The sequence below is a fragment of the Salmonella sp. SG203 genome (assembly GCF_013350575.1).
GTDB classification, from domain to species: domain Bacteria; phylum Pseudomonadota; class Gammaproteobacteria; order Enterobacterales; family Enterobacteriaceae; genus Salmonella; species Salmonella enterica.
This window is the reverse complement of sequence record NZ_SNMT01000021.1, coordinates 1-57,671: the sequence shown is the minus strand read 5'-3', so window position 1 is coordinate 57,671 and position 57,671 is coordinate 1. Positions and strand designations below refer to the sequence as shown.

At 54.1% G+C, this 57,671-nt stretch carries 56 protein-coding genes and 1 other RNA gene (1 of these 57 running past the window's edge); 38 read left to right on the top strand and 19 right to left on the bottom strand.

Annotated elements, in window-relative coordinates; all coding sequences use genetic code 11:
- Positions 1–215, top strand: the final stretch of a protein-coding gene (locus HV477_RS22085) for a DNA-processing protein DprA (protein WP_014344392.1). 763 nt of this gene lie to the left of the window's left edge; only the last 215 of its 978 coding nucleotides appear in the window; the start codon falls outside the window, past its left edge; it ends in the stop codon at positions 213–215.
- A gap of 26 nt (positions 216–241) precedes the next feature.
- Here the strand turns inward: HV477_RS22085 and HV477_RS22080 are convergent, their stop codons facing one another.
- The gene (locus HV477_RS22080; protein WP_114043175.1) at positions 242–1,273 is read right to left on the bottom strand and encodes a phage portal protein; all 1,032 of its coding nucleotides are present in this window, start codon (positions 1,271–1,273) and stop codon (positions 242–244) included.
- On the bottom strand, positions 1,273–3,039 hold the full coding sequence (locus tag HV477_RS22075) for a terminase ATPase subunit family protein (protein ID WP_140043614.1): 1,767 nt from the start codon (positions 3,037–3,039) through the stop codon (positions 1,273–1,275). Before HV477_RS22075 ends, HV477_RS22080 begins: the two co-directional genes overlap by 1 nt.
- Before the next feature lie 142 nt (positions 3,040–3,181).
- Between HV477_RS22075 and HV477_RS22070 the strand changes: the two genes are divergently transcribed.
- The 12 genes from HV477_RS22070 to HV477_RS22020 all read left to right on the top strand — a co-directional run bounded on the left by HV477_RS22070 (position 3,182) and on the right by HV477_RS22020 (position 8,993).
- Entirely contained in the window at positions 3,182–4,015 is an 834-nt protein-coding gene (locus HV477_RS22070; protein ID WP_023171079.1) for a GPO family capsid scaffolding protein, read from the top strand.
- Positions 4,016–4,031: 16 nt separating this feature from the next.
- Positions 4,032–5,093 (top strand): phage major capsid protein, P2 family, encoded by a 1,062-nt coding sequence (locus HV477_RS22065; RefSeq protein WP_175065392.1) that lies wholly within the window; start codon positions 4,032–4,034, stop codon positions 5,091–5,093.
- Between the two features lie 3 nt (positions 5,094–5,096).
- Entirely contained in the window at positions 5,097–5,750 is a 654-nt protein-coding gene (locus HV477_RS22060; RefSeq protein ID WP_094882632.1) for a terminase endonuclease subunit, read from the top strand.
- Positions 5,751–5,843: 93 nt separating this feature from the next.
- Positions 5,844–6,308 carry a head completion/stabilization protein gene (locus HV477_RS22055; protein WP_175065391.1) on the top strand — a complete coding sequence of 155 codons (465 nt, stop codon included), beginning with the start codon at positions 5,844–5,846 and terminating at the stop codon, positions 6,306–6,308.
- Positions 6,308–6,511: a tail protein X gene (locus HV477_RS22050; RefSeq protein WP_055384031.1), complete on the top strand. Its 204-nt coding sequence runs from the start codon at positions 6,308–6,310 to the stop codon at positions 6,509–6,511. Before HV477_RS22055 ends, HV477_RS22050 begins: the two co-directional genes overlap by 1 nt.
- A 3-nt stretch (positions 6,512–6,514) precedes the next feature.
- Entirely contained in the window at positions 6,515–6,730 is a 216-nt protein-coding gene (locus HV477_RS22045) for an HP1 family phage holin (protein WP_000171565.1), read from the top strand.
- The gene (locus HV477_RS22040) at positions 6,711–7,220 is read left to right on the top strand and encodes a lysozyme (RefSeq protein WP_001069919.1); all 510 of its coding nucleotides are present in this window, start codon (positions 6,711–6,713) and stop codon (positions 7,218–7,220) included. The genes HV477_RS22045 and HV477_RS22040 overlap by 20 nt, the downstream gene beginning before the upstream one ends.
- A gap of 4 nt (positions 7,221–7,224) precedes the next feature.
- A complete protein-coding gene (locus HV477_RS22035; RefSeq protein ID WP_094882630.1) occupies positions 7,225–7,602 on the top strand; it encodes a DNZ54_00345 family protein in 378 nt (125 codons plus the stop codon).
- Positions 7,599–8,027 (top strand): Rz-like lysis system protein LysB, encoded by a 429-nt coding sequence (lysB, locus tag HV477_RS28535; RefSeq protein ID WP_175065395.1) that lies wholly within the window; start codon positions 7,599–7,601, stop codon positions 8,025–8,027. Before HV477_RS22035 ends, lysB begins: the two co-directional genes overlap by 4 nt.
- Positions 7,912–8,160 carry an Rz1-like lysis system protein LysC gene (lysC, locus tag HV477_RS28255; protein WP_223151184.1) on the top strand — a complete coding sequence of 83 codons (249 nt, stop codon included), beginning with the start codon at positions 7,912–7,914 and terminating at the stop codon, positions 8,158–8,160. Before lysB ends, lysC begins: the two co-directional genes overlap by 116 nt.
- Positions 8,123–8,554 (top strand): phage tail protein, encoded by a 432-nt coding sequence (locus HV477_RS22025; RefSeq protein ID WP_001749770.1) that lies wholly within the window; start codon positions 8,123–8,125, stop codon positions 8,552–8,554. Before lysC ends, HV477_RS22025 begins: the two co-directional genes overlap by 38 nt.
- Positions 8,547–8,993, top strand: coding sequence for a phage virion morphogenesis protein (locus HV477_RS22020; RefSeq protein WP_001749771.1), 447 nt, complete (start codon positions 8,547–8,549; stop codon positions 8,991–8,993). Before HV477_RS22025 ends, HV477_RS22020 begins: the two co-directional genes overlap by 8 nt.
- Before the next feature lies 1 nt (position 8,994).
- Here the strand turns inward: HV477_RS22020 and HV477_RS22015 are convergent, their stop codons facing one another.
- Positions 8,995–9,846, bottom strand: coding sequence for a hypothetical protein (locus tag HV477_RS22015; protein WP_001749772.1), 852 nt, complete (start codon positions 9,844–9,846; stop codon positions 8,995–8,997).
- 77 nt (positions 9,847–9,923) lie between these two features.
- Between HV477_RS22015 and HV477_RS22010 the strand changes: the two genes are divergently transcribed.
- From HV477_RS22010 to HV477_RS21985, 6 genes are read left to right on the top strand one after another with little or no spacing between them, the layout of a single operon-like run.
- A complete protein-coding gene (locus HV477_RS22010; protein ID WP_001556169.1) occupies positions 9,924–10,502 on the top strand; it encodes a phage baseplate assembly protein V in 579 nt (192 codons plus the stop codon).
- The gene (locus HV477_RS22005; protein ID WP_000177484.1) at positions 10,499–10,858 is read left to right on the top strand and encodes a GPW/gp25 family protein; all 360 of its coding nucleotides are present in this window, start codon (positions 10,499–10,501) and stop codon (positions 10,856–10,858) included. Before HV477_RS22010 ends, HV477_RS22005 begins: the two co-directional genes overlap by 4 nt.
- Positions 10,845–11,753 (top strand): baseplate assembly protein, encoded by a 909-nt coding sequence (locus tag HV477_RS22000; protein ID WP_114053104.1) that lies wholly within the window; start codon positions 10,845–10,847, stop codon positions 11,751–11,753. Before HV477_RS22005 ends, HV477_RS22000 begins: the two co-directional genes overlap by 14 nt.
- Complete coding sequence (locus tag HV477_RS21995) at positions 11,746–12,351, top strand: phage tail protein I (protein ID WP_175065390.1); 606 nt, start codon at positions 11,746–11,748, stop codon at positions 12,349–12,351. Before HV477_RS22000 ends, HV477_RS21995 begins: the two co-directional genes overlap by 8 nt.
- The gene (locus HV477_RS21990) at positions 12,348–13,922 is read left to right on the top strand and encodes a phage tail protein (RefSeq protein WP_175065389.1); all 1,575 of its coding nucleotides are present in this window, start codon (positions 12,348–12,350) and stop codon (positions 13,920–13,922) included. The genes HV477_RS21995 and HV477_RS21990 overlap by 4 nt, the downstream gene beginning before the upstream one ends.
- Positions 13,892–14,509 (top strand): tail fiber assembly protein, encoded by a 618-nt coding sequence (locus HV477_RS21985; RefSeq protein ID WP_175065388.1) that lies wholly within the window; start codon positions 13,892–13,894, stop codon positions 14,507–14,509. Before HV477_RS21990 ends, HV477_RS21985 begins: the two co-directional genes overlap by 31 nt.
- A gap of 3 nt (positions 14,510–14,512) precedes the next feature.
- Here HV477_RS21985 and HV477_RS21980 read toward each other — a convergent pair whose 3' ends face one another.
- Both HV477_RS21980 and HV477_RS21975 read right to left on the bottom strand, forming a co-directional pair.
- Positions 14,513–15,052: a tail fiber assembly protein gene (locus HV477_RS21980; RefSeq protein WP_023217778.1), complete on the bottom strand. Its 540-nt coding sequence runs from the start codon at positions 15,050–15,052 to the stop codon at positions 14,513–14,515.
- 2 nt (positions 15,053–15,054) lie between these two features.
- The gene (locus HV477_RS21975; protein WP_001117079.1) at positions 15,055–15,921 is read right to left on the bottom strand and encodes a hypothetical protein; all 867 of its coding nucleotides are present in this window, start codon (positions 15,919–15,921) and stop codon (positions 15,055–15,057) included.
- A gap of 29 nt (positions 15,922–15,950) precedes the next feature.
- Between HV477_RS21975 and fin the strand changes: the two genes are divergently transcribed.
- The 9 genes from fin to HV477_RS21930 all read left to right on the top strand — a co-directional run bounded on the left by fin (position 15,951) and on the right by HV477_RS21930 (position 23,465).
- Positions 15,951–16,508 carry a serine-type DNA invertase Fin gene (fin, locus tag HV477_RS21970; RefSeq protein ID WP_175065387.1) on the top strand — a complete coding sequence of 186 codons (558 nt, stop codon included), beginning with the start codon at positions 15,951–15,953 and terminating at the stop codon, positions 16,506–16,508.
- A 102-nt stretch (positions 16,509–16,610) separates the two neighbouring features.
- On the top strand, positions 16,611–17,783 hold the full coding sequence (locus tag HV477_RS21965) for a phage tail sheath protein (protein ID WP_175065386.1): 1,173 nt from the start codon (positions 16,611–16,613) through the stop codon (positions 17,781–17,783).
- A 9-nt stretch (positions 17,784–17,792) separates the two neighbouring features.
- Entirely contained in the window at positions 17,793–18,308 is a 516-nt protein-coding gene (locus HV477_RS21960; RefSeq protein ID WP_001207653.1) for a phage major tail tube protein, read from the top strand.
- A gap of 54 nt (positions 18,309–18,362) precedes the next feature.
- Positions 18,363–18,665, top strand: a complete 303-nt coding sequence (locus HV477_RS21955; protein ID WP_001280963.1) for a phage tail assembly protein — start codon at positions 18,363–18,365, stop codon at positions 18,663–18,665.
- Positions 18,666–18,679: 14 nt separating this feature from the next.
- Positions 18,680–18,799 carry a GpE family phage tail protein gene (locus HV477_RS21950; RefSeq protein ID WP_000763316.1) on the top strand — a complete coding sequence of 40 codons (120 nt, stop codon included), beginning with the start codon at positions 18,680–18,682 and terminating at the stop codon, positions 18,797–18,799.
- On the top strand, positions 18,792–21,599 hold the full coding sequence (locus HV477_RS21945) for a phage tail tape measure protein (protein WP_175065385.1): 2,808 nt from the start codon (positions 18,792–18,794) through the stop codon (positions 21,597–21,599). Before HV477_RS21950 ends, HV477_RS21945 begins: the two co-directional genes overlap by 8 nt.
- Positions 21,596–22,081: a phage tail protein gene (locus tag HV477_RS21940; protein WP_000980409.1), complete on the top strand. Its 486-nt coding sequence runs from the start codon at positions 21,596–21,598 to the stop codon at positions 22,079–22,081. The genes HV477_RS21945 and HV477_RS21940 overlap by 4 nt, the downstream gene beginning before the upstream one ends.
- Positions 22,078–23,178: a phage late control D family protein gene (locus tag HV477_RS21935; protein WP_023225979.1), complete on the top strand. Its 1,101-nt coding sequence runs from the start codon at positions 22,078–22,080 to the stop codon at positions 23,176–23,178. The genes HV477_RS21940 and HV477_RS21935 overlap by 4 nt, the downstream gene beginning before the upstream one ends.
- Before the next feature lie 68 nt (positions 23,179–23,246).
- Positions 23,247–23,465 (top strand): ogr/Delta-like zinc finger family protein, encoded by a 219-nt coding sequence (locus HV477_RS21930; protein ID WP_175065394.1) that lies wholly within the window; start codon positions 23,247–23,249, stop codon positions 23,463–23,465.
- A gap of 117 nt (positions 23,466–23,582) precedes the next feature.
- Here the strand turns inward: HV477_RS21930 and ssrA are convergent.
- From ssrA to smpB, 6 genes are all read right to left on the bottom strand, one after another.
- Positions 23,583–23,945: a transfer-messenger RNA gene (ssrA, locus tag HV477_RS21925) on the bottom strand.
- 71 nt (positions 23,946–24,016) lie between these two features.
- The gene (locus tag HV477_RS21920) at positions 24,017–25,180 is read right to left on the bottom strand and encodes an HlyD family type I secretion periplasmic adaptor subunit (RefSeq protein ID WP_072095627.1); all 1,164 of its coding nucleotides are present in this window, start codon (positions 25,178–25,180) and stop codon (positions 24,017–24,019) included.
- 7 nt (positions 25,181–25,187) lie between these two features.
- Entirely contained in the window at positions 25,188–27,368 is a 2,181-nt protein-coding gene (locus HV477_RS21915; protein ID WP_023194228.1) for a type I secretion system permease/ATPase, read from the bottom strand.
- The gene (locus tag HV477_RS21910) at positions 27,365–28,774 is read right to left on the bottom strand and encodes a TolC family outer membrane protein (RefSeq protein WP_000533858.1); all 1,410 of its coding nucleotides are present in this window, start codon (positions 28,772–28,774) and stop codon (positions 27,365–27,367) included. The genes HV477_RS21915 and HV477_RS21910 overlap by 4 nt, the downstream gene beginning before the upstream one ends.
- Before the next feature lie 64 nt (positions 28,775–28,838).
- The gene (gene bapA, locus HV477_RS21905) at positions 28,839–40,313 is read right to left on the bottom strand and encodes a biofilm-associated protein BapA (protein ID WP_175065384.1); all 11,475 of its coding nucleotides are present in this window, start codon (positions 40,311–40,313) and stop codon (positions 28,839–28,841) included.
- Positions 40,314–40,927: 614 nt separating this feature from the next.
- Positions 40,928–41,410 carry an SsrA-binding protein SmpB gene (smpB, locus tag HV477_RS21900; protein WP_001518569.1) on the bottom strand — a complete coding sequence of 161 codons (483 nt, stop codon included), beginning with the start codon at positions 41,408–41,410 and terminating at the stop codon, positions 40,928–40,930.
- 188 nt (positions 41,411–41,598) lie between these two features.
- On the opposite strand from smpB, the gene HV477_RS21895 reads away from it, so the two are divergent.
- Complete coding sequence (locus tag HV477_RS21895) at positions 41,599–42,036, top strand: type II toxin-antitoxin system RatA family toxin (RefSeq protein ID WP_001537508.1); 438 nt, start codon at positions 41,599–41,601, stop codon at positions 42,034–42,036.
- Positions 42,026–42,316, top strand: coding sequence for an RnfH family protein (locus HV477_RS21890; RefSeq protein ID WP_001112990.1), 291 nt, complete (start codon positions 42,026–42,028; stop codon positions 42,314–42,316). Before HV477_RS21895 ends, HV477_RS21890 begins: the two co-directional genes overlap by 11 nt.
- Before the next feature lie 165 nt (positions 42,317–42,481).
- Here the strand turns inward: HV477_RS21890 and bamE are convergent, their stop codons facing one another.
- The 3 genes from bamE to nadK form a co-directional block, all read right to left on the bottom strand.
- Positions 42,482–42,820 (bottom strand): outer membrane protein assembly factor BamE, encoded by a 339-nt coding sequence (gene bamE / locus HV477_RS21885; protein ID WP_001203445.1) that lies wholly within the window; start codon positions 42,818–42,820, stop codon positions 42,482–42,484.
- Positions 42,821–42,968: 148 nt separating this feature from the next.
- Positions 42,969–44,630, bottom strand: a complete 1,662-nt coding sequence (gene recN, locus HV477_RS21880; protein ID WP_079899356.1) for a DNA repair protein RecN — start codon at positions 44,628–44,630, stop codon at positions 42,969–42,971.
- Positions 44,631–44,715: 85 nt separating this feature from the next.
- Positions 44,716–45,594: an NAD(+) kinase gene (gene nadK / locus HV477_RS21875; protein ID WP_079899355.1), complete on the bottom strand. Its 879-nt coding sequence runs from the start codon at positions 45,592–45,594 to the stop codon at positions 44,716–44,718.
- Between the two features lie 123 nt (positions 45,595–45,717).
- On the opposite strand from nadK, the gene grpE reads away from it, so the two are divergent.
- The gene (gene grpE, locus HV477_RS21870; protein WP_001518875.1) at positions 45,718–46,308 is read left to right on the top strand and encodes a nucleotide exchange factor GrpE; all 591 of its coding nucleotides are present in this window, start codon (positions 45,718–45,720) and stop codon (positions 46,306–46,308) included.
- Between the two features lie 34 nt (positions 46,309–46,342).
- On the opposite strand, the gene HV477_RS21865 is transcribed toward grpE, so the two are convergent.
- The 3 genes from HV477_RS21865 to HV477_RS21855 form a co-directional block, all read right to left on the bottom strand.
- On the bottom strand, positions 46,343–46,948 hold the full coding sequence (locus HV477_RS21865; RefSeq protein WP_001294017.1) for a hypothetical protein: 606 nt from the start codon (positions 46,946–46,948) through the stop codon (positions 46,343–46,345).
- Between the two features lie 120 nt (positions 46,949–47,068).
- Positions 47,069–48,355, bottom strand: coding sequence for an HlyC/CorC family transporter (locus tag HV477_RS21860; RefSeq protein ID WP_127172650.1), 1,287 nt, complete (start codon positions 48,353–48,355; stop codon positions 47,069–47,071).
- Positions 48,356–48,374: 19 nt separating this feature from the next.
- Positions 48,375–49,166 (bottom strand): inner membrane protein YpjD, encoded by a 792-nt coding sequence (locus tag HV477_RS21855; protein ID WP_001537507.1) that lies wholly within the window; start codon positions 49,164–49,166, stop codon positions 48,375–48,377.
- Positions 49,167–49,331: 165 nt separating this feature from the next.
- On the opposite strand from HV477_RS21855, the gene ffh reads away from it, so the two are divergent.
- From ffh to rplS, 5 genes are all read left to right on the top strand, one after another.
- Complete coding sequence (ffh, locus tag HV477_RS21850; protein ID WP_000460052.1) at positions 49,332–50,693, top strand: signal recognition particle protein; 1,362 nt, start codon at positions 49,332–49,334, stop codon at positions 50,691–50,693.
- A 313-nt stretch (positions 50,694–51,006) separates the two neighbouring features.
- The gene (gene rpsP / locus HV477_RS21845) at positions 51,007–51,255 is read left to right on the top strand and encodes a 30S ribosomal protein S16 (protein ID WP_000256453.1); all 249 of its coding nucleotides are present in this window, start codon (positions 51,007–51,009) and stop codon (positions 51,253–51,255) included.
- Positions 51,256–51,273: 18 nt separating this feature from the next.
- Positions 51,274–51,822 carry a ribosome maturation factor RimM gene (gene rimM / locus HV477_RS21840; protein ID WP_000043266.1) on the top strand — a complete coding sequence of 183 codons (549 nt, stop codon included), beginning with the start codon at positions 51,274–51,276 and terminating at the stop codon, positions 51,820–51,822.
- Positions 51,823–51,866: 44 nt separating this feature from the next.
- Positions 51,867–52,634, top strand: coding sequence for a tRNA (guanosine(37)-N1)-methyltransferase TrmD (gene trmD / locus HV477_RS21835; RefSeq protein WP_000469813.1), 768 nt, complete (start codon positions 51,867–51,869; stop codon positions 52,632–52,634).
- A 40-nt stretch (positions 52,635–52,674) separates the two neighbouring features.
- Positions 52,675–53,022 carry a 50S ribosomal protein L19 gene (rplS, locus tag HV477_RS21830; protein WP_000065257.1) on the top strand — a complete coding sequence of 116 codons (348 nt, stop codon included), beginning with the start codon at positions 52,675–52,677 and terminating at the stop codon, positions 53,020–53,022.
- A gap of 156 nt (positions 53,023–53,178) precedes the next feature.
- Here the strand turns inward: rplS and dgcN are convergent, their stop codons facing one another.
- Positions 53,179–54,399, bottom strand: coding sequence for a diguanylate cyclase DgcN (gene dgcN, locus HV477_RS21825; protein ID WP_001030985.1), 1,221 nt, complete (start codon positions 54,397–54,399; stop codon positions 53,179–53,181).
- Positions 54,392–54,910 carry a YfiR family protein gene (locus HV477_RS21820; RefSeq protein WP_001212379.1) on the bottom strand — a complete coding sequence of 173 codons (519 nt, stop codon included), beginning with the start codon at positions 54,908–54,910 and terminating at the stop codon, positions 54,392–54,394. Before HV477_RS21820 ends, dgcN begins: the two co-directional genes overlap by 8 nt.
- 439 nt (positions 54,911–55,349) lie before the next feature.
- Here HV477_RS21820 and aroF point away from each other — a divergent pair, with 439 nt between their 5' ends.
- Complete coding sequence (aroF, locus tag HV477_RS21815; RefSeq protein ID WP_001168062.1) at positions 55,350–56,420, top strand: 3-deoxy-7-phosphoheptulonate synthase AroF; 1,071 nt, start codon at positions 55,350–55,352, stop codon at positions 56,418–56,420.
- Positions 56,421–56,429: 9 nt separating this feature from the next.
- Complete coding sequence (gene tyrA, locus HV477_RS21810) at positions 56,430–57,551, top strand: bifunctional chorismate mutase/prephenate dehydrogenase (protein ID WP_000225188.1); 1,122 nt, start codon at positions 56,430–56,432, stop codon at positions 57,549–57,551.
- Positions 57,552–57,671: the final 120 nt, after the last annotated feature.

The following is a 57,671-nucleotide window of genomic DNA, read 5'->3' as shown; positions in this document are numbered from 1 at the left end:
GTAGACCTATTTTTGCTGTTGTACCTCATAAAATAAACAATCCCTTAGGATTAAATTGCGAAGGAAATATTCAACTGGTTAATAATAATCTTGCCAGTCCTTTAAGGACTAGTGAAGATTACGATGACTTAATGGCAGTTATTGCAGACTCAATTAATCGCATTGCTGAATATTCAAAAATATATTTAAATAATATAAATACTTCTTTACTTTAAAGGAGGCAGGTAATCTGCCTCAATAATTATAGCTCATAACTATCAAAACTAATTATCTGTTGTCCGAACCATTCATTTAGCTCCTGTAGCCGCTTTTGCAGCGGCATCAGCTCGTTGCGGACAAAGACGCGGCTGGCCTTTTCAACATCACCAAAGCCGCCGGTATTGTTGGGAATAATGCCCATCATTTGCGGCGGTACGCGGTGCGCTGCCATCATGTCATCGCGGCTCACGTTCTTGATGTTCAGAAACTCATCCTTTGCCGCGACCTCTGACAGCGGGATGATCTGAATCCCGTCCTTTTTGCCGTTGGGTGAGTACATAAACAGGTTGCGGAAGTTACCCGGACCTTTGGCGCTTTTCATGGCCTGGCGGATGTTGTTCACGTCCTCCTGGTTCTGCGCGGCGTCAGTCATGTACATGATGAAGCCTGCGTGGCTACCGTTAATGTAGTACTTCCGGCGGAACAGTGTTGCGGACTCATTCAGCAGGGCGGAAGGGATAGCTGACAGATATTCCGGCAGACCGTAAATCTCCTGGTTTAAATCCGGCTCCATCAGGTGAAAGATGCTGCCTTTGGTGAACTCGTAGGGCTGCGTGGTTAGGCCGTATTGCACAAACCAGTAGGTGTCTAAATCGATTCCGCGGCGGGTGTATTTCGCCAGTGATGGCTCCAGCGACAGAATGCCGCCGAGTCGGTTGGTGCGCTTCTCCAGATAGGCATTACCGAATACCAGATAGTCCTGCACAAACCGGCTGAACGCCTGCTGGCTAAGAAGTGGATGCGGGATAAAGGTGCTGGTCAGAATGTTGCGTTTTACCGCAATGGGAGAGCTGTGATGCACTGCGGCACGGTAGGTTCGCGCCAGCCCGTCAAAGCTGACCGGCGGCTCATACCAGCGGTCCATCTGCACGCATTCCACATAGTCCAGCAGCTCGCGGCGGTCCAGCACCGGGATTGGATCACCAAAGCTGAAAGCCTCGGCAGTTACGTCTGCGTTTTTAGGCGCCATATCTTCTGTTGGCGTTGTGCTGGTTAAGGCTTCGAGCTCACTCATCAAAAAATCTCCACAATGTTGCTGGTATTGGCGGATTCGCCCTGCAGCGGTTCGTTAAACAGTGCGTGCATTGTTGCCCAGGCCAAATCTGCGTGGCTGGCCTCTTCGCTGCGGCTGGCTTCATAGGTTGGACGGTTGCCGCTGGCGGTGGTGGCGCGGCGGATAGCCATAAAGGACTGCGCAATGTCGGTGTGCCCGGCGTCAAACTCCAGACGGCGGTGGCTGATAATGTCGTACGCCTTGAGCACTAGGGCATTTTTGACGTTAGGGTTGTAGACAAACTCCCGCACGGCAGGAAAGAACGCTTTTACGTTCTCATAAACACCGTGCCCGACGCCGGTCGAGTCGATGCCGATATAGGTCACGTTGTACTGCTGCGTCAGTTTTTTGATAGCATCAGCCTGGGCGCGAAAGTCCATCCCGCGCCACTGATGACGCTCCAGAATTCGGAACTTCCCGCCCGGTACAGTTGGCGGTGCCATAACCACGCAGCCTGCGCTGTCACCGTTCTGCGTACCTTTTGCCGGGTCATAACCGATCCACACTTCGCGCCAGCCAAACGGGCGCAGGGCCAGTGCATGAAAGTCGGTCCAGACTTCCCAGCTGTCCACCATGCACGCCTGCAGCTCGCTGAGCGGAAACACGGACGCGAGATCGTCCACAAACTCGCACATCAGCAGGTTCTGGTATTCGTCCGGGCTGTACTCCATGCGCAACTGGTCAAGGTCGAACAGGTTACAGCCGCCGCGCACCGCATCTTCCACGGTGACTATCTGGCGGTATTGCCCGTCTGCGCACAGCAGGCCGGGGGCCAGATTGCTGTGGGACAGGTCGATGTCCACCTTGTCGGCTTTGCTGCGCCCACGGTTGAACAGCGCACCGGACCAGAACGGATAAGCACTGTGTGTCAGGCTGGATGGCGTGGAAAAATAGGTTTGTCGCCATTTTTTGTGAATAGCCATACCGGAAGCCACTTTGCGCAGCTCCTGGAATTTCGGTATCCAGAAATATTCATCCAGATACAGGTTGCCGTGGTAACTCTGGGCTGTGCGGGCATTGGTGCCGAGGAAGTAAAGCGTGGCCCCGTTAGGAAGCACCATCGGATCGCCTTTCAGCTCTACCTCGACTTCTTTGGCGAAGTCGATGATGTACTGCTTAAAGACGTGAGCCTGTGCCTTACTGGCGGAAAGGAAAATCTGGTTACGTCCGGTAAGCAGGGCGTCAATCAGGGCTTCACGGGCAAAGTAAAAGGTCGCGCCGATCTGGCGTGACTTCAGCAGGTTGCGGATGCGGTTGCTTTTTCCGGCTTCCCACCAGTGGCGCTGGTAGTTGAACATGGAGGAATGGAAGATTTCTTCCAGCTTCTCAATTTGTTCATCGGTGAAGACATTCTTTTCCGGCTGACGGCGCGGGTCTTTGTTGCGGTTGGCGACGTTTGGGTTTAAGTCGGCTTCGTTGCCGCCATTGTTAAACTTGCCGATCCGCGCGTGGCGTTCAGACTGGCGCGCCAGCAGGTCAATCTCTTTGAAATCTTTCCCTTCTTTGTGCTCCTTCATAATGAGCTGGCAGTAACGCGCGGCGGTGGTGAGCTGCATCTGATCCAGCGGCCCATAGTCACCCCACTTGTCGCGTTTCTTCCAGCTGTGAACGGTTGCAACTTTCTCGCCCAGCATTTCAGCAATGCGGGCGACGCGGTATCCCTGAAAGTACAGCAGCATGGCCTGCCGACGGGGATCGAGGTCTGCGGGGGTCAGTGTCGTGTTCATGGCCCAAACATACGGCCTTGCCTGACGGCTTTCCCCGGCTGGGGTTTGTGTGGTCTACCGTACAAGCGACGCGCGTTGTTTCACGCCCCCCATCACCGCAAACATAAGGCTCCAGTAAGTTTTTTCTAACGGAGCACGGCTCATGACAGTGAAAGCAAAGCGTTTCCGCATCGGTGTGGAGGGTGCCACCACCGACGGGCGCGAAATCCAGCGTGAATGGCTGGAACAGATGGCAGCCAGCTACAACCCGGCGGTGTATACCGCGCTGATTAACCTTGAGCACATCAAGTCTTATCTGCCGGACAGCACCTTTAACCGCTACGGCAAGGTGACGGCGCTGTTTGCTGAAGAAATCACGGAAGGTCCACTGGCAGGCAAGATGGCGCTGTATGCCGACGTTGAGCCAACGGAGTCCTTGGTGGAACTGGTGAAAAAAGGCCAGAAATTATTCACATCTATGGAAGTCAGCCCTAAGTTTGCCGACACCGGCAAAGCCTACCTGGTCGGCCTGGCTGCCACTGATGATCCCGCCAGTCTGGGCACTGAAATGCTGACATTCAGCGCCAGCGCCGAGCATAACCCGCTGGCGAACCGTAAGCAGAATCCCGAAAACCTGTTTTCGGAAGCTGTCGAAACGCTGATCGAACTGGAAGAGGTCCAGGACGAAAAGCCGTCCCTCTTTGCCCGCGTCACCGCGCTGTTCACCAAAAAAGAGCAGACCGACGATGCGAGATTTTCTGATGTGCATAAAGCCGTGGAGCTGGTCGCTACTGAGCAGCAGATCCTGAGCGAGCGCACTGATAAATCCCTGTCCGAACAGGACAAGCGCCTTTCTGAGCTGGAGTCCTCCCTGCAAGAACAGCTGGCCGCCTTTGCCGAGCTTGAGCAGAAGCTTAGCAGCGAAGACAGCCGTAAAGACTACCGCCAGCGCGCGCCGGGCGGTGACGCACCGACAGGCACCCTGACCAATTGCTGATGGAGCATAAAACCCGATGAAAAAGAAAACCCGCTTTGCCTTTAACGCTTATCTGCAGCAGTTGGCGCGCCTGAACAGTGTGGAGGTTGAAGAACTGTCCAGCAAGTTTACCGTGGAGCCGTCCGTGCAGCAGACGCTGGAAGACCAGATCCAGCAGTCCGCCGCTTTCCTGACGCTGATTAACATCACGCCGGTCACTGAGCAGTCAGGGCAGTTGCTGGGGCTGGGCGTTGGCAGCACCATTGCCGGAACCACCGATACCACCACCAAAGAGCGCGAGCCTACCGATCCGACGCTGATGGAAGACGTGGAATACAAATGCGAGCAGACCAACTTTGATACGGTGTTGACCTACGCAAAACTGGACCTGTGGGCGAAATTCCAGGACTTCCAGGTGCGTATCCGCAACGCCATCGTCAAGCGTCAGGCGCTGGACCGCATCATGATCGGCTTTAACGGCGTGAAGCGCGCCAAAACCTCAAATCGTGCTGAAAACCCGCTGCTGCAGGACGTCAATAAAGGCTGGTTACAGAAAATCCGCGAAGACGCGCCGGATCATGTTATGGGCAGCACCACAAAAGACGGTGCAACGACTGCAGGCGCGGTCAAAGTGGGCAAGGGCGGCGACTATGCCAACCTGGACGCCGTGGTGATGGATGCCGTCAACGAGCTGATCGACGCGGTTTATCAGGATGATGACGATCTGGTTGTCGTCTGCGGACGTGAACTGCTGTCTGACAAGTATTTCCCGCTGGTCAACAAAGAGCAGGACAACAGCGAGAAAATTGCCGCCGAACTGATCATCAGCCAGAAACGTATGGGCGGCCTGCAGGCCGTGCGCGCGCCTTTCTTCCCGGCGAATGCCCTGCTGATCACCCGTCTGGATAACCTGTCCATCTACTGGCAGGAAGATACCCGTCGCCGTTCTGTTATCGACAACCCGAAACGTGACCGGATTGAAAACTTTGAATCCGTCAACGAGGCGTATGTGGTCGAGGACTACCGCTGCGCGGCACTGGTGGAAAACATCGAAATCGGTGATTTCAGCGTGCCTGCCGCACCGGAAGGTGGGGAATAACGCATGAGCCTGAGTCCCGCACGGCAGCACCGCCTGCGCATTCAGGCCGAACAGGCCGCCCGTGAGGGCGGCAGTGTTCGCCGCCATGCGTCGGGCTATGACCTGATGCTGCTGCAGCTGGCAGAAGACCGCCGCCGCCTCAAGGGCGTCCAGTCCACGGTGAAAAAGGCGGAAATCAAGGTGGAGCTGCTGCCGAAATATTCCGCCTGGGCGGAGGGCGTGCTGGCTGCCGGAGGTACGCAGCAGGATGACGTGCTGATGTACGTGATGCTGTGGCGTATCGATGCCGGTGATTATGCCGGTGCGCTGGAAATCGGGCGCCATGCGCTGCGCCATGGCTGGGTGATGCCGCTGGGCAACCGTAACGTGCAGACCGTGCTGGCAGAAGAAATGGCAGACGCGGCGCAAAGCGCTCTGCTGGCCGCTGTCGGTTTTGATGCCGATCTGCTTCTGCAGACGCTGGACCTGACAACCGATCTGGATATGCCGGACCAGTCGCGGGCGCGTCTGCATAAAGCCATCGGCGCTGTACTGAGCGAAAGCAACCCGGCGTCTGCCCTGAATCACCTTACCCATGCGCTGCAGCTTGATCCCCGCTGCGGTGTGAAAAAAGAAAAGCAGCAGCTGGAGCGCAGGCTGCGCAATGACAGCCGCTAACGAACGTGCCCCGCGCACGGGCGGCACGGGATGGCGAAAGGCACTGCCATATCAAAATTCCGTCCACCGCCCACTTATTCAGGAGAAAGCCGCATGAAGTTTGTTGCGCCCGAACAGGCACTGGAACAGGCGGAGGTCATCAAAAATACGCCGTTCTGGCCTGATGTGGATCTGTCGGAATTTCGCAGTGTGATGCGCACTGACGGCACGGTGACGCAGCCGCGTTTAAAGCAGGTCGTGCTGACGGCGATCTCGGAGGTTAACGCTGAGCTGTACGACTTCCGCAACCGTCAGCAGATGCTGGGCTGGCGGACACTTGCTGAGGTTCCGGCGGACATGCTGGACGGTAAAAGCGAGCGTATCCGGCACTACCACAACGCTGTTTTTTGCTGGGCGCGCGCTGTGCTTAATGAGCGTTATCAGGACTATGACGCCACGGCGTCAGGCGTGAAGCGAGGGGAGGAGCTGGCGGAGGCCAGCGGCGATCTGTGGCGTGATGCCCGCTGGGCCATCAGCCGGGTGCTGGATGCACCGCACTGTACGGTGGAGCTTATCTGATGAAAGTGCGTGCGCATCAGTATGACACGGTGGACGCGCTTTGCTGGCGTCATTACGGGCGCACGCAGGGTGTCACTGAGCAGGTTCTGCAGGCAAATCCGGGGCTTGCCGAATACGGCCCCTTTTTACCTCACGGGCTGCAGGTGGAGCTGCCGGACATTCCGACCACCACCACCGTGCAGACCGTCCAGCTATGGGACTGAATTATGACGCTTGAACGAATCAGCGCCTTTATCACTTACTGCATTGCCGTGCTGCTGGCATGGCTGGGCGATCTGTCGCTCAAGGATGCGTCAACGGTTGGCGGCGTACTGATTGGTGTGCTGATGCTGGCTATCAACTGGTACTACAAACACCAGTCTTTCAAATTGTTACGTGGCGGCAAGATTTCGCGGGGGGAATATGAATCCTTCAATCGTTAAGCGCTGCCTTGTCGGGGCGGTGCTGGCTATCGCAGCCACGCTGCCCGGATTTCAGTCGCTTCATACCTCCGTTGAGGGGCTGAAACTGATCGCCGATTACGAGGGATGCCGCCTGCAGCCTTATCAGTGTAGCGCGGGCGTCTGGACTGACGGGATCGGCAATACGTCCGGTGTGGTGCCTGGAAAAACCATCACGGAACGGCAGGCGGCGCAGGGACTTATCACCAACGTGCTGCGCGTGGAGCGAGCACTGGATAAATGTGTGGTGCAGCCGATGCCGCAAAAGGTCTATGACGCGGTGGTGTCGTTTGCTTTCAACGTGGGCACCGGCAACGCCTGCAGCTCCACGCTGGTTAAGTTGCTGAACCAGCGGCGCTGGGCAGATGCCTGCCATCAGCTGCCGCGCTGGGTATATGTCAAAGGTGTGTTTAATCAGGGGCTGGACAACCGCCGCGCGCGGGAAATGGCCTGGTGCTTAAAAGGAGCATAACGGAATGAAAAAGAAAGTCATGAGCGTTTTTTTCCAGCTGGCATGGGCTGCGCTGTTGGTAATCAGCCTGCTGTATCCGCGCAGCGGTGCGCCGGTTCTGGTTGGTGCGTCTGTCTGGGTGTCATGCTTCCTCGCCTGGCTGCTTGCTGCGCTGTGCGCTGTCGGGTGGTTCGCCGGAGATCGGGCGCGCGAGGAGGTCAGGGCGGCATTAATCAAATTCAGGGCGCACCCCGTAAAACCCGTGCGTACATGGGCTATCAGGCTGCTTATAGTTCTGTGCCTGGCGTTTTCGGGATGGGTGATCACCCTGGTGTTTTACCTGCTGACGCTGGTTTTGTACCAGATTGCTCGCGCGCAGCTTCATGAGCCGATGGCGGCCTGATGCGTGCGCTGGCGGTAGTGCTGGCGCTGGCACTTGCGGCGCTGGGCTGGCAGTCGTGGCGGTTAAACAATGCCAGCCACACCATCGAAACGCAGGGCGCGGCGCTGAAAAGCAAAACGCAGGAGCTGACGAAGAAAAACAGCCAGCTGATCGGCCTGTCCATTCTGACCGAAACCAACAGCCGGGAGCAGACGCGGCTTTATGCGGCAGCGGAACAGACCACCGCACTGCTGCGAAGCCGTCAGCGCCGGATCGAGGAACTGAAACGTGAAAACGAGGATTTGCGCCGCTGGGCTGACGCTCCTTTGCCTGCTGACATTATCCGGCTGCGGGAGCGTCCGGCCCTCGCCGGAGGTGCAGCTTACCGTGAGTGGCTGTCCCAGAGTGACGCAGTGCCGCCTAGAAAGGTCAGCGCCGCGCAGTAACGGCGATCTGAATGCGGTGCTGGATGAAACCGAGGCCGCCTGGGCGGTCTGTGCTGACAAAGTGGACACAATTATTGCGTGTCAGGAGCGAGACAGTGAACAAACCGCAGTCCTTACGCAGCGCCCTGAATAAAGCGGTTGCCTATGTCCGGGACAACCCGGACAAGCTGCACCTTTTCGTTGATAACGGATCACTGGTGGCAACAGGAGCCAGTTCTATGTCATGGGAATACCGCTACACCCTGAACGTGGTGATCGAGGATTTCAGCGGCGACCAGAATCTGCTGATGGCCCCAGTCCTGCTGTGGCTCAGTACCAGCCAGCCGGACGCCATCAACAACCCGGATCTGCGCGAAAAACTGTTCACCTTTGAAGTGGATATTCTGCGAAACGATGTGTGCGATATCAGCATGAACCTGCAACTGACTGAGCGTGTGCTGGTCAGCACTGACGGCAGCGTATCGAGCGTTGAAGCGGTGCTGGAGCCGGACGAACCCGAAGAAATGTGGACGGTGAAACGTGGATGAGCTGCAGAAGGTTGATGACTGGCTGACGGCGCTGCTGGCGAATCTGGAGCCTGCCGCACGCAACCGTATGATGCGGCAACTGGCGCAGGAACTGCGACGGGCACAGCAGCAGAATATCAGGATGCAGCGCAATCCTGATGGCAGCAGTTATGAGCCACGCCGGGTAACAGCCCGCAGCAAGAAGGGACGTATCAAACGCCAGATGTTTGCGAAGCTGCGCACGGCGAAATACCTGAAAACTGCTGCCAGTACCGACTCTGCCAGCGTGCAGTTTGAGGGCAAGGTGCAGCGTATTGCCCGTGTTCACCATTACGGCCTGCGCGATCGCGTCAGCCGTAAAGGCCCGGAGGTCCGCTACGCAGAGCGCCGCCTGCTGGGCGTGAATGATGAGGTGGGATCAGTCACTCACGACATTTTGTTTCATTGGTTATCAGTGTGAGTTAATGAAATGGATGTCTGTAATCACTAAAGTCCCAATTGATTGAGGTGTCATTGAATCCAGCTTCTTTTAAAATGACCAGACAGTTTAATCTTTTAAATTGTGAATAAAAATCTTTGAGTGCAAAACTGATTAATTGAGAGCCTCTTTTCATTGGCATGGTTTGGAATTGACCATTATGAAATAATGCGTTCCTTAAACTGCAGTAAATATCAAGTGAAATCTCATGATGTTTGTTATTTTGTTGCTTGACATTAAACCCATGCTTTGTGAGATAACGGTACATGATCGGTGCAATATTAGATTTAAAGTCATTTTCACGCTCGCGGACTAATGACTCAAGACCAGAGAAAAGTAAGTAGTATGATACATCAAGATAATTCACTGGATTGGAAAAAACTAATACGTTCTTATGAAGCATAGTTGTAAATGGACGATCTTCAGCAATGACTATTTTATTAATGGCAAGTTCGATAAAGTAGCGTCTGGAGTTTTTAGAAAAACTATCCTCAAGGAGAACTTCACCTGAACTTGATAAATTAATGTTAGGAATTATATTCCTAGGGTAATTGTCAGAAAGGTTATTTTTATTTTCTTTATCATGCAGTTGATATTTAATGAGCACGGGTCTTTGTTCTATAAAACTTAGGATTTTTTCCAAATGGAATATAAGGTCAGTTACTTCATTTCTATCTGGAACGTCAAGCTCAAGGAAAGCAGTAAGATACAGTTTATCTTTATCTTGGCGATATTTTTTTAATTTAAATAAGCTTGTTTCTACGGGGTACATTGTCCCGAACGAAAAATGAGTTACTTTCGTTAAGGTAAAACCATAAATACCAATAGTAAACATTCAATCTCCGTTTTGTATCTTCATCCATACAATCTTCATCGCATTGTCAGACCATTTTAGTGTGAGATTCTTTAGAAATGAATGCACAACTAACAGAAATCATGCGCCTTATCACCAATCTGATCCGCACCGGCACTGTGACCGAAGTGAATCGGGAAAACTGGCTGTGCCGGGTAAAGGTGGGCGAACTTGAAACAAACTGGATTAACTGGCTGACGCTGCGCGCAGGTGGTGCCCGTACATGGTGGTGTCCGTCGCCGGATGAGCAGGTGGTGGTGCTGAGCATGGGCGGCAATCTGGAAACCGCTTTTGCGCTACCTGCCATCTACTCCAATCAGTTTGCGCCACCGTCGGATTCCGTGGATGGCTGCGTGACGGAGTACCCGGACGGGGGCTGGTTTGAATATGAACCTACCACCGGGCGCTGGTTCGTCAGAGGCATCAAATCCATGGTGATCGAGGCGGCAGACAATATCACCCTGAAAACCGGTGAGTTTGTGGTGGAGGCTGACCGCACGCGTATTAACAGCGAAGTGGTGATTAATGGCGGCGTCACCCAGGGCGGCGGTGCGATGAGTTCTAACGGGATCGTAGTTGATGCGCATCAGCATACTGGTGTCCTGAAAGGCGGTGACACCACCGGAGGCCCGGTATGACGCTGTATCTCGGCATGAGTCAGAGCAATGGAAAAGCGATTACGGATACCGACCATCTGCGCCAGTCGGTGCGGGATATTCTGCTGACGCCGCAGGGCAGCCGCATTGCCCGCCGGGAATACGGTTCCCTGCTGTCGACCCTGATTGACCGGCCGCAGAACCCGGCGCTGAGACTGCAGATCATGTCTGCGGTCTACGTGGCCCTGAGTCGCTGGGAGCCACGACTGACGCTGGATTCCATCACCATCAGCAGCAATTTTGATGGCTCCATGGTGGTTGAGCTTACCGGGCAGCGCAACAACGGCGCGCCGGTTTCCCTTTCCGTATCAACAGGAGCAGACAATGGCAGTCATTGACCTTTCCCAGTTGCCTGCGCCGCAGATTGTGGATGTGCCGGACTTTGAGACGCTGCTTGCCGAACGCAAGGCCGAATTTGTTGCGCTTCATCCGAAAGATGAGCAGGAAGCCGTGATCCGCACGCTGGATCTGGAATCTGAACCCGTCACCAAATTGTTGCAGGAGAACGCTTACCGTGAGTTGCTTCTGCGCCAGCGCATTAACGAAGCCGCGCAGGCGGTGATGGTGGCTTACGCGATGGGTGGAGACCTTGACCAAATTGCTGCCAACTACAACGTGAAACGCCTGATGGTGACGCCTGCTGATAATGACGCTGTGCCGCCCGTTGCGGCTGTGATGGAAAGTGATGAAGCGTTACGCCTGCGTGTGCCTGCGGCTTTTGAAGGGCTTTCTGTTGCGGGGCCAACAGCAGCTTATGAATTTCACGCCAGAAGTGCGGACGGACGTGTGGCAGATGCCAGCGCAACCAGTCCGGCCCCTGCAGAGGTGGTACTTACCGTGCTGAGCCGGGAGGGTGACGGTACAGCAGTAAAAGACCTGCTGGATGTGGTTGAAAAAGCCCTGAACAGTGAGAGTGTACGCCCGGTGGCTGACCGTCTGACGGTTCGTAGTGCGGAGATCATACCGTACCGGGTGGAGGCTACCATTTTTCTTTATCCGGGGCCGGAAGCTGAGCCGGTGATGGCGGCGGCAAAAGCCAGCCTGCAGAAGTACATCGCCAGTCAGACGAGGCTGGGACGTGATATCCGCCGCAGCGCCATTTATGCCGCGTTGCACGTGGAGGGCGTCCAGCGTGTGGAGCTGACGTCCCCTCTGGAGGATGTGGTGCTGGATAAGACACAGGCGGCATCCTGTACCGAATGGAGCGTTACCAACGGGGGCACGGATGAATAGTCTGTTGCCGCCGGGTTCGTCGCCGCTTGAGCGCCGACTGGCGCAGACCTGCAGCGGGATTTCCGATCTGCAGGTATCGCTGCGTGATTTGTGGAACCCGGCAACCTGCCCGATCAGATTCCTGCCTTATCTGGCCTGGGCGTTTTCTGTTGACCGCTGGGATGAGAGTTGGACAGAAAGCGTCAAGCGCCGCGTTGTGCAGGACGCTTTTTATATCCATCAGCACAAGGGGACGACCTGCGCCGTGCGGCGCGTGGTGGAGCCGTTCGGCTTCCTGATCCGCATCATTGAGTGGTGGCAGACCGGCGAAACGCCGGGAACGTTCCGTCTGGATATTGGCGTACAGGATCATGGTATCACCGAAGACACCTATCTGGAGCTTGAGCGCCTGATAAGCGATGCCAAACCATGCAGCCGTCATCTGGTTGGTATGTCCATCAACCTGCAGACAGGTGGCCCGTATTTTGTGGGGGCAGCCACCTACACCGGCGAAGAAATCACGATCTACCCGTATATCAACGAAACCATTATTTCCGGCGGCACCGCTTATGAGGGCGGGGCGGTCCATGTTATTGACACAATGAGAGTGAATCCATGAGCGCAAAATTTTATACCCTGCTGACGGAGATCGGCGCGGCGAAACTGGCAAGCGCCGCCGCGCTCGGTGTCCCGCTGAAAATTACCCATATGGCGGTGGGCGACGGTGGCGGTGTGCTGCCCACACCCAGCGCGCAACAGACCGCGTTAGTTGCTGAGAAGCGTCGAGCAGCGCTGAATATGCTGTATATCGACCCGCAGAACAGCAGCCAGATTATTGCTGAGCAAGTGATCCCGGAAACTGAGGGGGGATGGTGGATTCGTGAGGTCGGCCTGTTTGATGAAACCGGCGCACTGATCGCCGTGGGTAACTGCCCTGAGAGCTACAAGCCGCAGCTGACAGAAGGGAGCGGACGTACGCAGACCGTGCGCATGGTACTGATTACCAGCAGCACCGATAACATCACCCTGAAAATTGACCCTGCAGTAGTGCTGGCAACCCGTAAATATGTGGATGATAAGGCGCTGGAGCTGAAGGTATATGTAGACGACCTGATGGCAAAGCATCTTGCTGCGCCGGACCCGCATTCACAGTATGCGCAGAAGGACAGCCCGACACTCACAGGGATTCCAAAGGTACCGACGCCAGCGGCGGGTAATAGCACTAAACAGATTGCAAACACGGAATTTGTGGCATCGTCTATCGCGGCAATAGTGGATTCTGCGCCTGCAGCACTGGATACGCTGAACGAGCTGGCAGCGGCTCTGGGGAATGACCCGAACTTTGCCACGACGATGATAAACGCTCTGGCTGGAAAGCAACCGCTGGACAATACACTGACGAATTTAAGCGGAAAAGATATCGCCGGCCTTCTCACATACCTCGGTTTAGGAGAAACAGCAAAGCAAGCTGCGGGCGCAGTCCAGAAAACTGGCGATGAGATGAGCGGGAAGTTAACCCTGCCACAGACATCTTCCTTCGGCGTGAATACTAATAACACACTGGGCGGTAGTTCCATCGCTATCGGTGATAACGATACCGGCTTTAAACAGAATGGTGACGGGATACTGGATACGTTTGCGAATAGCCAGCACACCGTTCGTGTCGCTCTTGGTGAAATGATGGTTCTGGGAGCTATTCGCGCAGGCAAAGAAAAAAAACTGTCACTGACGAGTAATAATAATTCGACAATGACAGCCACGTTTAATTTATGGGGCGACGCAAACAGGCCTACAGTGATTGAACTGGACGACGACCAGGGATGGCATTTATACAGCCAGCGAAATCCTGATGGTTCGATTGTCTTTACGGTCAATGGCGATATCACCGCTAACACGCTTCGTGCAGGCGGGGCCATCTATCAGAATAACGGCGACATCTTTGGTTCTGTCTGGGGGAATAGCTGGCTGAGTCTGTGGATTAATAATAATTTCGTCGCAGATGTTCAGTTAGGGGCTGGCACATCAGTGACTACTTGGAACAATGCAGGTTCCTGGCCTAACACTCCCGGATATGTAGTTACCTCCGTCTGGAAAGATAATCAAGGCGAAAATATTGATGGCATTGCTTATGCGCCTTTGCAAAAAAGATTAGGTATTCAGTGGTATACCGTACAAGGGGGGACGGCATAATGAAAAAATATCAGGACATTAAAAATTTCAGACTTATTGACGCGCCCGTAAACAGGGGTAAAACTCAGTCCGAAATAAATATAGGTGCATATTTCCTGAAATCGGAAGACGGGCAGGACTGGTATGAATGTCAGTCATTATTTTCTGATGATACTGCAAAAATTATGTACGATCCTGAAGGGGTTATCTGGGGTGTTGTTAATCAGCCAGTCCCGCAACGTGGAAACACATATGCTGTATCAATGTTGTGGCCGGTTAATATGTCTGTTGCGGAAATAGACGCTGCTGACTGTCCTGATGATTGTCGTGGTGATGGCTCATGGTTGTACAGAGATGGTAAGGTTTTACCCGTTCCGGTGGATTATCAGGCTAAGGCCGAAACCACCCGACAGAAATTACTGGATGCCGCTAACAGCGCCATTGCCGACTGGCGAACCGAACTGGCGTTGGGTGAAATCAGTGACGACGATAAGGCCAGCCTGACTAAATGGATGGCGTATATCAGGGAGCTTAAATCACTGGTTTTAACAGGCATTTCAGACGAGGCCACCTTTAATAAAATACAGTGGCCTGTATTACCACAATAATAATTAATGACTGGCCGGTTTCTCCGGCCAGTCAGGGGCAGATGTATCCACCCGACTGACCAGAACGCTGTATTGTTCCCATGCCACCAGTCGCTGCTGCTCCTCATCGGTGACGATACCCAGCTTTACTGCCCGCGCCAGCGGTGTAATAACGGTCTCGGCCTCTTCGAGCAGTTTTACCTTTTTCGCTTCTACTTGCTGGCGCAGTTCTTCCGGTGTATAAACCCGCCTAATTATCTGCTCACGTTCGCTATCATACATCCAGCGTCCTGACACATCTGCCCGGCGATTAGCTGTGATATCCGGTAATTCAACAACGCTGCGCCCTTCAGGATTTATTTTCGACGCATCTTTATTGATTGCCACAATTATATTACTTTTGTCGTAGGCAACTTTTAGCGTGTCTACTGCAAAATTTTTCTGTTCCTCATACCAGTTCTTACCTTTTTCATCATACAGCCAAACCACACCAAATTTTTTAGTGAGTTGATACTGGTCAGGCGTTTTTGGATTACCGGCTACGATATTTTTTAGATGCATCATAATTAAACACTCGTCACGTTATACCACTGGTTGCCAATCAATTTTTGCATTGGACGTCTTCCGAGACCGTCAATAAGCTCATCACCATTGCCGTTAGTTGCCGCTGTCAGTACATAACCAGGTGTATCACTGAATCCCGGGCCCATCCATGCCTGTCCAGATTCATAACTACCCAGACGGAAATCCTGTACGTATCGGCTGTCGAAATTACCGTAGTCTGTTGGCGTTAATCGTCCGGTAACATTGATGGATTTTTTACTCTCCAGTGTGTCGTTCTGAAAGCGGAATACCTGAACACCATTAGCATAAATATCCAGTAGGCCATCGCCGTTTTGTTTTAAGCCGGTATCGTTATCGCCTAATACAATAGAACTACCTCCCAATATATTAGGTGTACCGATACCGAGATTACCGTTAATTACGCCACCACTAACAGGTAATGCACCGACATCACCTGCGGATGGTTTTCGTGTTGTGGTATAAAATTCAGTCCAGTCAAGTTCAAAGCCAAAATCGTCGCGTGCCGAACGGTAGGAAATACCGCCATTCTTGTAATTCACACAAAACTGCACTGCCGGACAACTGCCGATATTCATATTAAAATGCAAAATCAGCTTGGATGCACCTCCAGTAGGAACGTTGTAAACACCGCTTTTCCAGTTCCAGCCGACTGATTTGTCATTTTCCAGTGTGTAGTCTCCCGTCATCCCCAGCGCGAATGCATTCACATCAGCAGCTGACAAAGTGATATCACCGGTCAGTGGTTTACTGTTAACCCGCCGTGTCGCCGGGACGGCATTTTTTGCCAGATTTATCGTTTCGCCTAAACCGAGGTTTATGAAAATGCAGAAAACGGTCGTAAATGGCATGATCCAAGCCTTTTGCAAGGGGGCCTATTGTGCAAATTGGCTATGTACGGGTGTCAACAAATGACCAGAACACTGATTTACAGCGAAACGCGCTGAATTGCGCAGGATGTGAACTGATTTTTGAAGATAAAATAAGCGGGACCAAAGCAGAAAGATCAGGGTTAAAAAAGTTACTCAGGACGTTATCAGAAGGGGACACGCTGGTTGTATGGAAGCTCGATCGTCTGGGGCGCAGTATGCGTCATCTGGTCGTTCTGGTAGAGGAGCTACGGGAGCGTGGCATTAATTTCCGCAGTCTTACGGATAGCATAGATACTTCCACACCAATGGGGCGTTTCTTTTTCCATATCATGGGCGCACTCGCTGAAATGGAGAGGGAATTAATTGTGGAAAGAACCCGCGCCGGACTTGCCGCAGCGAGGGCGCAAGGGCGAGTCGGTGGCAGGCGTCCAAAGCTCACTCCGGAGCAATGGGAGCAGGCCGGACGGTTGCTTGCCGCCGGTGAAACTCGTCATCGTGTTGGATTACTTTTTGATGTTAGCATTTCCACTCTTTACAAGAAATTCCCTGTAAATCAGTCGCGTTGAAAGTGGCGATATTGTACCAGCACTGACACATCGTGAAATACGTGCGCCGCACGCCTGGCAACCAGAACATAAGGTATCCCTGTCAACCGGAGAGACTGCCTTATGGCTCAGGATTACCACCACGGGGTGCGTGTTGTTGAAATCAACGAGGGCACCCGACCTATTACCACGGTGAGCACCGCCATCGTGGGCATGGTCTGCACCGGCGATGATGCTGATGCGTCCGTGTTTCCCCTCAATAAGCCGGTCCTGCTGACTGATATGCTCACCGCCAGCGGTAAAGCGGGGGAGTCCGGCACGCTGGCCCGCTCGCTGGACGCGATTGCAGATCAGGCAAAACCCGTGACTGTCGTTGTGCGTGTGGCGCAGGGCGAAACCGAAGCGGAAACCACCTCCAATATTATCGGCGGCGTAACTTCCGACGGTAAGAAAACGGGCATGAAAGCGCTACTGTCGGCGCAGTCGCAGCTCGGTGTCAAGCCGCGCATTCTTGGGGTGCCGGGACATGACACTCAGGCCGTTGCTACTGAACTGCTGGGCGTGGCGCAAAGCTTGCGCGGGTTTGCCTACCTTGCTGCTAATGGCTGCAAAACGGTGGAGGAAGCTATTGCCTATCGCGAGAATTTCAGTCAGCGCGAGGGAATGCTGATCTGGCCTGACTTCATCAACTTTGACACCGTGCTGAAAGCAGACGCGACGGCTTACGCCTCCGCCCGTGCGCTCGGCCTGCGTGCCAAAATCGACGAGCAGATCGGCTGGCATAAAACCCTGTCCAATGTGGGTGTGAACGGTGTCACCGGCATTTCCGCTGATGTGTTCTGGGATCTGCAGGACCCGGCAACCGATGCGGGACTGCTGAACAAAAATGACGTCACCACATTGATCCGCAAAGACGGCTTCCGCTTCTGGGGTTCCCGTTGTCTCAGTGACGATCCGCTGTTTGCTTTTGAGAACTACACCCGCACGGCGCAGGTGCTGGCTGACACTATGGCGGAGGCGCACATGTGGGCGGTGGATGGCGTGCTTAATCCGTCGCTGGCCCGCGACATTATTGAAGGACTACGCGCCAAGATGCGCAGTCTGGTCAACCAGGGATACCTGATTGGTGGTGACTGCTGGCTGGATGAGTCTGTTAACGATAAAGACGCCCTTAAAGCCGGGAAACTGACCATCGATTATGACTACACGCCGGTGCCTCCGCTTGAAAACCTGATGCTGCGCCAGCGCATCACCGATCGTTACCTGGTCGATTTTGCCAGCCGTGTCGCTGCATAAGGGGGAATCATGGCTTTACCACGCAAGTTAAAACACCTGAACCTGTTCAACGACGGGAACAACTGGCAGGGGATCGTTGAGTCTCTGACCCTGCCGAAATTTACCCGCAAGTTTGAGAAGTATCGCGGCGGCGGTATGCCGGGCGCAGTGGATGTGGACATGGGGCTGGATGACGGTGCACTGGACACGGAATTTTCAATCGGCGGTACCGAGCTGCTGTTATTCAAGCAGATGGGCAAGGCAACCGTTGACGGCATCCAGCTGCGTTTCACCGGTTCCATTCAGCGTGACGATACCGGCGAAGTGCAGGCCGTTGAGCTGGTTGTGCGCGGGCGCCATAAAGAAGTGGATTCCGGCGAGTGGAAAACCGGCGAGAGCAGCAGCACCAAAGTCAGCAGTACCAACAGCTACGCGAAGCTGACCATTAATGGTGAGGTGCTCTATGAGGTCGATCTGGTCAACATGGTAGAAATCGTTGGCGGCGTGGACCTGATGGAAGAACACCGTAATGCCCTCGGCCTCTGATTAACCTTAACGGCGCGGGCAGCCGCGCCAGTATTTCATTAACAGGATACGAACATGAGCGACAAGCTGACTGAAAAGACCGTAAAACTGGATACTCCCATCATGCGCGGTAAAGCTGAAATTACCGAAATTGTGCTGCGCAAGCCTCAGTCCGGCGCACTGCGTGGCACCCGTCTGCAGGCCATTATGGATATGGACGTGGGCGCAATGATGACTGTGATTCCACGAATCTCCACCCCGACGCTGACCGCGCAGGAAATGGCAGAGCTGGACCCCGCCGATCTCACCGCGCTGTCGGTAGAGGTGGTGACTTTTTTGTTGCCGAGGTCGGTGCTTGCCGGTTTACCGACAGCCTGACGATTGATGATCTTGTGGCGGACATCGCCACCATCTTTCACTGGTCGCCATCCATCACTGACGTTATGCCGCTGACTGAGGTGCTGGCGTGGCGGCATAAGGCAATTCAGCGAAGCGGGGCCAGCGATGAGTGACAACAACCTGCGTCTGCAGGTGATTCTTAATGCGGTTGACAAGCTCACCCGCCCATTTCGATCCGCGCAGGCCAGCTCAAAAGAGCTGGCTGCAGCCATTCAGCAAAGCCGCGCCCGTTTAAAAGAATTAGATGCTCAGGCGGGCCGCATTGACGGTTTCCGCAAGGCCAGCGCGCAGCTGGCAGTCACCGGTAACAGCCTGAAAGCCGCACGCGAAGAAGCTGCGAAACTTGCCACGCAATTCTCTGCTACCAACCGCCCGACGGCGGCGCAGGCACGGCTGCTTGAGCAGGCAAAAAACCGCGTTACGGAGTTACAGAGCAAATATAACGGTCTACGTCAGTCGGTGCAGCGCCAGCGTCTTGCGCTCAATGAAGCCGGACTGGACACGAAAAAGCTCAGTAGTGTGCAGCGGGAACTGCGGCAGAATGCCGACGAAACCCGGCAGGCCCTGGACCGGCAGCAGAAATCCCTTAAACGCCTGGGCGAACAGCAGGCGCGAATGAACGCCGTCCGCGATCAGTATTCACGCCGTCTTGAGGTGCGGGATCGCATCGCCGGGGCAGGGGCTACCACTACGGCTGCAGGGGTGGCAATGGGCGCACCTGTTGTGGCGGCAGTTAAGAGCTACGCCAGCATGGAAGATGCCATGAAAGGCGTGGCAAAGCAGGTAAACGGGCTGCGGGACGATAATGGCAACCGCACAAAACAGTTTTATGACATGCAGGATGCCATCAAGGCCGCCAGCGAACAGCTGCCGATGGAGAACGGCGCTATAGACTATGCCGCGCTGGTTGAAGGTGGTGCTCGCATGGGGGTGACCAATCAGGACGATCCTTACGAAGAGCAGAAACGTGACCTGCTGGCTTTTGCATCCACGGCGGCAAAAGCGGCAACGGCCTTTGAGCTGCCCGCAGATGAACTGGCTGAAGGGCTGGGGAAAATCGCGCAGCTCTATAAAGTTCCGACGCGCAATATTGAACAACTGGGCGATGCGCTGAACTACCTGGACGATAACGCCATGTCAAAGGGTGGGGACATTATCAACGTCCTGCAGCGTATGGGAGGCGTGGCTGACCGCCTTGACTTCCGAAAGGCCGCGGCGCTGGGTTCAACATTCCTTTCTCTTGGGGCTGCCCCGGAAATCGCCGCCAGCGCCTCTAATGCCATGGTGCGTGAACTGTCCATTGCCACCATGCAAAGTAAACGATTTTTTGAAGGCATGAATCTGTTGCAACTCAATCCGGCGGAGATTGAAAAGCAGATGACCACCGATGCCATGGGCACAATTCAGCGGGTTCTGGAGAAGGTCAACAATCTGCCGCAGGATAAACGTCTGTCAGCCATGACAATGATTTTTGGCAAAGAGTTTGGCGATGATGCGGCAAAGCTGGCTAACAACCTGCCGGAGCTGCAACGCCAGCTGAAACTCACATCAGGTAGTGGTGCTAATGGCTCCATGCAGAAAGAATCCGACATTAACAAGGATTCATTGTCTGCGCAGTGGTTGCTGGTTAAGACGGGCGCGCAGAACGCTTTCAGCAGCCTGGGGGAAACGCTGCGCCAGCCGCTGATGGATATTATGGGCATGGTTAAGCGCGTGACCGGGGCGTTGCGTCGCTGGGTTGAGCAGAATCCCGTGCTGGCTGGCACGCTGATGAAAGTGGCGGCAGCTACGGCAGCCATTACTGTTGGGTTGGGGGCGCTGGCAGTGGCGGTGGCTGCTGTGCTGGGACCGCTGGCGGTTATCCGGTTTGGCCTGTCCATGCTGTCAGTTAAAGCGTTACCTTCTGCAGCCGCCGCTGCCACACGTACAGGTAGCGTGCTGCGTCTGTTGATCTCTGGTCCGCTGGCTTTGCTGCGCGTGGCATTATTTGCTGTTGGTAGCCTGCTGGGTGCGCTGCTCAGTCCTGTAGGGCTGGTTGTGGCTGCACTGGCAGGCGTGGCGCTGGTTATCTGGAAATACTGGCAGCCCATTAGTGCATTTCTGGGGGGCGTGGTGGAAGGGGTCAGATCCGCTGCTGCGCCCATCAGCGCCGCCTTTGAGCCGCTCAGACCCGTGTTTCAGTGGATTGGTGACAGGGTGCAGGCCTTGTGGGGCTGGTTCAATGATTTACTTACCCCGGTTAAATCCACTGCCGAAGAACTGAACAGCGCAGCTGCAATGGGGCGTCGGTTTGGTGAGGCGCTGGCGGAAGGTCTGAATATGGTGATGCACCCACTTGAGTCACTTAAATCCGGTGTGTCATGGCTGCTGGAAAAGCTCGGTATTGTTAGTAAGGAGGCGGCAAAGGCGAAACTACCTGCGCAGGTTACGCAGCAGCAGTCCGCCACAGTGAACAGTGACGGCAAAGTGGTGCTGCCGCCAGGCGGGTTCCCGGCTTACGCGGGGATGTACGACACGGGCGGGATCATTCCACGCGGGCAGTTTGGCATTGTCGGAGAAAATGGCCCTGAAATTGTGAACGGACCGGCAAATGTTACCAGCAGGCGGCGTACTGCTGCGCTGGCCTCTGTTGTTGCTGGCGTGATGGGGGTAGCTGCGACACCTGCAGAAGCGGCTCCGCTTCATCCGTTCAGTTTGCCTGCGAGGGCATACCAGCCCCCGCTTGCTAAGGCAGATAGCCCGCCGCCGGTTATTCGTTATGAGATAAATGCGCCCATTCATATTGTCGCTCAGCCTAGGCAGAACGCGCAGGATATTGCCCGTGAAGTGGCACGCCAGCTTGACGAACGGGAGCGCCGGGCCAGGGCAAAAGCACGCAGCAATTTCAGCGATCAGGGGGGGTATGAATCATGATGATGGTACTGGGTTTATATGTATTTATGCTGCGCACTGTCCCTTATCAGGAACTGCAGTATCAGCGCAGCTGGCGACACGCCGCCAACAGCCGGGTAAACCGCCGTCCGTCAACGCAGTTTCTTGGCCCGGATAACGATTCACTGACACTGTCCGGGGTTCTGCTGCCGGAAGTGACCGGCGGCAGACTGTCATTACTGGCGCTTGAACAAATGGCTGAACTGGGCAAGGCATGGCCTTTGATTGAAGGCAGTGGAACCATTTACGGCATGTTTGTTATTGAGAGTCTGAGCCAGACAAAGACGGAGTTTTTTGCCAGCGGAATGCCCAGGCGCATTGAGTTTACGATCACCCTCAAACGGGTTGATGAGTCGCTCTCTGACATGTTCGGGAGTCTGAGTGACCAGCTCAGCAACCTGCAGGATTCTGCAGCCTCTGCGATTGGAGGTATCAAAAACACGGTTGGAGGATTGCTGCAGTGAACGTTAATTCTGATCTCCTGAATCTGAACAGCAAAAGCCCGGCTTTCAGTATCACCATCGAAGGCAAAGACGTGACGACGGTGATGGATACCCGCCTGATGAGTCTGACACTGACGGATAACCGGGGCTTTGAAGCGGACCAGCTTGATCTGGAGCTGGACGACGCCGACGGGCTGATCGCCCTGCCGCGACGTGGGGCTGTGATTCAGCTGGCGCTGGGCTGGAAAGGCCAGCCGCTTTTCCCTAAAGGGGCTTTTACCGTAGATGAAATTGAACACAGCGGTGCCCCTGACCGGCTGACCATCAGGGCGCGTAGCGCAGATTTCCGTGAAACCCTCAATACACGGCGCGAAAAATCATGGCATCAGACAACGGTAGGGGAGGTGGTAAAGGAAATCGCCGCCCGGCATAACCTCAAAGTGGCGCTGGGTAAAGACCTGACGGATAAGGCGCTGGATCATATGGACCAGACCAATGAAAGCGATGCAAGTTTTCTGATGAAACTGGCGAGGCAGTATGGGGCGATTGCTTCCGTTAAAGACGGGAACCTGCTATTTATCCGGCAGGGACAGGGAAGAACGGCAAGCGGCAAGCCGCTGCCGGTTATCACCATCACGCGCAAAGCCGGTGACGGTCATCGGTTCACCCTTGCTGATCGTGGTGCCTATACCGGTGTTATTGCCAGCTGGTTGCATACGCGTGAACCCAGGAAAAAAGAGACAACCAGTGTTAAGCGTCGTCGAAAGAAAGCCACCACACCCAAAGAGCCGGAAGCAAAACAGGGTGATTATCTGGTGGGAACGGATGAAAACGTGTTGGTTCTTAATCGTACCTACGCCAACCGGAGCAATGCAGAGCGCGCAGCAAAAATGCAGTGGGAACGCCTGCAGCGCGGGGTTGCTTCATTTTCCCTGCAGCTCGCTGAGGGGCGGGCTGATCTCTATACGGAAATGCCGGTGAAGGTGACGGGATTTAAGCAGCCGATTGATGATGCAGAATGGACCATTACCACCCTGACGCATTCTGTCAGCCCGGATAATGGATTTACGACCAGCATGGAGCTTGAAGTAAAGATTGATGGTCTTGAAATCGAATAATTGGTTCTCAATATTGAATAATGATGTATCATTATTGCGATTACGGCAAAAGTGGTGGGATAACAGCAATGATGAACTGTCCAGAGTGCGGTCATGCAGCACATACCAGAAGCAGCTTTCAGGTATCAGCTACGACAAAAGAACGTTACAACCAGTGCCAAAATATAAATTGTGGCTGTACGTTCGTTACTCATGAAACGTTTGTACGGCACATTATAAAACCGAATCTAATTTCTTCTGCGCCACCACATCCGGGAAAAGATGGTCAAGGCCACATGAGTTTCTGAACAGAACCCGCTTTAATGGCGGGTTTTTTGTTGCCGCCAGTCCGACACGCTGTCGCCATTTTGCCGCCACTACCAAAGAAAAAGGGGCTACGTTTTCACGTAACCCCTTGTTTTGTTTGGTGGAGCTGGCGGGAGTTGAACCCGCGTCCGAAATTCCTACATCCTCGGTACTACATGCTTAGTCAGTCTTTACATTCGCCTGGCACCTGCGGACGGACACGCCACTACCAGACTAGCCTGATTCGTTTTAACGCTTCAACCCCAGGCAGGGCATCCGCGCGATCTCTTTTGGGTTTGACCTCTCTTGATCCCCGTCCTAAGAGCGGAGGCTAGGGAGAGAGGGCTCTAAGCAGGTTATTAAGCTGCTAAAGCGTAGTTTTCGTCGTTTGCGACTATTTTTTTGCGGCTTTTTACGAGGCCAACCGCCCCTCGGCATGCACCTTGGGTTTCGCAAATCCCGTCGAATCCAGAATCAGCCCCAATGTGTAAGGTAAGTATAACAGACTTGTGACACGCGTGACCAGCCCCCGTATCTTCTTATCTTCAACGATTTACCGCTCGCGCAGCGCTTCTTTCGCGCGATTAAACGGTTTGATTAAATAGTCGACAATGGTTTTTTCACCGGTTTTGATATCCACCGTGGCGATCATGCCTGGAACAATCGAAAAACGGCGTCCTGATTTATTTTGTAGATAGTCCTGGTGGGTGCGGATAAACACGCGATAGTAGAAAATTTCCGGTTTCACTTTATCCTGAATGGTGTCCGGTGAAATGGTCTCCACCACGCCGTCAAGCCCGCCGTAAATGGCGTAATCGTAAGCAGTAATTTTAACCAATGCGCGTTGGCCGGGATGAATAAAGGCGATATCACGCGGCGAAAGGCGGGTTTCAATCAGCAGACGATCGTCTACCGGCACTATCTCCATCATCTCGCCGTTAGGCGGGATCACGCCGCCAATCGTCGTGACCTGGATATTTTTAACAATGCCGCGTACCGGCGAACGCACGGTGAGGCGGGTGACGGAATCCTCGCGTCCTTTTAAAATGGCGGAGAGCATATCGACCTCAGCGTTCGCTTTTGATAACGCTTCGCGTGCCTGCACATAATATTGTGAGCGCAGATCGGTAATTTTTAAGCCTAAATCGCTTTTTTGTCGTTGCAGGCGCAGCACTTCAACATGACTGGCCGCGCCGCTTTTCTCCAGCCGCTGGGTAATGGTCAGCTCTTTATTAACCGACGCCAGCGCATCCCGTAGCTCGGCTTCGGTATCGGCCAGTTGCGCGCGGCGGCTTTTATAGAGACGCGTCTCTGCGGCAATCAGGTCCGGCCAGCCGTTCAGCTCAGCGGGGAAGGCGAGAGGTAAGTCGTTGACTTCCGCGGTTAACCGTGCGCTGGAGGCGAGTGAAGCGCGATATTTTGCCGCACTTTCACCCACATTGGACGCCAGACGCGTCGGATCAAGCCGGGCGACAATCTGGTTAGCCTGAACTCTGTCGCCTTCCCGCACCGTCAACTGCGCCAGAATGCCGCCATCCAGCGACTGCAGAACCTGTTCGCGTGAACTGGGGATCACTTTCCCGTTGCCGGTGGAAACCTCATCCAGTCGGCCAAACCACGCCCAGATGCCGAAAATGAGAAATAACAGTGAGCAGATCAGAACAATACGACCCGCGCCGGAAAACGCCCGTTCACGCTGAATATCGGGATCGTCCATCGCGGCATCATGCTGATTGATTTTCATTTTTCCACTCCCGACGGTGACTTTGCATCCGATCCGCGTTAAGCGCCTGCGCTTTTGGCGCATCCATCACCAGTTGTCCTTCTTTCAGGACAACGACACGCTCAACCAGCTCCAGTATTGGTACCCGGTGCGTCGCGACGACCAGGGTTCGATTGCCAAGCCACTGATGTAACCGCTGAATAAACTCTCGTTCCGTATGCTCGTCCAGCGAGGCGCTGGGTTCGTCAAGTAGCACAATATTGGGGGAGCGCAGCAGCATTCTCGCCAGCAACAGGGACTGACGCTGCCCGCCGGACAGGCCGTTACCACCCTCCATAATGGGATGATCCAACCCTTTTGCCAGCCGCCTGACGAAGACGGCGCCGCCGCTGACTTCGAGCGCGTCAAAAATCTGTTCATCGTTGGCGTGCGGCGCGCCGAGCGTCAGGTTCTCTCGTAGGGTGCCGAAGAAAAGCCGCGCGTTCTGGCTAAGAAAGCCGATGTTGCGGCGTAAATCCGCCATATCGATGTGCGACAAGCTGAGATTATCAAGCCGGGCATCTCCCTGAATCATCTCCAGGCCGCCCGCCATCGCCTGTAAAAGTGTGGATTTACCCGCGCCGTTACGCCCCAGTATCGCAATCCGCTCGCCTGGCATGATCTCCAGACGTACGAGGCGCAACGGTATGCGTTGATCGTCGTTATGGTAACGAAACTGAGCGTTTTCAAATAGGTAATGCCCGTGGAGGATGTCGCGGTGTATCAGGCTATCGTCATGCTGTGTCTCGGTGGGCAGTTGCATAATGTTGTCGAGACCCATCTTCGCCGCTTTCACCTGCTGCCAGCGCGCCAGCACGCCGCACAGGTTAGCCATTGGCGCGATCATCCGCGAGCCGAGCATCGACGCGGCGACCACGGCGCCGGTAGTCATACTGCCTTCAATGACCATCGGCGCGCCGAACATAATCACTGCGGCATACACCAGACTTTGTACCGACATCCCCCAACTGATAAGCCCTTGCGTGAGTTTGCGGGTGCGTAGACCCGACTCGCCGGTAATACGGATATAGCTATTCCACTGCTGAAGAAAGCGGTTCTCCGCCTGCATCAGTTTAATATCTTCCAGCCCCTGAACGCTTTCGACCAAGACTGCATTGCGTAGCGTCGCTTCGTGGGCGGCCTGGTTGGCGAGGACAGCCAGTTTTTTTTGCAGTGCGACGCCCGGCAGGATCATCAGCAGAGCCGCCACGGGCGCTATCCATGCCAGCGGTGGGGCAATAATCGCCAGGACTATCATAAACAGGAAAAAGAAAGGCAGATCGACAATGGTCGCCAGCGTTGAAGAGGTAATCATCTCGCGGATCTGCTCCAGTTCGCGTAACTGCGAGATAAAACTGCCGGTGGAACGGGGGATAGCGCTGTTGCGCAGCCTTAACGCATGACCGAATACCCGATCGGAAATGCGCATATCGGCGCGTTTACCGAGCACATCCATAATGTGCGTACGCGCTTCACGCAGCAGAAAACCGAACAGCACCGCTACCAGCACGCCGAAGGAGAGAACGTACAGGGTAGGATATGACTGAGCGGGGATCACCCGATCGTAAACCTGCATAGAGAACACAATCCCGGCCAGCGACAGCACGTTAATCAGAAAGGCGGCGACCATTACCGGTAAATAAGGGCGAATATCCTGCAGAACCAGCTCGCGCATCCAGTCGGGTTTAAAGCGGGAGATATAGCGGTCGACGCGGCTATCCTTGAGCGCCGATAGCGGGCGTAGCGCGGCAACATAGAGGATCTCCGGCAATAACTCGCTGAGCGTCAGGCGGTTACGCTGACTCTCTTCTTCAATCACAAAAACGTCTACCGCATCTTCGTCATTAACATGTTCGATGACCAATAACTGCCCGTCCCGGAGCTCGACAACCAACGGCAATCGCCACTGACTAAATGCCGTTTTGTCTATGTCCGGCGCATGAAAGGATAAACCCGCCTGCCGCGCGAGCTGCGTTAAGGCGGTCGTTCTGCTTTTACCCCTAAACCACGGGGCGTTGGCCTGAATTGAACCGGGAGAACAGGCAACGCGATAATGACCGGCGACATGGCTGATGGCCTGCGCCCATTGGCTTAGCGCGCGCTCACTGAGTACCTCTTCTACATCGGGGGCGGCGCGGGTCATGGCTGGATCTCCACGGATTGAATGCTGCGATGATTTAACGCGAACGCCTGACGAAGCGCGCCGGTGTTATACAGACAGTTCAGTTGCAACTGATGCAACTGGCTTTCCGTTTGCAGTTCGGCAAAACGCGCCTGGTAAACTTCCTGCTCCGCATTAAGCACGTCGAGCAGCGGGCGGGAACCGAGGTCAAGGTATTGCTGCTGATACAGTTCGCGCGTACGTTCGCTAAGCTGCTGTTGCCGACGAAGGATTTGTAACGCGCTGGCAAGACTCATTGCCTGGCTGCGCGCCTCCATCAGTTTCTGGCGGACATCAAGCCGGGTGCGCTGAATGGTCGACTGAGCCGCGTCTACCGCATGGCTGGCGGCGTTGCGTCGGGCAGTCAGCCCTCCGCCCTGGTAAAGCGGCATCTCAACTTTCACCCAGGTGGAATACTGGGTTTTATCCAGCACTTCATGACTGGGATATTTATCATTAAGATAATGTTGTACAGAAGGTTCGAGCGAAATCGTCGGCGTCATTTGCGCGCTGGCATAGTCCAGATTCGCCCGCGCAACGTTGGCCTGCGCCCAGGCGGCCAGTACCGCGGGCACCAGTCGATCGTCGGGAGTCGCCGTCTCACAGCTGCGAGCGAGTTTCGCCGGGAAGTCATTATTGATGCCGTTAAGCGAATTCCAGCCCAGCCAGCTCATCAGTGAGGCTTTCGCACTATCGAGATTGGCCTGATACTGCGCCAGTTGCGAGCGGGCGGATTCGATTCTGGCTTCGGTTTGCACCACGTCAGAGAGCGACGTAGCGCCTTCATCGCTGCGCTGCCGGATAAGTTTACCGATGCTGTCCAGCGCGACGAGCTGTTCTTCCGCCGCTTCTACCATTTGCTGCCAGCTCTGCGTTTGTACAATGGCGTTGGCGGTTTCGTGCGCGACGGTATCAATACTGAGCAACACATTGGCCTGTTGCTGCGCTGCGCCTGCGGTTTCGGCGCGAACCTGGCTTGCCACTTTGCCGAAGTCATAAAGCATTTGCGATACCGACAGCACTAGCGAGGGGCTATACCCGTGATCGGTGTAGGTATTGCTGTACCCATTGTTCACGCCAGCGCTGACTTGCGGATAATATTTCGATTTGGCGACCTCTATTTGTTCATTCTGTGCGAGCAGTTTGCCGATGGCTTCGCGAATAGAAGGATGCCAGTTAACGGCGCGATTGACCGCGTCATTGAGCGTCAGGTTGCCCGGCGCGGCGGCGCTGAGCGGCAACTCAGCGGCGGAGCCATCCAGCGAAGGAAGCATCTGGTCCGTTGCTAATCCTTCGGATGTAATCATTGGCGGCGCTTCTGCGCCCCGGGGCTGGTGATGAAACAAAGCAAATGCCAGTACGATGGCGACAGGCGCGACTCTTCCCATAGTTTATCCCTTTTAAATATCACCGCTTGTTGCCCCGAACGTCGTGGCGTTCGGGGCTTTTTTATCAACCGCCGGTTATCAGGTGGTTGTTCTGCAAAAGATCATTTAGCGTAAGCTGCACATTCTCCAGAGTGACAAGGTCGGTTGATTTAAACGCGCTGCCGGCGCCGTCGCGATCGACGGATATCACCGTATTGGCGCCGCTGGTATGAACCTGAACAAAGTTACCCAGCGTCGCCGCCTGATGATCCCAGCCGGTCAGCAGTTCGTGGATATCGATCTTGTCGCCCTGCGCGGTGGAGAAGTTTTGCCAGCGATCGGCGCCATTGCCGCCGGTCGCGTCCGCGCCGTTTAACAGGTGATAAATCAGCGTATCGCCATAGGCGGAGCCGATGAGAACATCGTTTTGGTTGGTACTGACGATTTGCGGCGCCATATCAATGGTCAATGTGGCGCTATCCGTATGACCCATCTTGTCATCCAGTTGATAGGTAAAGACCTCTTTACTGGTGATGGACGACATCGCGACGCCATTATTCAGGGTGTAGGTGTAGGCGCCATCAAGGTTAATTTGCAATGTGCCGTAATGTCCCTGAATCGTGGCGCTGGTGGTATTCGCCGCGGCGTCCAGCGTGGCGGCGCTGCCGTTATACCCGCTAATGCTCAGGCGGGTATTCACCGTATTAAGCTGATCCATCGCCCCCGCCGCATCGCTGCCATCAAAAATATTGCCGAGAACGGTATGCGTTCCGGACGTTTCAAAATTATCCAGATCGACGGTGGTGCCGATGACGCGTGGCGTGATCGTCGCCGCCCCGGCCAGGGTATTGGTGCCGGTAAAGTTAAGCGTGTACGTTCCGGCATCCAGCTCCAGGCCGCTCAGGTTGACGGTCACCGTCGCGCTGCCCAGCGTGATATTCGCCACAGGGACGGTTCCGTTGCGTATGACGGTCCCGTTCTCCTGAATGGCCCAGCTAATATTCAGATTGCCCAGCGTAATGAGCGTGGAGACATCAAAGACCAGTGACGCGCCTTTAAGTACGGTGCCCGTTGCAACGTCAAAGGTGCCGCTCCCGCTGCCCGATTTGCCGAGTAGCCCCCAACTGGCGCTGCCGACGCTGGAGTCCAGCCAGGCAGCGGTATCCTGAAGCGTGGCGACGCTGAGGGTATCGCTGACATCATTAATCGCATCCAGCGCCCTGGCGGTTGGCGTGATATTGAGCGAGGCCGTATCGGTATCGCCGTTTGGCGCTTTGACCGTATAGATAAAGCTGTCCGGCGTTTTAATGCTGTCGGCGCCGACGCCGTTCTTCAGCGTGTAGGTATAGTTGCCTCTTGCGTCAATGATGAGCGAGCCATACAGCCCGTTTACCTCCGTTGTGCCGGTCGCCGCAATCGCCACGCCGTTTACTTCAGTGAGGAGGGCGTCCGTAGGGACGACATCATTGGTCAGTACGTTGCCGGTGGTGTTGGTGGTGATACTGTCAACGGCATAGGTGTGGTCCTGGGAAATCGCCAACGTATAGCCAGTGAGGACGCTAATGCCGCTGGCGGTATTCAGCACGAACAAGTATTCGCCGCCAGGCAACGTCAGGGTCAGCGGCTGGGACTGTCCGGCTAACAGCAGGGTGTTAATCCAGCCCTTTTGAACCCGGAACTGCTCATATTGTTGAATGGCATCGTTGAAGCGATAAACGTACAGATCGAACGTGGAAACCAGTGAGACGCCGCCGACGGTTCCCTGTAACGTCATGGTTCGCGTAGCGCCTTCTTCAACGTTAAAGATGATCGGATTAGTCATATCATCAAGCAGATTCGCGTTCAGTACATTACCAAGTCCGACGCTTAATACCGTGACGCCGCTTTGTGTCGAGGGGCCGTTGTTGACGTAGCTAACGTGAGTATCAAAGACCAGCGAGGCGTTATTGTCTGTCGCTATCACGCTGCCCGGTACAGGCGCGGGACCCAAATTAATAACCAGTTGCGCGGCGCTGCTACCGACGCCATTCTGGGTGATGGTGTAGGTGAAGCTCTCTTTATGTCCGTATCCCGCCGTGGGCTTAGTCAGCGTGTAGGTGTAACTGCCATCCTGATTAATGTGCAGCGTGCCGTATTGCCCCAGGATATCCACGCCGCCCGCGCCGACCGGCGTACTGACGCCGTTGGCGTTGGTGATGGCGGTGACCGTGGTGCCCGTCGGCGCGGTATCATCAGCCATGACGTTGCCGGTACTGATGGTTGGCCCGCTAATAATACCTGCGCTGGTCTGGTGTACATCGACATCCAGGCTGGTATATGACCCGGTAGCGAGCAGACTGGTGTTATAAGTGAGTACCCGGTACTGGCCTTCGCCCAGGCCGCTCAGGTTCAGGGTAACGCCGCTCCCGGTCAGGGTAAGCAAATTCGCGAAGTCGCCAACGGCGGTGTTGACGATCGTCGTCCAGGCGCCGAGGCTGGTGTCGTAGCGCTGTACCACAATCTCCTGAGTACTGAGCAGCGAAAGCACGATTCCCGTTGCGGCGGCATCGATGGTGACGTCGCCCGTACCACCTTCAGCAATGGTGAACTCAACCTGAGCGGTATCGTTACCCAAAACCGAGGCGACATTGCCAAGCGCGCCAACCAGCAGCAGGCCGTAATCCGAATAGTTTTGCGTGCTGGTGACGGCGGTAGAGGTCAGATCAAGACTGGTGATGTTATCCCTTGCCGCCAGCGGCAGAATCGGCGCAGTAATGCCTAACGCGCCGGAGGCGTTACCCGCAGCGTCAGTGGCCGTCACGTTAATGAGTTGACCTTCAATTTGTTTTGTCGGCAAGGTGAGAGACCATGCGCCGTTGCTGCCGGCGGTGGTGGTGAGCGTCACGCCCCCCGCCAGCGTGACGGTTACGGTGCTGTTTGCCTCAGCCTGTCCGGAAAGTGAACTGCCATCGGCGCTGAGCGTACCTGACGGCGTACCGGGCGCCAGCGTATCGACAATCACCGTCGCGGCGGTGGAGACGCTGCCTGTACCGTTGGCGTTAGTCGCGGTGGCGGTGAAGGCGTGGCTGCCTTCGGTCAAATTGCCTGTCGGGGTAAAGCTCCAGTTCCCGCTGGCGTTCGCCGTGGTGGTGCCGAGCAGCGCCCCGTTGTTATAAATGCTCACCGTGGCGCCCGCCTGAGCGGTACCATTCAATGTGGGTTGTGCGTCATTAGTGACCTGGCCGTTGGCGATAGCGCCGGTATAAATACCCACATCATCTACTACGTTGGTGATGATCGGTGCTTCCGGCACACGCGTATCGGGTGCGGTAAATCCGGCGGCAATGCCTGTGTTGCCTGCTTTATCCTGGGCAAATGCCAGTAGCGGCTGACCATTGGTCTGCGCGGGCGTGAGTGTGGCGGTGAAGCTGCCTGTACCGTCGGCGGTGGCGGTTCCCAGTACCACACCAGTATCAGAGGTAATCGTCACTGTACTGCCTGCTTCCGCGGTGCCCGTCACCCGATTACCGGTAGCATTGATGACCAGGTTGCCGGGCGCGCCGGGCGCAATGGTATCCACGATAATCGTTATCGATGGCGAAGCGGCGCTAACGTTACCAGCCGCATCGGCGGCGCTAACGCTATAGGCGTGACCTCCCTGGCCGAGCGCGGCGGTTGGCGTCCAGCTCCAGTTGCCGCTGGCATTGGCGTTCACGGTCGCGACCAGCGCGCCATTATCGAAGATGCTTACCGCGCTGTTGGCTTCCGCAGTACCGTTGAGCGTCGGCTGTGTGTCGTTGGTCGATTGTCCATTGCCAATGGTGCCGGTGTTGTTCGGGACATCATCAACGATGCTGGTTATAAGCGGAACCGTTGGCGCAAGGGTATCGACCACGATAGTAAAACCGCTGGTGGCCGGGCTAACGTTGCCTGCCGGGTCGGTGGCGGTCACTGTTAATGTGCGCGTGCCGTCGTTTAACCCTGTCGTCGGCGTGAAGCTCCACGCGCCGCTCGCGTTAGCCGAGGTGACGCCAAGCAGAGTGTTGCCATCATAGATACTGATCACGCTGCCCGCTTCGGCAGTGCCGTTCAGCGTGGGGCGGTTATCATTGGTTATCTGACCATTAGCGAGATTTCCTGTGACCCCGCCCGCGACGTCATCCACTACGGACGTCAGGATCGGCGTTTGCGGCGCGGTGGTATCGACCGTCAGGGTGAAAGCCGTACTGTTCGGGCTGCTGTTTCCTGCGGCATCGGTGGCGACGGCGGTGATGACGTGCGTTCCGCTTGCCAGCGTTGAGGTGGAGACGCTCCACGCGCCGTCAGGCTGAGCCGTTGTCGTGCCAATGACCGTACCATTTTCATAGAGCGTAATCGTGGCGCCGGCTTCTGCGGTGCCGCTGAAGGTTGGCGTAGGATCGTTGGTATTTTGGCCGTTCGCGATCGTGCCGAGGCCTGGCGCCTGATCGTCACTGACTGATGTGATTACTGGCGTCAGCGGCGGCGTGGTATCGACGACGAAATTAACGCTGTCTGAAACGGGACTGGCGTTGCCTGCGGCATCAACGGCAATGACGGTAATTACATGGTTGCCCGTCGCCAGAGAGGCATCAGGCGTATAGCGCCAGCTACTGCTATTGTCGGCGGGAATTTCAGCCAGCAGCGTGCCGTTATCGTAGAGACGAATAGCTGTGTTGGCTTCACGGGTGCCGCTAATGACAGGGCGCGCCTCGTCTGTGATCTGTCCTGAACTCAGATTGCCGGTAATGGGGCCCGTACCGTCGTAGACCGTATCAATAACAGGCGCGGCGGGAGCCGTGGTATCAATAGTAAACGAGCGTATTTCGGACGCGGCGCTGGTGTTGCCTGCCGCATCGGTTGCTGTCGCCGTCAGGTTCCAGACGCCCGCGCCCAGCGAGGTAGACGGCGTAAAGCTCCAGCTACCGTTGGCCTGAACTTGCGCCGTGCCGACCAGCGCGCTGCCATTATAAATCGAGATGGTTGTACCCGCCTCACCGGTACCCGAGAGTGTTGGTCGGGTTTCGTTCGTCGAGCCGCCGTTGGGGACGATGCCCGTCACTGGCGCCGTATTGTCTGCCACGCTGGCGATAACCGGCGCGGCGGGCGGTGTGGCGTCAATCGTCAGCACAAATCCGCTGGACACCGAGCTGCTATTACCCGCCGGATCGGTGGCGCTAAGGGTGAACGTGTGGCTACCGTTTGCAAGCGGCGTCTGCGGCGTGAAACTCCACGTGCCGTCGCTATTCACCGTCGTGGTACCGATGGACGCGGGATTACCGTCAAGATAGACATTAATCGTCGCGCCTGCCTCTCCGCGCCCGTTCAGGGTGGGCGTCGCATCGTTCGTTAGCTGCCCGCTAACCAGGTTGCCGGTAATACCGGGCTGGTCATCCACAACGGAGGTGAGAACCGGGATCGCCGGAGGCGTAATATCGACCACGATCGTCCACGGCGCGGAGACCGCGCTGGTATTGCCCGCCGGATCGGTAGCGCTAACCGTCAGATTATGGCTTCCCTCTGACAAATTGCGGGGCACCGGGAAGGTCCAGCTACCGTTTTCGCCTACCTGAGCCGTGCCAAGCGGCGTACCGTTATCAAAAATGGTGATTGTCGCGCCAGGTTCGCCAGTTCCGTTCAGTATTGGCTGCCGATCGTCGGTGGATTGCCCCGGTAACACCGGAACGGTCGGTTGATTGTTATCGTCAATCACGGAGGTGATAAACGGCACATCTGGCGCCTGCGCGTCAATGTTCAGCGTAAAACCGTCCGAAGGCTGGCCGCTATTGCCGGCGGGATCGGTCGCTACGGCGGTAAAGATGTGCGCGTTGCTCTCCAGCGGCGCGTTCGGGGTGAAGCGCCAGTTGCCGCTTTGATCTACCGTGGCGGAACCGATTTCTACGCCGTTATCCAGAATGCGGATGGTGGCGCCTGCTTCTCCCGTTCCGTTGAGCGTCGGGCGTGAATCATTGGTGAGCGCGCCGTTATCCAGCGTACCGGTCATGCCGGGGACATCATCCGTTGCGCTGGTAATAACCGGTTGCGCCGGCGCGCTAAGATCGACAGTGATCCCGACCGGTGCGGACAGGCCGCCCGGGCCATTCGCATTGGTTGCCTGGACGGTGAAGTAATGTGTGCTTTCGCTTAATGGCGTCGCGATCTCAAAGATCCAGTTCCCGCTGGCGTCAACGGTGGCAAAGCCTGCCGAATCGCCATCAATGAAAACTTCAACGGTAGAGCCGATATCCGTGGTGCCGCGCAGCGTCGGCATGGTGTCGTCCGTGGCGCCGCCCGCCGCAATATTCCCCTGTACGCTCCCGACATCATCTTCAATCGCCGTGATGGCCGGGACGGCGGGCAGACCGCTGTCGGAAGCGGGAAAATTCGTAGCCGGGCCGTTATTCCCCGCGCGATCGATAGCAATTGCCGTCAGCGTACCGCCATCGGTTTGCGCCGGACTGAGCGTGACGACGAATTCACCGGTACCATTAGCGACAGCGCTGCCGACCAGGGTGCCATCGGCATGATGAATTTCAACGGTAGCGTAAGGATCGGCAAGTCCGGCGACGCGCGTGCCATCATCGGCCACCGTCTGGACTGTTGGCGCGGGCGGGGCGGTGATATCCACAGTAATGGTGATCGGTTGGGTTTGCGCCGTGGTATTTCCAGCATCGTCAGTCGCGCTGAAGGTTAGCGCATGGCTGGCTTCTGATAATTCGGGCGTATTGAATGTCCAGGTTCCGTCGGTGACGAGCGCCGTCCCGATTGCCACGCCATTGTCGTAAATCGTGACGGTGCTGCCGTTTTCGCCGCTGCCGTTGATAGTCAGCGTCCGATCGTTAGTAAAGGCGCCATCGGTTAATGGCCCGGTCACTGGCGCAACATCGTCAAGGATTTCATTGACGACGGGCGGCTGCAACGGAACGGTGTCGACGGTAAAGGTAAAGCTGTTCGATACGCCGCTGCTGTTTCCGGCGGCATCGGCGGCAATGGCGGTCAGGGTGTAGACGCCATCCGGCAACGCGCTGGTCACCGCTAGCGTCCAGGTGCCGGTCTCATCGACGGTGACTACGCCTAAAACGCTGCTGCCGTTATAGAGCGTGATCACGCTGCCGATGTCGCCAGTGCCGTGAATGACCGGTGTATTGTCGTCAGTGGTTGCGCCGCTGACAATAGTATCCTGGACTTCGCCGACGTTATCTTCGGCAAAAGTGATAACTGGATTGGCGGGCGCAGTGGTGTCTAGCGTAAAAGTGACTGAGGCGGAAGGCGAACTGATATTGCCCGCTCTATCGGTTTCCGTGACGGTAATGGTATAGGTTTCTGGCGTAAGTGCCGCAGGCGTAAAGTTCCAGCTACCGTTATCACCTACCGTTGTGCGACCAATTTCACTGCCATTATTGTAGAGAATAATCGTGCTGCCGATCTCTCCCGTGCCGCTGAAGGTCGGCGTGGTATCGTTCGTTGCGCCATTATTGCCGATGTTGCCGATAACCGGCGCGACGTTATCGCTGATCAGCGGCGCGTCAGGCTGCGCTGGAGGCTGGGTATCAAGGGTAACGGAGAAAACGCTGGAGGTGGGGCTACTATTGCCTGCGGCATCCGTGGCGGTGGCCGTCAGGATGTTTAACCCTTCGCTCAGATTACGGGTTAGCGGATAGGTCCAGCTACCCTGTGGATTGACCTGGACGGTAGCCAGTTCTACGCCGTTATTGTACAGGGTGATGATGGTGCCGGGTTCGCCGGTGCCGCTGAGGGTCGGCATACGCTGATTGGTAATACTGCCGTTTGCCAGTAGCACCTCGCCTTCTCCGCCGGTGATGGCGGCTGACACGATCTGCGGCGCATCCGGCGCCTGGGTATCGATGCGTAGGGTAAAGCTGATGGATTCGGGACTTTCGTTCCCCGCCGGATCGTTGGCGCGAGCGGTCAGAAGGTGGTCGCCGTCGCCCAGCGCGGCAGGCGGCGTAAACTGCCAGCGCCCGTCCGTGCCGACCAGCGCCTGACCTATGGCATTGCCGTTATCGTAAAGGATGATTGTATCGCCTGCGGTGCCGCTACCGCTCAACCGGGGCTGGGATTCCTGGGTAATCTGATTGGTATCAATCGTATTTCCGTCGCCGTCAGCTACGCCGATAACGCCGGGAGCGGCAGGGGCCTGGGTATCAATGGTAATCGTAAAATCGGTCGAAAAAGGCGTGGTGTTGCCGTTACTGTCGCTGGCCGTCACGGTAAAGGTGTAGGTGTCGTCCGCCAGTGGCGAGGCCGTGGTGTAGGCGTAGCTCCAGACGCCGGAATTACCGACGATAATATCTGCTATCCGGGCGCCATTCTGATACAGGTGTACTGTGGAACCCGGTTCACCTGTACCGTTAATCGTTGGCGTACTGTCGTTAGTGAGCCCCAGATGCGCGACGCTACCGAGAATACCCGGCGCATCATCTGTAATGAAGGTGATTACCGGTTGCTGCGGCGATTGCGTATCGACCACCAGGTCGAATGACGCGGCCGGACTGGCATTGCCTTTAGCGTCGGTTGCGATTACGGTCAGTCGATGCGCGCCTTCACCTAAATTTTGCGACGGCGTAAACGTCCAGCCGCCGTTGGGCTGTAGCGTGGCGAGTCCCAGCGAAACGCCGTTATCAAAGACTTCGACACGCGCGCCAGCCTCCGCCGTACCGCTAAGGGTGGGACGGTTGTCGTTGGTGGTTTGTCCGTTCACCAGCGGCCCGGTGAAGCTTTCAACATCGTCCAGCACCTGAGTGATAATGGGCTTATCCGGGGCGGTGTTATCGGGCGCTTGCGCTGTGGTTGGCGGGCTGACATTGTTGGCGCTGTCGGTGGCGGTGACGGTAACCTGTTCGCCGTTGGTCTGTGCGGGGACGAGGGGAAGGGTAAAATGACCTTCGCCATCTGCTTTGCCGCTGCCAAGCGGCTTGCCGTCCGGCGTGGCGATCGTGATGGCGCTACCCGGTTCGGCGGTGCCGCTGATACTGGTGCCATCCTCACTAATTACCACGTTTTTCGGCATTTCCGGCGCGGTACTGTCCGGCGCGATAACCGTCGCGGCGGCGCTTTCGTTTTTCGCGACATCGGTGGCGGTAGCGATAAGCGCCTGGCCGTTAGTCTGCGCCGTATTCAGCGGAACGATAAATTGTCCGTTGCCATTAGCGACGGCGCTGCCAAGTACGGTGTTGCTACTGTCGCGGATAGTGACCGTTGCCCCGGCTTCCGCCTGACCGCTTACGGACAGACCGTCGGTCGCCACGATAAGACCGTCCGGTGCCGCAGGCGCAGTTTTATCCGGCGCGTTCAGCGTTTCTACCGGACCGCTATTCGCGGCTTTATCGGTAACGCTAATGCTTAATGTTTCGCCGTTAATTTTCGCCGGGCTAATACCTATTGAGAAGGTACCGTCGTCGCCTGCCGTTCCACTCCCGAGCGTATTTCCCAGGCTGTCTTTGATAACCACAGTACTGCCAGCTTCCGTAGTGCCGGTGAGTCTGTCGCCGACGTCGCTAACCGCCAGGCCTTCCAGCACCGGCGGCTGCGTGTCGATATCAATGGTAAAGGAGACGGACTGCCCGCTGGTGCCGCGATCGTTGGTCGCGGTAGCGGTAAAGACATGGTCGCCATCGGCAAGCGCCAGCGAGGGGGTAAAGCTCCATTTGCCGTCAGCGTCGGCGACAATGGGCGGAAAGGTCGCTACAGGAAAGCCATTATCGTTAATCGATATCGTACTGCCTGGTTCAGCAGTACCGCTGAGGGTTGGGCGGTTATCATCTGTGGCATCGCCATTTTTCAGCAGCCCGGTAACGACGCCAGCGTCATCCGTCACGGTAAGGATAGTCGGCTGGGCAGGATACTGTGAGTCAGAAGCGGTAAACTCCGTGGCGGGGCCGATGTTACCGACGGCGTCCTGAATACGCGCTTCCAGACGCTCGCCGTGGGTCTGAGCCGGATTCAGCGTGATGCTGAAGTGGTTATTTTCTCCGGTAATCGTGGAGCCCAGGTAATTTCCCGCCGGGTCATAGATCGACACAGTACTGCCAGCTTCAGCGGTGCCGCTAACGGTTGTGCCGTCTTTCGCAACATTATCAATGATAGCGGCGTCAGGCGGTGTGGTGTCCACAATGATAGTAGGCGTTGTCGTCACGCGGCTCGTGTTTCCGGCTTTGTCGCTTTGTTCGACGGTAAAGGTATGTTCGCCATCGCTTAACGGCGTAGTCGGCGTAAAGGTCCAGCGTCCATTTTCGTCTACGGTAGCGCTGCCGATAACGGTTGAACCTTCTTTAATCGTGATGGTATTGCCTGCCTCTCCCTGCCCGGAAAATAGCGGTTTTGCCTCGTCAGTCCGGTCATTATTCTGTAGCGGCCCGGTGAGCAAACCGGTGTTATCGGCAATCAGTTCAACGCGTGGGGCATCGGGGCTGAGTGTGTCGATAGTCAGCGTAAAGCGGGCTGATTCGCTACTTTCGCCTTTAACGTTAGTCGCAATGGCGGTGAAATGATTTTCCCCATCCGCTAGCGCGCTGGTAATGGCAAAATGCCAGTTTCCGCTGGCATCAACCGTTGTGGAGCCTATTTCCTGACCATTGGCGTAAATATGGATGACTGTGCCTGCGCTGCCGGTGCCCTCCAGAGTGGGGGTATTGTCGTTCGTAAACTGATTATTGCTCAGCGTGCCGGTGAGGGGAGCGGCATCATCGATAGCGGCGGTGATAACCGGTGTATCGGGGAGAGGAATGTTGGGCGCATCAATGGTTGCGGATGGGCCGGTATTGCCGGCATCGTCAGTCGCGGTCACGGTAAGTTGTTCGCCGCTAATCTGTGGCGCTGTCAGATCAATACTAAATTTACCGTCGCTATCCGCTTTGCCCTCGCCAACGACGTTGCCTGAGGGATCTTTGATGGTAATGGTACTGCCCGCTTCGGCTTGCCCGCTTACCGTTTTTCCGTCCGCTGAAATCAATAATTCGCCGGGAGCGAGAGGCGGGGTAGTATCTACAGGATTACTGCTACCTGGAGTATTGCCGTTAGGGTTACTGCCGCCGGGATTGCTGTTATCAGGGGGATTACCGTCAGGATTGGTGTTATCGGGGGGCGGATTATCGCCATCCGAATGATGGTGGGAATCGCCGCCGCCGGAAGACGCGATAGCGGCAATGCCGCCAGCCGCCACCGCACCAGCCAGTACCCACGGCCAAACGGCGCCGCCTGCTTCATGGGAAGCGCCAGAAGTGACCAGCAGCTCATTAATATCAGCGATTTGTTCAAAATGTAGCCCGGCTTGCGGATTTTCTACCCACCATAACGTGCCATCGTTTTCTGCCAGTACTAACTGGCTTGCGCCCAGATCGTTGGTAACGTAAAAGTTTTTAATCGTGATCGTTTCGCCGGAATGGAGCGTCACCACCAGATCCTGATTAATGCGCGTAAGTTGACTAATTTCCTCCCGGGCCACTGATAATTTAACAATTGACGGGGCGTTAAGAGTGACCGCTGAGGATTCCACAGTGGTGGAGACGCCAGTCAATTTCGAAACCACGGCGAGTAGACGCATAAATCAGCTCCTGATGGATTTGCTCTGTGTATTAATTAACGGGCACAACGTTCAGGGCAAAATGCGTAGACGAGCCTTCCCGTTCATCGTGAGAGATGAATTTCCGTAGCCATATTCTTTTTTATGAGCGTAGGTGAAGGTCTGGTTTTCTCGCCGAATAACCCTTTGTTTTTTGTGCCTGACTAGTGCTTTCGTATTAGATGATATAGTCAGAAAAAAATCTTTCTGCAAATTAAGATCTATTGATAAAGGTGTTAGTGCGTCTGAAATATAACGGAGTTTGTGTTAAGGAGAGGTGGGGTGGGCTAACAATGCATGATAATTTTTTATTTATCTTTATGTTTTATAATGAATTTTAATTTTTTCTTCTTTTTCTCTTTTAACATAAAAACAATACTTTTTGTGAAGGTATTCAGCAATATTAAATTTTATAAAAATCATTTGAAGTATTGTGTTATTAGGCTATAAAAATTTTTTAAACAAAGAATATATTCTTGTTGTGGTATTTATTGCTATTGATAAGCGTCAGACACAGAGAATATATTTTCGAGGCATGCATGAGATATGAATATTGACCAGCTTCATACTGAGAAGCTGGTCACAAAAAATGTCTATTATCGGCCTGCATTTTTCATAATGCGTGCTTTATCCAGTTGCCACTCACGTTCTTTAAGATCGGAACGTTTATCATGTTGTTTTTTACCTTTCGCCACGCCGATCTTCACTTTGCACCAGGCATTTTTCCAGTACAGAGAAAGCGCGACGACAGTATAACCTTCACGATTAATACGGCCATACAGCGAATCAAGCTCACGCTGATTTAACAACAGTTTGCGGGTTCGGGTTGGGTCGCATACGACATGTGTCGAGGCGACCGCCATCGGCGTAAAGTTTGCGCCAAACAGCCAGGCCTCGCCATCTTTGAGGATAACGTAACTGTCGCCGATATTGGCTTTTCCTGCGCGCAGAGATTTTACTTCCCAGCCTTGCAGGGCGAGACCAGCCTCGAACTCTTCTTCGATAAAGTATTCGTGCCGGGCGCGCTTATTCAGCGCGATGGTGGCTGAGCCCGGTTTATGTGCTTTTTTCTTCGTCATAAGTGTCGTGAATTCATAGGTAATCTGATATCGAAAACACCCCATTACGTCCTGATGAGGTGCAAAAATCTATCTTAGCATGAGTTGGGCTATGCACGCACAATTAAGGCATGACGGTTGGGGACAGCATTTTTTTTACTCGCTGATAAGTGGTATTATTTACACGATTTATGTTGATGGGAATTGCTATGCCTCAGATTAGTCGGACTGCTTTAGTCCCCTACAGTGCGGAACAGATGTATCAGTTAGTGAATGACGTGCAATCGTATCCCCAGTTTTTGCCTGGGTGTGTTGGCAGTCGCGTCCTGGAGTCATCGCCAGCACAGATGACGGCGGCTGTTGACGTGTCGAAGGCGGGTATCAGCAAGACGTTTACGACGCGTAATCAGCTAACGCGTAACCAGAGCATTCTGATGCATCTGGTGGATGGCCCCTTTAAAAAGCTGATCGGCGGCTGGAAATTTACCCCGCTCAGCCCCGAGGCGTGCCGCATTGAGTTTCAGCTTGATTTTGAGTTTACCAATAAACTCATTGAGCTGGCGTTTGGTCGTATATTCAAAGAGTTAGCGTCCAACATGGTGCAGGCGTTTACGGTTCGCGCCAAAGAGGTTTACCGTGCCGGATAAACTTGTGGTTGAAGTGGCTTATGCGCTGCCGGAAAAGCAGTATTTGCAGCGCGTAACGCTGGAGGAGGGCGCGACGGTCGAAGAGGCGATTCGCGCTTCCGGCTTGCTGGAATTGCGCACGGATATCGATCTGGCGAAAAATAAAGTAGGTATCTACAGTCGTCCGGTAAAACTCACCGATACGGTGCAGGATGGCGATCGGGTTGAAATTTACCGTCCCTTAATCGCCGATCCAAAAGCATTACGCCGCCAGCGTGCCGAAAAATCGGCTGGCAGATAATTAGCCTCTTTTGCCGGATAACGGTGTGAAAGCCGTACCACACCTGAAGCACAGGCGTGCCTGTAAGCCAGATAAACGTAGCGCCATCAGGCAAATTCGTACCAAATGGCGGGGGAGAGGTTTGCAGGCCTGATGAACGTAACCTCATCAGGCGGTATCACAAAATTACTTCGTCAACGCCGGTTTGTTATCAATATTGGTTAACACGCCGCTGCTGTTAAAGGTGAGCGTCAGAGTCTGCTGCGTCACGTTCTCATGTCCTGGCTGCTGGCGGAAGACATAAAACCAGGTGTTCGTACCAAAAGGATCGGTCATCATCGGCGTGCCTAAAGCATACGCAACCTGTTGTTGCGTCATACCAACACGCACTTTGGCGACATCCGTAGGTGTAAGATAGTTCCCCTGATTGATGTCAGGTCGGTAAACCACTCGCTCCAGAGTGGAACAGCCTGCGGTCAACATCAGGAGTACTGCTGCGGCAGCAGTCAGCGTTTTACAGCGCATAGTGATTGGGTTCCTTTTCGGGCCTGAGCAGTACGTGGCTCATATTAATATGCCGATGATAATAGACCTTTCATCACTTTAAAACCTTTTGCTGTCGGGTCTTACGGCGTTTTTGTTGTGAACTCAGACCTTCGGGAGATAAAAAAGTTTACGCCGCCAGCAGTTCTTTTGCGTTTGCCAGCGTATTACGCGTAACTTCACTTCCTCCCAACAGGCGGGCCAGTTCCTGTAAACGCGCACGTTTATCCAAAGGTTGCATATGGGTTTCGGTCATTGCCCCGTCTGTTTCTTTACTGACAAAGAAGTGCTGGTGACCGCACCCGGCTACCTGTGGCAGGTGAGTGACGCACATCACCTGAGTGGATTCGCCAAGCTGACGCAGGAGTTTACCGACCACGGCGGCGGTTGGGCCGCTGATGCCAACATCGACCTCGTCAAAAATTAGCGCTGGCGTTTCCATTTTGCGCGCGGTAATCACCTGAATAGCCAGCGCAATGCGCGACAGTTCACCGCCAGACGCGACTTTAGCGATAGGCTGCAGCGGCTGACCCGGGTTTGTCGTCACTTTAAACTCCACGCGATCGGCGCCGTCGTTGCTCAGATGATGCTCATCAAATTTCACGTCGATAGTAAACAGACCGTGCGGCATCGAAAGTAAATGCATACTTTCAGTGATCAACTGCCCCAGCTCCTGGGCGTAATACTGACGCTGTTGATGCAGCGCTTGCGCCGTTTCCAGCGCTTGTTGGTGATGCTTATTAACCGCCAGCGTCAGCGTTTCCAGCGAATCGGCCTGATCGTCGAGCTGCTGCTGTTCTTCGAGCAGTGACTGATAAAGCTGCGGCAGCGCTTCCGGGCTGACGTGATGTTTTCGCGCCAGCGAAATTTGTTTAGCGATGCGCTGTTCAAGCTCAAACAGGCGATTGGGGTCTAAATCCAGACGCTCGCAATAGTGGCGTAATTCATCGCTGGCTTCGGTGAGTTGGATAGTGGCTTCTTCCAGCATATCCAGGATGCCGGAAAGCTTGCTGTCCATACCTACCAGCTCGCTAACCAGTTGTTTTGCGCTATATAACTGGCTTTGCAGGTTAACGTCTTCGCCGTCCGCGAGTAGCGCCAGAGCGTTCTGGCTGGTCGTAAGCAACTGCCCGCTGTTGGCCAGCCGTTTGTATTCTTCGTCAATTTGCTCGAATTCGCCGGCCTGCGGATTAAAGTCGTTCAACTCTTTTAACTGATATTGCAGCAGTTCCGCGCGCGCGGCGCGTTCCTGGCTTTGTTGCTGGTGATGGGCGAGATCGCGGCAGCTTTGGTGCCATAATTGGTAGCGGGCAGCCATCTGCTGTGCTAAAGCGGCTTCGTTGGCATAGCTATCCAGCAGCGATTTTTGCTGTTCGGGTTTGGTAAGCTGCTGGTGCGCATGTTGACCATGAATTTGAATCAGCAACTGACCGAGCTCGCGCAATTGAGACAGGGGCACAGCGGTGCCGTTAATAAAGCCCCGTGAGCGGCCATCGCTGCTGATAACGCGGCGAAGTAAGCATTCGCGACCTTCTTCAAGCTGGTTTTCTTCCAGCCAGCGCAATGCCGCAGGCGTGTCTTTCAGCGCAAAGCGGGCACACAAATCGGCGCGGGTCGCTCCGGTACGGACCATATCGGCCTCAGCGCGACCGCCCAGACACAGACCCAGGGCATCAATCGCAATAGATTTACCCGCGCCGGTTTCACCAGTAATGACGGTCATTCCGCTCTGAAAATCGATCTCAAGCTCACGAACGATAGCAAAATTGCTGATGGTCAGTTGCGCCAACATAGCTGTTTTCCTGTATGAAAAACCATGACTGTAATTAAATACAGTATAAACTGGTTTTTTATACAGTAAAGAGGCTAACGTAAAATTAGAATAATTTTTTTGACCAGCCGAGTTTTGTGCTTAATGTATTGAAATAGCTATAGTCTTTGGGATGTATCAGGTTGAGATGGTAGTCGCAGCGGCGAATCAGCACATCTTCTCCTTCCTGAATAGGCAGCGCTATCTGACTGTCGCAGCTAATTTCCAGATCGCTACGGCGATGCGAAAAACGCAGACGAATCGTGCTACTGCTGTTAATGACTAACGGGCGCGCCGACAAGGTATGCGGGAACATCGGCACCAGGGTGATGGCATCCAGTGAAGGGGTCAGAATAGGGCCGCCTGCGGAGAGCGAATAGGCGGTGGAGCCGGTCGGCGTAGAAATGATCAGACCATCAGATCGCTGTGAAAAAGCGAAGGTTTCATCAATATAAACCTCGAATTCGATCATATGCGCCACTTTTCCCGGATGCAGCACCACTTCATTAATGGCTGTGCTGATACGCTTCTGGCGCTCCTGTTGGCAGACCTGCGCTTCCAGCAGAAAACGTTTTTCGGAGATATAGCGCCCTTCCAGCACATCAGATAATTGTTGCAGGGCGTTGTCCGGATCGAGATCGGTCAGGAAGCCAAGATTACCGCGGTTAATGCCAATCACATTGATGTCATAACGCGCCAGCGTACGCGCTGCGCCAAGCATATTGCCGTCGCCGCCCACAACTACCGCCAGATCCGCCTGTTGACCAATTTCCGCCAGCGTGCCGGTTGACACATTTTTTAGCTGTAATTCGTGGGCGATTTGTTGCTCCACAATGACCTCATAACCCTGATCGCATAGCCAACGGTAGAGCATTTCATGTGTCGTGAGTGCGGTGGGATGACGCGGATGCCCCACAATGCCGATACACTTGAAATGATTATTCATTTTTCTGAGGTCCTTGTAGCGAAGATTGATGACAATGTGAGTACTTCCCTTGAAACCCTGAATCTGATCCCCATAATAAGCGAAGTTAGCGAGATGAATGCGAAAAAAAACGCGGAGAAATTCATGAGTAGTAAAGAACAGAAAACGCCTGAGGGGCAAGCCCCGGAAGAAATTATCATGGATCAGCACGAAGAGGTTGAGGCAGTTGAACCAAACGATTCTGCTGAGCAGGTGGATCCGCGCGATGAAAAAATTGCGAATCTGGAAGTTCAGCTTGCAGAAGCCCAGACTCGCGAACGCGACACCGTGTTGCGTATCAAAGCGGAAATGGAAAACCTGCGCCGTCGTACTGAACAGGATATCGAAAAAGCGCATAAATTCGCTCTCGAGAAGTTCGTCAACGAATTGCTGCCGGTAATCGATAGCCTGGATCGCGCGCTGGAAGTTGCAGACAAAGCCAATCCGGATATGGCGGCAATGGTCGAAGGAATTGAGCTGACGCTGAAGTCTATGCTGGATGTGGTGCGTAAATTCGGCGTGGAAGTGATTGCTGAGACCAACGTGCCGCTGGACCCGAACGTGCATCAGGCGATTGCGATGGTGGAGTCGGAAGAGGTTCCGGCAGGCAATGTGCTGGGTATTATGCAGAAAGGCTATACGCTGAACGGTCGTACCATTCGCGCGGCGATGGTGACTGTAGCGAAGGCGAAGTAAAAGTCTGATGGCCGATGTAAAGTCGGCCATTTTTTTAGCTTAAAAAATCCTGCACTTCCAGCCACGGCGTGTTGAAATCCTCTATTTTTTTATATTCGCTCATTGGCAGAACGACCACATTATAGGTGTCAGATCCTTCATTCAGATCAAAAATCTGGAAGCCCCTCTTATTGAGTTCGGTCTGGATGCGTTCAAAGATCTCGTCAAGGTAACGGTCTCCGGCTTCACAGACATCGGAGATTTCATCCTCTTGGGTTATTTCGACAAGAAGATTTCTTAATTCCTCAGAATCCGTCAGGTTTTTTGTGAGTTCATAAAAGCGATCTGCGGCAAAATTAGCCAGTTCGCCTTCTTCATCTTCACCTTTCCAGTCAACGAGGTGAATAAATCCTTCGCCGCGTAGAACTTGTAAAAATGCCTGTGCCAGCTCGTTATTTCCGAGATCGCCACCGCTACAATCCAGGACGTCCTGCAACCCATATTCGTCTTCATCTTCGTCTTCAAAGATTTCAGGTTGCGTCGAAAGTTGAGAGAAAATAGTGGGCCATAAGGTTGGGTTGTGCGATAAAAAAACGTTGGCGACGACGTTGAGGTCGTCTGCAAAATTCTTATCCCATTCAATTACATAATTTTCTGACATAACATCAATATCCTTTCTGAATGCCTGAAAAGACATTATTGCATTGTTAAGTAAATGGCAGGAATTGATGGAATCTTAAAAGACGGCGATAAAAAAGGCGAACCGGAGTTCGCCATTGTGTTACTCCGCCACACTCTCGCGCAGCGGCTTTACCGGTACAACCTTTACCTGCTTAATCATATTTTCCTGTACATCGAGAATATCGATATCGTACTGCTCAATGCGCACGCGCGTGCCAGCAACCGGAATTTCCTCCAGCGCCTCCAGAATCACCCCGTTGACGGTGCGCGCGTCATCTTCCGGCAGGTGCCAGTTAAACGCTTTATTGATTTCCCGGACGTTGGCGGTACCGTCAATAATGACCGAACCGTCGTTTTGCGGCGTGACCTCTTCCGCCAGTGTCGGCGACATCGAGGTGGTGAAGTCGCCGACGATCTCTTCGAGAATATCTTCCACGGTGACCAGACCCTGGATATCGCCATATTCGTTGACGACTAATCCGACTTTCTTTTTATTGCGCTGAAATTTAATCAGTTGCGTACTGAGCGGCGTACCTTCCGGGACGTAATAGATTTCATCGGCGGCGCGCAGCATCATCTCTTTGGTGAACTCTTTTTTCTCGGCCATTAACCGCCAGGCTTCACGCACGCGCAGCATACTGATGGCGTCATCCAGCGAATCGCGATAGAGCACAATGCGTCCGTGCGGCGAGTGGGTAAGCTGCCGCTCGATAGACTTCCAGTCGTCATTGATATCGATCCCGATAATTTCATTACGCGGCACCATGATGTCATCCACGCTGACCTTTTCCAGATCGAGAACCGACAGCAGCATATCCTGATTGCGGCGAGAGATTTGCGAACGGGATTCATGCACGATAGTGCGTAATTCCTCTTTGCTTAACGACCCACTAACCACGATGTCCGTTTTAATTCCCATCAGACGCATCAGCAGGCGGGTGATGGTGTTAAGTAACCACACCAGCGGCATCATCAGTATCTGTAACGGCGCCAGCAGGAAGCTGCTGGGATAGGCCACTTTTTCCGGATAGAGCGCGGCGATAGTTTTGGGCAGGACTTCAGCAAAAACTAACACGACAAACGTCAGTACCCCGGTGGCGATAGCCACGCCGGCGTCGCCGTAAAGCCGCATACCCACAATCGTGCCGAGCGCCGAGGCAAGAATGTTGACCAGGTTATTGCCGATCAGCACCAGGCTTATCAGTCGGTCGGGTTTACGCAGTAATTTTTCTACCCGTTTTGCCGAGCGATTACCTTGCTTCGCCATATGGCGTAAACGGTAACGGTTTAGCGTCATCATTCCAGTTTCGGAACCGGAAAAATAGGCCGAGATGACCACCATGATGATTAATATGATAATCAGCGTGGTGGTGGAGATGTGTTCCAGGGGAAACTCCTTTAAAAGCTTAGCTTACAAATTGCTGTAATATGCGGCTACCAAAATAGGCCAGCGTCAGAATACCCGCGCCTGCGACGTTAAACCACACGACCCGGCGACCCCGCCAGCCTTCATGGTAATGCCCCCACAGCAGAACGATATAGACAAACCATGCCACGATAGAGAGCACGGCTTTATCAATATTTTCAGTACTGAACAGGTTATGCATGTAAAACAGGCCGGTACACAGAGTAAGGGTCAGCAGTACGACGCCAATCTGCGTGATATGAAACATTTTGCGCTCAATGCTCATCAATGGCGGCATTTCATTACTAAACGCCAGCTTTTTGTTCTTCAACTGATAGTCGATCCACGCCAGCTGTAGCGCATACAGCGCGGCGATTATCAGCGTCGCGTAAGAGAAAAGCGACAGACCGATGTGCACCATCATGCCTGGGGTCGCTTCCAGATGCGTAATATATTCATTAGGCATGAATGTGGCGAAGGCCAGGTTAATCAGCGCAAAAGCATAGACAATGGGCAGAAGTAGCCAGCCGCGATTACGCGACGCGACAATGGTCATCACCGTGCAGATCATCAGGCTGACCAGCGAACCGACATTCAGCAGGCTCAGGTTTTGTCCACTGTCGCCGCCGGGCAGAATACGCGATTCCAGCGCGACAGCATGGCACACCAGCGCGATGACCGCAGAAAGAATAGCCATACGCCGCCAGCCGCTGTTTTTTTGCAACAGTCCGGGAACGATCAGCGCGAGGCTGAAGGAGTAGGCGACAAGGGCAAGTAAAGCAAAAACGGGCATAGTTGTGTCGACAGTTGACCAGTGAGAAAGAGAAGCAGTATAGCGTTACGTGACCGCAGCTCCAACCGTTGCATAACAACAAAGACGGCTTCATGGTATACTGTGGCGAAATTCTGTAACTGTGTCGCTGCGGCGACCAACCGTTTCCACCCCAGGCGAGAGACAATGTTTGATAATTTAACCGATCGTTTGTCGCGCACGCTGCGCAATATCAGTGGCCGTGGGCGCCTTACTGAAGACAACGTTAAAGAGACGCTGCGCGAAGTGCGCATGGCGCTGCTGGAGGCTGACGTTGCGCTGCCGGTAGTGCGTGAGTTCATCAATCGCGTAAAAGAGAAAGCGGTTGGTCATGAAGTTAACAAGAGCCTGACCCCAGGGCAGGAGTTCGTCAAGATTGTCCGTAGCGAACTGGTTGCGGCGATGGGCGAAGAGAACCAGACGCTGAATTTAGCTGCGCAGCCGCCAGCCGTAGTATTGATGGCGGGTCTGCAGGGGGCGGGTAAAACCACCAGCGTCGGTAAGTTGGGTAAATTCTTGCGCGAGAAGCACAAGAAGAAAGTGCTGGTCGTCTCTGCCGACGTCTATCGCCCGGCGGCGATCAAACAGCTCGAAACGCTGGCTGAACAGGTTGGCGTGGATTTCTTCCCGTCTGATGTCGGCCAGAAACCGGTTGATATCGTCAACGCCGCGCTGAAAGAAGCGAAGCTCAAATTCTACGACGTGCTGCTGGTGGATACCGCCGGTCGTCTGCACGTTGACGAAGCGATGATGGACGAAATCAAACAGGTCCACGCTTCTATCAAGCCAGTAGAAACGCTGTTTGTCGTCGATGCGATGACCGGTCAGGATGCGGCGAATACCGCAAAAGCCTTTAACGAAGCGCTGCCGTTAACCGGCGTGGTGCTGACCAAGGTCGATGGTGATGCGCGTGGCGGTGCGGCGCTCTCTATTCGTCATATCACCGGCAAGCCGATCAAATTCCTCGGTGTCGGCGAGAAAACTGACGCGCTGGAGCCATTCCATCCGGATCGTATCGCCTCGCGTATTCTCGGCATGGGTGACGTACTGTCTCTTATCGAAGATATCGAAAGCAAAGTTGACCGCGCACAGGCTGAGAAGCTGGCGACCAAACTGAAGAAAGGCGACGGTTTCGACCTGAACGACTTCCTGGAACAGCTCAAACAGATGAAAAACATGGGCGGTATGGCCAGTCTGATGGGCAAATTACCGGGCATGGGGCAGATTCCGGACAACGTTAAATCGCAGATGGATGACAAAGTGCTGGTGCGTATGGAGGCGATCATCAATTCGATGACGCTGAAAGAACGCGCGAAGCCGGAAATCATTAAAGGTTCCCGCAAGCGTCGTATCGCGCAGGGCTGTGGGATGCAGGTGCAGGACGTTAACCGCCTTCTGAAACAGTTCGACGACATGCAGCGCATGATGAAGAAAATGAAGAAGGGCGGGATGGCGAAGATGATGCGGAGTATGAAGGGGATGATGCCGCCAGGCTTCCCGGGTAGATAAATATATCGGGCTACCTTATTTGCCATTTTGACGCCGGAGTGTGCTCGACAAAACACGATAGTGTTTTGAACGCCCTTTAGGGCGGCCCGAAGGGCGAGCGGAGCGAGTAAATGCTCACGTACTGCGTGTACGCTCCGCTTTCTGCGCGCACGCCGACGCCAAACTGGCTGCAACGGTCACGCCCTGGAATCAAGCTTCATCACATGTTGATTGCTTTTTTCCCAGAAATCAGTAAAATTTTCGGGCTTTTAATATGACGCCGGGCTCCGTTCCTCGATGGGGCCCGGTTGTTTTATTCACACAAGAGGATGTTATGGTAACTATTCGTTTAGCTCGTCACGGCGCTAAAAAGCGTCCGTTCTACCAGGTTGTTGTCACCGACAGCCGTAATGCACGCAACGGTCGCTTCATTGAGCGCGTTGGTTTCTTCAACCCAATCGCTAGCGAAAAAGAAGAAGGCACCCGCCTGGATCTGGATCGCATCGCTCACTGGGTTGGCCAGGGCGCAACCATTTCCGATCGCGTTGCGGCGCTGATCAAAGAAGTAAAAAAAGCAGCTTAATCTGTCACGGTGGTCATGATGAGCAAGCAACTCGCCGCACAAGTACCCGCTGAACCGGTTGTACTGGGGAAAATGGGTTCTTCATACGGTATCCGTGGTTGGCTCAGAGTGTTTTCCTCCACTGAAGACGCCGAAAGCATTTTTGACTATCAGCCCTGGTTTATCCAGAAGGCGGGTCAGTGGCAGCAGGTACAGCTGGAAAGCTGGAAGCACCACAATCAGGATCTGATCATCAAGCTGAAAGGCGTTGACGATCGAGATGCCGCGAATCTTCTGACAAATTGCGAAATTGTCGTGGATTCCTCGCAACTTCCTGCGCTTGAGGAGGGAGACTACTACTGGAAAGACCTGATGGGCTGCCAGGTAGTCACCGCTGAAGGCTACGATCTCGGTAAAGTTATCGACATGATGGAAACCGGGTCGAATGACGTTCTCGTCATTAAGGCGAACCTGAAAGATGCATTTGGTATCAAGGAACGACTAGTACCGTTCCTCGATGGGCAGGTTATCAAGAAAGTCGATCTCGCTACTCGTACTATCGAAGTAGACTGGGATCCTGGTTTTTAAACCACCGGATAAACGGTAAAAGTCGGCGTTATGGGGATTGGCTTGTGTTTATAGGTATCGTTAGCCTGTTTCCTGAAATGTTCCGTGCAATTACCGATTACGGGGTAACTGGCCGGGCAGTAAAAAATGGCCTGCTGAACATCCAGAGCTGGAGTCCTCGAGACTTTACTCATGACCGGCACCGTACCGTGGACGATCGTCCTTACGGCGGCGGACCAGGGATGTTAATGATGGTGCAACCCTTGCGGGACGCCATTCACGCAGCAAAAGCCGCGGCAGGTGAAGGCGCTAAAGTGATTTATCTGTCGCCTCAGGGACGCAAGCTTGATCAAGCGGGCGTTAGCGAGCTGGCCACGAATCAGAAGCTTATTCTGGTGTGTGGTCGCTACGAAGGCGTAGATGAGCGCGTAATTCAGACCGAAATTGACGAAGAATGGTCAATTGGCGATTACGTTCTCAGCGGTGGCGAACTACCGGCAATGACGCTGATTGACTCCGTCGCCCGGTTTATACCGGGGGTTCTGGGGCATGAGGCATCAGCAATCGAAGATTCGTTTGCTGATGGGTTGCTGGATTGTCCGCACTATACGCGCCCTGAAGTGTTAGAGGGGATGGAAGTACCGCCAGTATTGCTGTCGGGAAACCATGCTGAGATACGTCGCTGGCGTTTGAAACAGTCGCTGGGCCGAACCTGGCTTAGAAGACCTGAACTTCTGGAAAACCTGGCTCTGACTGAAGAGCAAGCAAGGTTGCTGGCGGAGTTCAAAACAGAACACGCACAACAGCAGCATAAACATGATGGGATGGCATAGGCCCCCGAATATCAGTTTACCCAGGATAAGAGATTAAATTATGAGCAACATTATTAAGCAACTTGAACAAGAGCAGATGAAGCAGAACGTACCTTCCTTCCGTCCGGGCGATACCGTGGAAGTGAAAGTATGGGTTGTTGAAGGTACCAAGAAACGTCTGCAGGCATTCGAGGGCGTGGTTATCGCTATTCGTAACCGCGGTCTGCACTCTGCATTCACTGTTCGTAAAATTTCCAACGGCGAAGGCGTTGAGCGTGTCTTCCAGACTCACTCTCCGGTAGTTGACAGCATTGCTGTTAAACGTCGTGGTGCTGTTCGTAAAGCTAAACTGTACTACCTGCGTGAGCGTACTGGTAAAGCGGCTCGTATCAAAGAGCGTCTTAACTAAGAACGCGCTTTCGCAACATCCGAAAGCTTGTAGAAAAGAAGGGGCTGGCATTACGCTGGCCCCTTTTTTATGGGGTTGCTCCACGCCATAGACGGTTGCATGATTAGTCTGGGTCAGTGGTCTCAACGCTGAGTCAGAAACGGCCAGGCCCGTTCCTTAGTTTAGCGAGCGTTCCGCACGCCGGTGTTTAGCCTGATACATATTTCGATCGGCCAGTTCTTGTAGTTTTTCGGCAGTGGCATGTTCCCATGTCAGCGCAAAGCCAATACTCAGGGTCATCGTTATTCGCTGGCCGTTATGCAGTTCAAAAGGTCGATTAAACGCCTGGGATAGCGCTGCGCAAATACGTTGTACTTCATATTCCGAATGTACATCGTAAAGCACCATCGCAAATTCATCGCCGCCGAGTCGGTAAGTCTGATAACGGCTACCACCGAATTCCGCTAATCTTTTGGCAACCTCTATAAGTACGCGGTCGCCTGCCGCATGTCCCCAGGTATCATTAATATATTTAAAGTTATCGCCATCCAGAAATAACAATGCCGAACTGCTACGAGCGGAATTGTCCTTCATCAGCGCGTTAATACAGCTGCGAAATGCCGCGCGATTGGCAAGCCCCGTCAGCGGATCGTGCAGCGCGGTACGCAGTAACTGGGCATTTTTAGCCTGAAGCCGTAGCTGCCATTCTTCCATCTCATCCAGAAGGCTATTGAAATCCTGCGCAAACAGGTGAAATTCCGCAATACGCTCATCAGGTACCCGGCGTGAAAAATTTCGGTTAGTGCGAACGTCGTGTACAACTTCAGTAATATTTTGCAGCGCATCCACAACGCCATTGTGTAAATAACGCGTGAGCAGCAGGGCAATGCCGGATGCCAGCAGAATACATCCTGTCAGCACTGCCAGCGATAGCCAGATAAAATGACCAATAAGGCTGTCGCGGGCGACAAGCCGTACTTCGCCGATGGCCCTGCCGTTGTGCCAGACGGGTTGCGATACCGGCAATGGAAAAAGCCAGTGGCTAATTAAGCCGATGAGCTTATCGTCTGCGGCTCGCGCATCATAGCGCCATGAAGCGATAGTACGGCCATTTTTATCGCGGACCTCCGCCGCTGAAAATTGTCCCTGGCGTCCCAGTGTGGCGAGCGTTTCCGCTGCGGCCGCGTTATCGGAAAATACCAGTGCCGCTTCAAGGCTATGGGCCATTGTGGCGGCGGTCAAATCGAGATTTTTTTGCGCATACTGTTTGAGCGTAAGGACAGACGCAACGCAAATTAATAGCCAGATCAATGTCATTGTAAGCAGCACGCTGATTATACTAATCCGCCGTAGTGTGCGTTTAAATGTTGGTCTGGACAGAGAAAATTCCTTATTCATGCTTTTGATTCCGTGCAAGCATTAATACTTCTGGATTTACTCTCACGCCGCTATGCGAGAGGGAGTCCAGGTTGACGGAAAATTTGACTTCATCATTGTTAATGATCAGACAAAATGCGCTGCCAATAATACATTCGGTATTTTGCTCGGCAATTAATAACAAGGCATTAACTGGATAATGACGCGTTAACTCCACCTGATAAGCTGGCGATTCATTGCCAAAGTAAAAACCATCACAGCGGGCGCTCAGGGCTTCTTGTGTGGTACGGATGACAAGCGGTTGATAAGGGAAAGCCCAATCAGCCTCTTCGCTAAGTACCCTGACAAAACGCGCAGATGAAAATATGCATAGCCTTGGCGGCCCGGATAACGCCGGCCAGTGTGTATAACTGACGATACCGGAGACGATGGCGCGTACGGATTTCTCTTCTTCCGTGACGCGTTGAGCATACAGAGGCAAGCTTGCTAATAATAGCGATAACAGAAGGATAAATCGGTGAGAAAAACGCATTAACAAGTCCCCACCATCTTCAGTCGTAAAGCATTAAAATACATCCGTGATTGTTTGTAGCAAAATAACATTATTTTGCCATATCGTCATTATGTCTTATTGATAATATGAATAATTTAAGTGGCGTCCCTGATATTAAATTCTTGTGATAATGGTATTAATCAACCTATATCAGAAAGTAAAAATATGTGTGCGGAGAAAAAATAATCAAAAAATAGCGAGCATCGCTCATTTTACCGTTTTTCTGAGGCTGGGAATAAAATAATTCACTTGTTGTGTAAAGTTTTTGATACGAAATGGAGGGGTTTAATCGACGATTGTGCATGGTGTAAAGTTTATTTTACGTAATATGGATTGAAATCTTTACTTTTTGTGGTATGGTTTAAACATCCTCGTGGAGGATCAACTATCGCAAACAAGAAAAGACAGGATCGCCATCATGCAAAAAGACGCGCTGAATAACGTACGTATCACCGATGAACAGGTATTAATGACGCCGGAGCAGCTTAAAGCGGCCTTTCCGTTGAGCCTGGCGCAGGAAGCGCAGATAGCGCAGTCCCGGGGAATCATTTCTGACATTATTGCCGGGCGCGATCCGCGTCTGTTGGTGGTATGCGGTCCTTGTTCTATTCACGATCCTGAAACCGCTCTGGAATATGCCCGTCGATTTAAAGCCCTTGCCGCAGAGGTCAGCGATAGCCTCTATCTGGTAATGCGCGTCTATTTTGAAAAGCCGCGAACTACCGTCGGCTGGAAAGGGCTGATTAACGATCCTCACATGGATGGCTCATTTGATGTGGAAGCCGGGTTGAAAATAGCGCGTCAGCTACTGGTGGAACTGGTGAATATGGGGTTGCCATTGGCGACCGAAGCGTTGGATCCGAACAGCCCGCAATACCTGGGCGATCTGTTTAGCTGGTCGGCGATAGGCGCGCGCACAACCGAATCGCAAACCCACCGCGAAATGGCGTCTGGTCTTTCTATGCCGGTCGGCTTTAAAAACGGCACGGATGGCAGCCTGGCGACAGCGATTAACGCCATGCGCGCCGCTGCGCAACCTCATCGTTTTGTTGGCATTAACCAGGCCGGTCAGGTTGCGTTATTGCAAACCCAGGGAAATCCGCATGGCCATGTGATTTTGCGTGGCGGCAAAGCGCCAAACTATAGCCCGGCAGATGTCGCTCAGTGTGAAAAAGAGATGGAACAGGCGGGACTACGTCCTTCGCTGATGGTAGATTGCAGTCATGGTAACTCCAATAAAGATTATCGCCGCCAGCCAGCCGTTGCCGAATCTGTGGTTGCGCAGATTAAAGATGGCAATCGTTCAATCATTGGCTTAATGATTGAAAGTAATATTCATGAGGGTAATCAGTCTTCCGAACAGCCGCGCAGCGAAATGAAGTATGGCGTTTCCGTCACCGATGCTTGTATTAGCTGGGAGATGACCGATGCCCTGTTACGTGAAATTCATAAAGATTTGAGCGGCCAGCTGGCGGTGCGCGTCGCATAAGAGGTTGTTATGGTTGCTGAATTGACCGCGTTACGCGATCAAATAGATGATGTCGATAAAGCGTTGTTGAATTTACTGGCTAAGCGCCTGGAACTGGTTGCCAAAGTCGGCGAGGTGAAAAGCCGTTTTGGCCTGCCTATTTACGTGCCGGAGCGTGAGGCCTCTATGCTGGCTTCACGACGGGCGGAAGCAGAAGCGATCGGTGTCCCGCCCGATCTCATTGAAGATGTCCTGCGCCGGGTAATGCGTGAATCTTACTCCAGCGAAAATGATAAGGGGTTCAAAACGCTTTGTCCTTCTCTGCGTCCGGTCGTCATTGTGGGTGGCGGCGGACAGATGGGGCGTCTGTTTGAAAAAATGCTCACGCTGTCGGGCTATCAGGTCCGTATTCTGGAACAGCAGGACTGGCCGCGCGCCAGGGACATTGTCGCCGATGCCGGAATGGTGATCGTCAGCGTGCCGATTCATGTTACTGAACAGGTCATAGCGCAACTGCCGCCCCTGCCGTCCGACTGTATTCTGGTCGATCTGGCATCGGTGAAAAGCGATCCGTTACAGGCAATGTTGGCGGCCCATGATGGCCCCGTGTTGGGCTTGCATCCGATGTTTGGCCCGGACAGCGGGAGCCTGGCGAAGCAGGTGGTGGTCTGGTGTGATGGGCGTCAACCGGAAGCGTATCAGTGGTTCCTTGAGCAAATCCAGGTGTGGGGCGCGCGGTTGCACCGAATTAGCGCTGTCGAGCACGATCAGAACATGGCTTTTATCCAGGCGTTGCGCCACTTTGCTACCTTCGCTTATGGGCTGCATCTGGCGGAAGAGAACGTCCAGCTTGAGCAGCTTCTGGCGCTATCATCGCCGATTTATCGACTGGAGCTGGCGATGGTCGGGCGTCTGTTCGCCCAGGACCCGCAGCTGTATGCGGACATTATTATGTCGTCGGAGCGCAATCTGGCGCTTATCAAGCGTTACTATAAACGTTTTGGCGATGCGATCGGGTTACTGGAACAGGGTGATAAGCAGGCTTTTATCGACAGTTTTCGCAAAGTTGAACACTGGTTTGGCGATTATGCCAGACGCTTCCAGAATGAAAGCCGTGTGTTATTGCGTCAGGCGAATGACAGCCGACCATAATGATGACATTGACTAGTCCTGATATAGGTTGACAGTTTTTTGTCTGTAAAACGCCTGATGAACATCATCGGGCGTTTTGTATTTCAGGGCCAGGTGTGGCCGTTCATGGTTATAAATTGC

Coding starts and splice junctions, on each gene's coding strand:
- HV477_RS22080 (WP_114043175.1), bottom strand. CDS start 1,273: ATGAGTGAGCTCGAAGCCTTAACCAGCACAACGCCAACAGAAGATATG.
- HV477_RS22075 (WP_140043614.1), bottom strand. CDS start 3,039: ATGAACACGACACTGACCCCCGCAGACCTCGATCCCCGTCGGCAGGCC.
- HV477_RS22070 (WP_023171079.1), top strand. CDS start 3,182: ATGACAGTGAAAGCAAAGCGTTTCCGCATCGGTGTGGAGGGTGCCACC.
- HV477_RS22065 (WP_175065392.1), top strand. CDS start 4,032: ATGAAAAAGAAAACCCGCTTTGCCTTTAACGCTTATCTGCAGCAGTTG.
- HV477_RS22060 (WP_094882632.1), top strand. CDS start 5,097: ATGAGCCTGAGTCCCGCACGGCAGCACCGCCTGCGCATTCAGGCCGAA.
- HV477_RS22055 (WP_175065391.1), top strand. CDS start 5,844: ATGAAGTTTGTTGCGCCCGAACAGGCACTGGAACAGGCGGAGGTCATC.
- HV477_RS22050 (WP_055384031.1), top strand. CDS start 6,308: ATGAAAGTGCGTGCGCATCAGTATGACACGGTGGACGCGCTTTGCTGG.
- HV477_RS22045 (WP_000171565.1), top strand. CDS start 6,515: ATGACGCTTGAACGAATCAGCGCCTTTATCACTTACTGCATTGCCGTG.
- HV477_RS22040 (WP_001069919.1), top strand. CDS start 6,711: ATGAATCCTTCAATCGTTAAGCGCTGCCTTGTCGGGGCGGTGCTGGCT.
- HV477_RS22035 (WP_094882630.1), top strand. CDS start 7,225: ATGAAAAAGAAAGTCATGAGCGTTTTTTTCCAGCTGGCATGGGCTGCG.
- HV477_RS22015 (WP_001749772.1), bottom strand. CDS start 9,846: ATGTTTACTATTGGTATTTATGGTTTTACCTTAACGAAAGTAACTCAT.
- HV477_RS22010 (WP_001556169.1), top strand. CDS start 9,924: ATGAATGCACAACTAACAGAAATCATGCGCCTTATCACCAATCTGATC.
- HV477_RS22005 (WP_000177484.1), top strand. CDS start 10,499: ATGACGCTGTATCTCGGCATGAGTCAGAGCAATGGAAAAGCGATTACG.
- HV477_RS22000 (WP_114053104.1), top strand. CDS start 10,845: ATGGCAGTCATTGACCTTTCCCAGTTGCCTGCGCCGCAGATTGTGGAT.
- HV477_RS21995 (WP_175065390.1), top strand. CDS start 11,746: ATGAATAGTCTGTTGCCGCCGGGTTCGTCGCCGCTTGAGCGCCGACTG.
- HV477_RS21990 (WP_175065389.1), top strand. CDS start 12,348: ATGAGCGCAAAATTTTATACCCTGCTGACGGAGATCGGCGCGGCGAAA.
- HV477_RS21980 (WP_023217778.1), bottom strand. CDS start 15,052: ATGATGCATCTAAAAAATATCGTAGCCGGTAATCCAAAAACGCCTGAC.
- HV477_RS21975 (WP_001117079.1), bottom strand. CDS start 15,921: ATGCCATTTACGACCGTTTTCTGCATTTTCATAAACCTCGGTTTAGGC.
- HV477_RS21965 (WP_175065386.1), top strand. CDS start 16,611: ATGGCTCAGGATTACCACCACGGGGTGCGTGTTGTTGAAATCAACGAG.
- HV477_RS21960 (WP_001207653.1), top strand. CDS start 17,793: ATGGCTTTACCACGCAAGTTAAAACACCTGAACCTGTTCAACGACGGG.
- HV477_RS21955 (WP_001280963.1), top strand. CDS start 18,363: ATGAGCGACAAGCTGACTGAAAAGACCGTAAAACTGGATACTCCCATC.
- HV477_RS21945 (WP_175065385.1), top strand. CDS start 18,792: ATGAGTGACAACAACCTGCGTCTGCAGGTGATTCTTAATGCGGTTGAC.
- HV477_RS21940 (WP_000980409.1), top strand. CDS start 21,596: ATGATGATGGTACTGGGTTTATATGTATTTATGCTGCGCACTGTCCCT.
- HV477_RS21930 (WP_175065394.1), top strand. CDS start 23,247: ATGATGAACTGTCCAGAGTGCGGTCATGCAGCACATACCAGAAGCAGC.
- HV477_RS21920 (WP_072095627.1), bottom strand. CDS start 25,180: ATGGACGATCCCGATATTCAGCGTGAACGGGCGTTTTCCGGCGCGGGT.
- HV477_RS21915 (WP_023194228.1), bottom strand. CDS start 27,368: ATGACCCGCGCCGCCCCCGATGTAGAAGAGGTACTCAGTGAGCGCGCG.
- HV477_RS21910 (WP_000533858.1), bottom strand. CDS start 28,774: ATGGGAAGAGTCGCGCCTGTCGCCATCGTACTGGCATTTGCTTTGTTT.
- bapA (WP_175065384.1), bottom strand. CDS start 40,313: ATGCGTCTACTCGCCGTGGTTTCGAAATTGACTGGCGTCTCCACCACT.
- smpB (WP_001518569.1), bottom strand. CDS start 41,410: ATGACGAAGAAAAAAGCACATAAACCGGGCTCAGCCACCATCGCGCTG.
- HV477_RS21895 (WP_001537508.1), top strand. CDS start 41,599: ATGCCTCAGATTAGTCGGACTGCTTTAGTCCCCTACAGTGCGGAACAG.
- bamE (WP_001203445.1), bottom strand. CDS start 42,820: ATGCGCTGTAAAACGCTGACTGCTGCCGCAGCAGTACTCCTGATGTTG.
- recN (WP_079899356.1), bottom strand. CDS start 44,630: ATGTTGGCGCAACTGACCATCAGCAATTTTGCTATCGTTCGTGAGCTT.
- nadK (WP_079899355.1), bottom strand. CDS start 45,594: ATGAATAATCATTTCAAGTGTATCGGCATTGTGGGGCATCCGCGTCAT.
- grpE (WP_001518875.1), top strand. CDS start 45,718: ATGAGTAGTAAAGAACAGAAAACGCCTGAGGGGCAAGCCCCGGAAGAA.
- HV477_RS21865 (WP_001294017.1), bottom strand. CDS start 46,948: ATGTCAGAAAATTATGTAATTGAATGGGATAAGAATTTTGCAGACGAC.
- HV477_RS21855 (WP_001537507.1), bottom strand. CDS start 49,166: ATGCCCGTTTTTGCTTTACTTGCCCTTGTCGCCTACTCCTTCAGCCTC.
- ffh (WP_000460052.1), top strand. CDS start 49,332: ATGTTTGATAATTTAACCGATCGTTTGTCGCGCACGCTGCGCAATATC.
- rpsP (WP_000256453.1), top strand. CDS start 51,007: ATGGTAACTATTCGTTTAGCTCGTCACGGCGCTAAAAAGCGTCCGTTC.
- rimM (WP_000043266.1), top strand. CDS start 51,274: ATGAGCAAGCAACTCGCCGCACAAGTACCCGCTGAACCGGTTGTACTG.
- rplS (WP_000065257.1), top strand. CDS start 52,675: ATGAGCAACATTATTAAGCAACTTGAACAAGAGCAGATGAAGCAGAAC.
- dgcN (WP_001030985.1), bottom strand. CDS start 54,399: ATGAATAAGGAATTTTCTCTGTCCAGACCAACATTTAAACGCACACTA.
- HV477_RS21820 (WP_001212379.1), bottom strand. CDS start 54,910: ATGCGTTTTTCTCACCGATTTATCCTTCTGTTATCGCTATTATTAGCA.
- aroF (WP_001168062.1), top strand. CDS start 55,350: ATGCAAAAAGACGCGCTGAATAACGTACGTATCACCGATGAACAGGTA.
- tyrA (WP_000225188.1), top strand. CDS start 56,430: ATGGTTGCTGAATTGACCGCGTTACGCGATCAAATAGATGATGTCGAT.